Raw genomic sequence first — 44585 nt, 5'->3', positions numbered from 1 at the left:
GGTACGCTGCGTTCCTGCCTGTACTTTTTTACCGGGGTTTGCGATCAAACGGTCGCCGTGCCCCCCCCCCCCGGCCCCTCCCCCCGCGGGGGAGGGGAGCTGAGAGGCCTCGAGAACCGTCTGGCGACATTTGCGACAGCCCTGCGCCCTCTCCCCTACGTGACTGGGGACGCGAGGAGGCCGTGCTAATATTTCCCGCGTGTGGCATCACCTCCCGGCGCAAGCGCCGAAAGGGAAAGAGCAGACCGCGATGGGCCACGGTCATCGCGGTCCGATTTCGCCAAACGGACAGTTGCCTCAGCGGGCGCGCTGGTTGAACAGGACACCCTGCGCGTCCTTGTTGTCAGCCAGTTGCAGCTTCTCGCGTTCCTCGCGACCGGCGGCCAGTCCGCGCTGGACGGCCGGGCGGGCTTCGAGGCGCGCCTTCCACGCCTTCACATTCGGGAATTCCTCAAGATCCATGCCCTGATTCTGCCAGCCCTGGGCCCAGCCGATGATGGCCATGTCAGCAATGGTGTACTGACCAGCGGCGACATAATCGCGGCCTTCCAGGCGCTTGTTGAGCACGCCATAGAGACGATGCGTCTCGTTGAGATAGCGCGTCATGGCATATTCGATCTTTTCCGGCGCATAGATCCGGAAATGATGGTTCTGGCCAAGCATCGGGCCGAAGCCGCCCATCTGCCACATCAGCCATTCCTCGACCTCGACCCGGCCACGCTCGTCTTCGGGATAGAACTGGCCGAACTTGCGCCCGAGATACTGCAGGATCGCCCCGGATTCGAACACCGAGATCGGCGCTCCGTCCGGGCCCTCCGGATCGACGATGGCCGGCATGCGGTTGTTCGGGGCAATGGCGAGGAATTCCGGCTTGAACTGGTCACCCTTGCCGATGTTGACGAGCTTGAGATCGTAGGGCACGCCGAGTTCTTCCAGCAGGATGGAAATCTTCCAGCCGTTCGGCGTCGGCCAGTAGTGCAGTTCGATCGGCTGGGTCTGGGTGACGGTCATGCAAAGGCTTCCTTCCGTTGGCAGGCCCGAAAAGGCACCCGCATTCATCGTAAGAGACCGATAAATTAGGTCACGCCGTCTGGCCTTTCAAGGCGGGCAGCGTCTGGTCAGCCTGCATCAGAGCATCCTCTTGAAACCGAGATGGCTCTGGTCATAACCCAGTCTTTCATAGAACCGATGCGCATCCTTGCGCAAACTGTTGGACGTGAGCTGGACCATGCAGCAGCCATGCGCCCGCGCCAGTGTTTCGGCATGATGCATCATACGCGCACCAATGCCCTGGCTGCGCATGTCGGCGCGGGTGTGGACACTCTCGACCACGGCACGCGGACGGCCGCGAAACCCGAGGCCGAGGCTGAAAGTCAGTTGATAGGTTGCGACCACGCTGCCGTCGGTCGCATCGAGCACCACATAGATCGCGGTCTCGGGCGCCGCGAGGATGGCCGCAAAGGCATCGGCGTAGTCGGCCGGATCGTCGCTTTCCTTGCCGACCCGGGCCCCGACGGCCCCCGCATTCATCAGTGCCAGGATCTCCGGCAGGTGATCCGGCGTGGCCGGAACAATGGGGTAGCTTTCGTTGAACATGACGGCACCGGACAAACAGGAAGGGAGGCTGTGCAGTTCACTGGCACAGCACCGACGAGTTTTCCAGTGGCGGAATGGTGAATGTCGTGACCCGATGCAAACGCGCGCCACAACCGCCCTCTCCGGCTACAACAGGTTGCCCCCCGTTGAGCGAGCATTGCCATGAATATATGAATCGTATATGTTTCGTATACTAATCTCGCTTCAGGAGCATTCAATGGGAATCGTCAAGATCGGTGAGGACCTGCACGAGGATATCCGCAAGACCAGCGCCGTCATGTGCCGGTCGATCAACGCGCAGGCAGAGTTCTGGATGAGGATCGGGATGCTTGCCGAGGCGAACCCGGCGATGTCGTTCAACGAGATAATCAAGATGCAACTTGCCGCTGCCGACCTGAGTGCTGTTGACACAGAAGCCGCATGACATGGTGAAGACACCGGAGGAACTTGCTCTCATGCGCGTGTCCGGCCGGCTGCTAGCATCCGTTTTCGAAATGCTTGACACCCGGCAACTGGCAGGAATGTCCACCCTGGACGTCAATGATCTGGTCGACGCCTTCATCACGGTCGATCTTGGCGCGCGCCCTGCCAGCAAGGGGCAATATGGCTTTCAATATGCTTTGAACTGCTCGCTGAACCACGTTGTCTGCCACGGCATTCCGGATCCGGACGTGATCATCCGCGACGGCGACATCATCAATTTTGACATCACGCTGGAAACGAACGGTTTCATCGCGGACTCGAGCAAGACCTACATCGTCGGCAATGCCTCCCCCGCCGCGCGCCGACTGGTGCGTATTGCGCAGGAAACGATGTGGAGGGGCATTCGCCAGGTACGTCCCGGCGCCCATGTCGGTGACATCGGACATGCCATTGAAAAGCATGCCAAGAGCAATGGTTGCTCGGTCGTGCGGGACTATTGTGGCCACGGGATCGGCCGGGAGATGCATGAAGAGCCGCAGGTGCTCAACTATGGACGCCCCGGCACCGGGCCCCTGTTGCAGGAAGGCATGGTCTTCACGGTCGAGCCGATGGTGAACCAGGGAACGCGCAGGGTCGAAACTGAAGACGACGGCTGGACGGTTGTGACCCAGGACGGCAAGCTCTCGGCCCAGTTCGAACACACGGTCGCGGTCACCGCAGATGGTGTGGAGGTGCTGACGCTGCGCCAAGACGAACTCCGCCTTCGGTAGGCTGCAAGCGACCAGATCTCAGCAAACCTGGAAACGGGGGCAATAAGCCCCCGTTCACACCGCAGGTCACCGCAGTTCCGGGCTCACTCGATGCCGATCTTGGCCTTGAGCAGGTCGTTCACGGCCTGCGGATTGGCCTTGCCCTGGCTTGCTTTCATCACCTGACCGACGAACCAGCCGAGCAGGGTCGGCTTTTCGCGGGCCTGGGCGACCTTGTCCGGGTTGGCGGCGATGATCTCGTCAACCACGGCCTCGATGGCGCCGAGGTCGGTGACCTGCTTCATCCCGCGCGCTTCAACCACGGCAGCCGGATCGCCGCCTTCGGTCCAGACGATCTCGAACAGATCCTTGGCGATCTTGCCGGAGATGGTGTCGGACTTGATCAGGTCGATGATGCCGCCGAGCTGGGCAGCAGAAACCGGGCTGGTCTCCAGCGTCAGGCCTTCCTTGTTGAGGCGGCCGAACAGCTCGTTGATGACCCAGTTGGCCGCAAGCTTGGCATCGCGGCCCTTGGCAACATGCTCGAAGAAATCGGCGGAAACCTTTTCAGCCACGAGAACATCGGCGTCATAGGGCGTCAGGCCATAGTCGGCGACGAAGCGTGCCTTCTTGTCGTCCGGAAGCTCCGGCAGATGCGCAGCCAGTTCGTCGACATAGTCTTGCGTGAACTCGAGCGGCAACAGGTCCGGATCGGGGAAGTAACGGTAATCATGCGCTTCTTCCTTGGAGCGCATGGACCGGGTTTCGCCCTTTACCGCGTCATAGAGACGGGTTTCCTGGTCGATGGAACCGCCATCCTCGAGGATCGCGATCTGGCGGCGGGCTTCATACTCGATGGCCTGACCGACAAAGCGGATGGAGTTGACGTTCTTGATCTCGCAGCGCGTTCCGAAGCCTTCGCCCGGACGGCGGACGGAGACGTTCACGTCGGCACGCATGGAGCCCTGGTCCATGTTGCCGTCACAGGTGCCCAGATAGCGCAGGATGATGCGCAGCTTGGTGAGATAGGCCTTGGCTTCGTCCGAGGAGCGCAGGTCCGGCTTGGAGACGATCTCCATCAGCGCGACGCCGGAGCGGTTGAGGTCGACGAAGGACATGGTCGGATGCTGGTCATGCAGCGACTTGCCGGCGTCCTGCTCGAGATGCAGACGCTCGACGCCGACAACCACCTGCTCGTCCGGCATGTCGAGGACGATCTTGCCCTCGCCGACAATCGGCTGCTTGAACTGGGAGATCTGGTAGCCCTGCGGCAGGTCCGGATAGAAATAGTTCTTCCGGTCGAACACGGACTTGAGGTTGATCTGGGCCTTCAGACCCAGTCCGGTGCGGATGGCCTGGGCGACGCATTCCTCGTTGATGACCGGCAGCATGCCCGGCATGGCGGCATCCACAAGACTGACGTTGGAATTGGGATCCTTGCCGAATTCGGTCGAGGCACCGGAGAACAGCTTGGCGGCGGAGGTGACCTGGGCATGGACTTCCATGCCGATCACGACTTCCCAGTCGCCGGTCGCTCCCTTGATGAATTTTTTCGGATCGGGCGTACGTGCCTCGACAATCGTCATCTCGTCTCGAATCCTGTTCACATGCCAATTGGAACTTGCCACTCGGACCTCGCCTGCCGGATTTGGGCCACGGCGAAGGCCTGGCAGGGGGAGGCCTGCCGGGCGCGATCCTGTTTTGCCTAGACGGGAATTGCCTCCCCTGCAAGGGGGGAAGCGGCGCGGCGACGGATTAGCGCAAGCAGGCCGATGAATGTCAGCCCGGCGGCGGGTTGGGCGAGCGGCCACTGCGCAGGATGAAACCAATCAGGACCGCCACGGCCTGGTAGAGTTCGGCCGGGATTTCCTCGTCCAGCTCCAGTCCGGACAGGGCTTCGGCAAGATAGCTGTCGGCCTCGATCGGCACCCCGGCCTCCCGCGCGGCAGCGACAATGCGTTCGGCCACGGCTCCGCGCCCTTTCGCCGTGACGGTCGGGGCACCCTGCTTGTCATATTTGAGGGCGATCGCCAGACGGGGTGGCGGAACGGCTCCGGAGGCAGGCGGCAATTTCACACTCATGACAGGGTATCCCTGCGCTGGCCCCGGAGGGCTGCCGTCCGCTGGATCTGCAATCCGGCAAGCTCCAGCCCCTGTTCAGCAAACAGCGCGGCCAGCGTGTCCTGCATCGACTGGAAGGCCGCGAATGTTTCGGCCTGTTCGGCGCGCAGCACCACGGCAATGGACGCACCGCGCAGGCTGACCGCAGCCTCGACCGGACCGGTTGAGGGCAAAGCCAGCGCAAAACGCACGCGCCATTCTGAAGGTCCGGGCCCGGCGCTGCCCTGTCCGCCGCCCTCGCGGCCGATGCGCAGGCTGAGAAGCCGGGTTTCACCGCCGACGAGCAGTGGCAGATCCAGGGCAAGATCGGCGCTCTTCCCGCTGGCAGCGGAAGCGGTCGACGCTTCCCCTGCCCCGCTCGCCCGGCCACTGCCCTGCTGGCGGACGAGATCCTGCAGCAGCGTGTCCTCCAGCGCCTTGCCGAGGCGGGCCAGCGTGCCCTGGGCCTGGGCCTGTTCGCCGGTGCTGCGTGCCAGCTGGGTTGCCTCGCCGGGGGTCAGACGCGCGCCGGCCTGCTGCGGATCAGTCCGGGCGGCCGGGCGGGAGCCCCGGCCTGCGGGAGACGTCACCGCCTCCTGGAGGTCGGCAGCAAGACCGGCCAGCGACAGGAAAAGACTGCGCAGGCCATCGCCGCCGCCGCGGGGCAGGCTGGCCGGCGCGGCACCGCGCGGCGCGGCAAAGCCGGCCACAGTTTCCACGGCAACGCGCAAGGCAGCCGGGTCACGCGCCATCTCGACCGGCAGGCGCAAGGACCGCAGGGCCTCGGTCAGGGGACGGGCTTCCGCCGGCAGGCTGGGCGCGTCCGGTCCATCCAGAAGGCCCAGCACGGTGGTCATGGCCAGTTCCAGCCGCGCATTGGCGGGAACTGGCGGCATGGCCGCAAGCGGAGCGACTGCCGGTGCGGGCCGCGCGACAACCGGTGGAGCAGCGGACGGACGGGACGCGGCCGTGCTGGCCGTGTCCGGCTTGGTGGCCGTCAGTCCTGCCGGAGATGGCGGAGAAGGCGGCTGCGAGGGCGCTCCGACCGGGCTTGCGCCAGCGGGTGCTATCGGGGCCGGGGTGGCAGTGGAAGCGGCGGACGGTGCGGCCTGCGCACTGGCGCTGCCGGCTGTGTTCCCGGCGACGTTTTGGGCCACGTTGCCGGCAAGATTCCCAGACTGGCCACCGGATCTGATGCCTGCGCCGGTTGCCGGGGCCTGCGATGCCGAAGGAACTGTGGGATCAGGCCGGCCCGCAGGAACCGGCGACGCAGCCGGGGGGGCACCGGAGACAGTTCCAGAGGCAGCACTGGTTGGAGAACCAGACGCCGCATTGGGGGCCAGTCCGGATGCAGCGGCTGCAGCCGGGATGGTCGGAAAGGCCGGTGCCTGGGCAGGCTGGGAGGGCGGCGCGACAAGTGTTGCGCCGCCCGACGTTGGAGCAGCGCTCGCTGTCGCTGAGGATGGAACCGTCGTCTGAACAGGGGCCTGAGCGGGTGTCGCCCCTCCTGTCCGGACTGCCATGTTGCCCGGCACCTGCCCGGCGGGATTTCCGTTGGCCGGCGTCACCACGGCTGCAGCTGCTGCGGCAGTGGGGCCGGACGAAGGCGGCGCGGTGGTGGCTGCTCCACCTGTTGCAGCCCCTGGAACGGCAGTTGTCCCTGTTGCTGCAAGCGGCGCAGCATTTGCAGGCGAAGCCATGGCCGGGCCGGATGACAGGTTCGCCGGCTGAGCCGCGACCTGGCCAGAAAGTAGGCCGGGCGCTTGGCCGGCAGGTTGGCCGGACGCTTGGCCAGAGACTGGGCCAGAGACTGGGCCCGGTGTCAGGCCGGGCGATTGGCTCTGGGCCGTTGCCGGAGATGCCGGGCCAGGCAGCGGCGCTTGCGCGCCGAATGTTGGGGCCGATGGCGAGAGCGCAGCAACCGATGCGGGACCCGACAAGGACGCCGAGGCTCCGGGCTTTACGATGCTGGTGGACACAGGGTCGGAGGCAAGGGCGGCAAGGGCGCTCGACAGGCTCTGGCGGGCCACCACGGTCGCCTGCGGCGCTGCCCCAGCCGGCGCGGCAGAAGCTTGAAGGGAAGCCGCCGACGCTGGCGCTAATGCTGGGCCCGAACCGGCAGTCCGCCCGCCCACGCTGCCGGCCAGAGCGTCGCCCGGCAGGCCGGACGGCTGTCCGCCGGCAGCAAGACCTGTGGCATTTGCCAGACCTGGTGTGGGGGGCAGAGTGGCTGCACTGGCAAGAGCAGCAGCGCCGCCGCGCGGAAGGGCGGACGCGTCGACACTGATCTTCAGCTTCAATTCGGGCGCGGCCTGCTCGATCTCGATCCGCACCGGGGTGCCGGGCGCAAGCCGCGTGTCACTGGCAACGTCAACCGTCCCGCCCGGTATCGCCAGGCGCAGCGCCCCCCCGGGCCCGGCTTGCGAACCGTCCGGCGGCAAGGCCTGCAGCACCCGGCCACTGACCACGCTTCCCTTGGGCAGGGCCGCCAGCGCTGACGCAGCAGCTGACGCGGTGGCAACCGCTTGGGAGGCTGTCGTACCAGATGCCGGCGATGTCACGTCCGCTGCCACGATTTGCCCCTGTAAAAAGTAATCGAGTTAGACGACCACGCTTGCTGATTGTTGTCTTGGGCTTGATCAGCGTCAAGGAAGCGTTGCGGCAGCCCCTGCAGAGTGACCCATCTTGTAATTCCGCACTCTCGTCACTTTTCAAGGAGAAGCGCGCATGAGCTGGATGGACCGGCTGAACGAACGTGCTGAACTGATGGGCCGCATGATGCGGACAATCGGAGCGGGCCAAGGCGCCCATGGCATCATGGGCGCGTCAGAGATGCGCCTTGCAGCATCCAGGTGCATCGGATGTGACCGGTCACAGGACTGCAGGCACTGGCTGGACGCGCATCAGGACGGTGCGGACACGGCACCCGACTTGTGCCCGAACCAGGATCTGTTCAGGACCTGGAAGACCCGCGGCTGAGGACCATGCCTCGGTTCTCACCTGCGCGGCTTGATGGCCCGGCGCAGGCTGAAGACGATGGCTGCGGCAACCCCTGCCCCGATGAAGCGGAACGGAAACGCCGCCAGCGCCCCCACCTCCGGGGCCAGTTGCGGCGCGCCGGACAGGCGCAGGGCGGTGTCAAACACCAGCGAGATAAAGGCCGCGCCAAAGGCCGCGACGCCGATCTTGACCCTTGCATCGGCATACCAGCCGAGCGCGCCGCCGATCAGCAAGGCGACAGGATTGAGCAGGCCAGCCAGCCCGATGAGGCTTGCCCAGGTGTCAGGCGATCCGGACATGTTGTTCCTTGTTCGATCAATCATCACCGCCCGGACGCTGCTCGATCCGGCAGCAACGGCAGTGATTGCAGGCGAAAGCCGCGTGCGGCGACAGGGTTGGCATGCAGTAGCATGGGTCTTGCGCAATCATGGCGAACTGTTTCCACGCGTGCAAGCGCTGCACCCCGGCATTCAATGCGGCATGATACCGCCTCCACAGGCAAACCGAGGATATCAGCTGAAAACGCAGCCTTGGGCTGTGAACGATGATCCAGAACGCGGGACACAAAGTCACGCATTGGCCCTCAGTTGTCCCAAAGCCCCTGATGTGTCAAGGTCTTGGCGGCCAAGCGTCTGGCCGCTCGCGACAGCTGCAACTTGGCGGAGACCGACGAATGGACAAGGCGGACCAGCGGCATGGCGCGACAGGCTGGAGCAATATCCGGCCGTGACCAGAACCCTCGCCGATCTCCTCGATGCGGGTCATCGCCTTGGCGTCACCTGTGCCGCCTGCCATCGCTTCCGCTATCTGCGCGAAACGAGGCTCGATGAAACCCTGACCCTGTCGGCGTTGTCCGCCGGACTGCGCTGCGCCACCTGCGGCAGCAACGAGATCACGCTGACGGAAGTCGCGCGCGATCCGGCGAACGGGAAATGGCCGGCAGAGCGGAGCTGAAGCGCCCCTCCCCCTGTTGCAGGGCCAGACGGCCTGTGGCATAGGAACAGCGTTCGCTTATGGAGTTTTTATGCGCGGAACGTCCGAGGCCCGCTGAGGCCCGGTCACCAGGATCGGGCCCCCATAACGCCGACGCAAGTCTGCGATAGCGGCCTTGCGTCCATCTGACCGACGCATAGAGATCCCGACATTCAATGGACATTTCAAAACCGGAACAGCGGGTGCTGCACCTGCTGGCGCAGGGCGGCCATATCCTCATCGACCGCGATGAGACAGGGCGCCTGTCGAACACCTGTGTTGTCACCCGCGAAGGGTGGCACTGGAACGGCTGCCCGGTGCCGCTGTTCCAGAAACTGAAACGCCGCCGCCTGATCGCCTCGCGCAATGGCGGCCCCTACCGGATCACCGGCCTCGGACTGGTGCGCGTCCGCAGCCAGCTGACAACCGCTAGGCAAACAGGCAAGGCCGGAGCAATGCTCCGGCCTTGAGCTTGATGACAAACCTCGACTTCTCCGCAGTCATCCCGGCCAAGCGTAGCGCCGAGCCGGGACCGGAGAGTCGAGGCATCGATGTTTCAATAAGTGAATATCGGAGAGACCTAGGCTCTCCGGTCCCGGATCTCCGCTTCGCTGCGTCCGGGATGACGAAGGCAGGCGTTTTAGCCGTCAGAGGCCGCAGCGGTTCTCAAGCGGCCTTGGCGGTTTCCTCAGGTGCGCGCTCGACCTCGCCGAGCTGGCGGCGCATTTCGAGGATGACCTCGTCCGGCTGCAGCTCGTAAGGGGTCAGGAACAGGCCCATGGCGCGGAAGGCACGGCCAACGGCGACGGACGAGGTGAAGAATACCAAGAGCGGCGCGATGATCAGCGGCACGGCAATCGGCATCAGCCAGTATTGCAGGTCCGGCGTGTACTCGATGGCAAAGCCCAGGGCCGCCATGCCGCCTGCGCTCATCCACCAGGTGGCCTTGAAGCTGGAGCCGAAGGACAGCGAGCCATCGGCCCGGTCAGCCGCCGGCCAGCCGGAATCCCCGCCGAACATGATCTGCATCACCGACCGGCTCTGGAACATCATGTGGATCGGCGCCAGCAGCGAGGTGATGACCAGCTCAAGGACGGCGCTCAGCGTCACCATGACCGGACCGCCGAAATATTTCGCCTCCCCCCGGATCAGCGCCCGGACGAGCAGGATCGCCTTGGGCAGGATCAGGAGAGCGACGACACCGAAGAGCAGCGCCAGCGCCGTGGTGGTTTCCGGATGCGGGAACACCGGGAACGGCGACCGCGCATCGAAATAGACCGGTGGCGGCGCGAAATGGGGCGCGGCGAGCGAGGCGACGATGAAGGCGAGCCAGATCGGCGAGGACAGATAGGCGAAGATGCCCTGGACGATGGAGATCCGGCTCCACATCCTAAAGCGCGGCGCCGTGATCAGCCGGGCATGCTGCAAATTGCCCTGGCACCAGCGCCGGTCGCGCTTGGCATAGGCGACCACATTGGCCGGGGCTTCCTCAAAGGAATGGCCGAGATCAGGATCGACACGAACGGTCCAGTTGTCGCGCGCCAGCAGCGCTGCCTCGACCGTGTCATGGCTGAGAATATGCCCGCCAAAGGGCGGCTTGCCCGACAGGGAGGCCATGCCACAGGACTCGGCGAAGGCGCGGACGCGGATGAGCGCGTTGTGGCCCCAGAACGGGCCTTCCGTGCCCTGGAGGGCAGCAACGCCGCGTGTGAAGACGGGCGAGTAGAACGCAGCGGAGAACTGCAGCACACGGCCGAACAGGGTGTTGAGGCCGATCACCTGCGGCAGCGACTGCAGCAGACCGAGCTTCGGATCGGCCTCCATCCGGCGCACCATTTCAATGATCGTGTCGCCGCGCATCAGGCTGTCGGCGTCAAGCACGAGCATGAACTCGTAGGCCCCGCCAGAGGTGCGGATGAAATCGGCGATATTGCCGGCCTTGCGGCCAATGTTCTGGGTGCGGTTGCGGTAATAGAGCCGGCCGCCGGCCTTGAGCTGGATCAGCGCGGCGCGATAGGCCTCCTCCTCCGCCGCGACGCTGGCAGCGCGCGTGCTGTCGGACAGGACATGGAAGTCGAAGAGGTCGCCGTAGCCGGCCTGCTCGATCGAGCGGTACATGGCCGCGATCCGGGCAAAGACGGGACCGGTGTCTTCGTTGTAGACCGGAACGAGGATGGCGGTGCGCTGGGTCGGGCGGCCGTTGAGCGTTGCGACCGGCGGCGGATTGAACAGCACGCCAAGAATGGCGGTACAGGCGCCCCAGGCAAGCCAGAAGGCTGTCAGCACGATGAGGCTGACGCGCAGGATATCGACCCAGTCAAAGCCATCGGACTGGACCACGGTGCCAAACATGGAAGCGGCGGCAACCGTCATGGTCGCCGCCAGCACGATGGCACCGATCCGCCGGACGGCGACCGCGAAGCGGCCCTCCCCGGTTCCGATCATGTCAGCCTCCGACAGACGAGCGCGGACCGATCAGCCCGCGCAGGAAAGCCCGGAAGCTCGACACGGACAGATCCATCCGCCCCTGCAGGTCATGCTCCGGCATGGCAAGGCCGACGCGCGGCTGCGGCAGCGGTGCACAGGCAGCAACCTCGGCGATCAGGGCCGCATCGCCGCCCGACAGGAGGTCCTCGACAGACCCGGCCACCCCGATGTGGACCATGGCCGAGGCCAGGGCGCCCATCAGCGTCGCATCGTCGAGGTCAGGCCGGCCGAACCGCTCCCGCACCAGCGCAATGCTCGCAGTCAGCGGATCGGCGGGCGATGCAACACAGGCCATATCGTCCATCAGAGCCTCCTGGTCTCTCAGAACAACTGCACTCATACCGTTTGGTTCCATTGATACATCCAGGTCTCGGTCACCGGCTTGCCGTTGAGGGCCAGAGACAAGGTCATTTCGGAGGGACGGCCGGCATCTTCGCGCAACAGGTCGAAGATATAGCGCCAGGCTCCATTTTCAATTTGCTGCAGGACGGGGTTCTGCACGCTGGCATTCTGCACCCAAAGGCGCGGCTCCAGCGCCGCATCCGAGCCAACGCCGGTCAGCGGCCCGCCCTTGAACTCGACCACGAACTTGCGCAAGGCCTTGTCATAGTCGGAGGCGGCCGTGCCGCCGTGTCCGGCGCGCGTATGCAGCACCTGCGCCAGGTCCGTTCCCGGCTCAGGCTCGCGGCCCCAGTACATGCGATAGCGGAACCGGTACTCCGAGCCGGCTTCGGCGCGGGTGTCCGGGATCCAGAAGGCGACGATGTTGTCGTGGATTTCCTTCTGCGAAGGGATTTCCGCCAACATGATGTGGCCGCGTCCCCAATCATCCAGCGGCTCGATCCAGAGCGAGGGACGGCGCTCGTAATGCGCCTCCATGTCCTGGTAGCTGGCGAAATCACGATCCCGTTGCAACATGCCAAAACCCTTGGGGTTTTCTGCCGTGAAGAAGGACAGGGCCAGGTTGCGCGGATTGACCAGAGGGCGCCACTGGCGCTCGCCGGACTGCTGCAGGATCAGGAGACCGTCGCTGTCGTGCACCTCGGGGCGATAGTCATCGAAGCCGAGTTTGTCGTTCTCGCCGTAGAGATACATCGAGGTCAGCGGCGCGATGCCAAGGCGCTCGACGCTGTCGCGCAGGAAAATGCGTGCGTCGACCTCGACCTCGGTGTTGATGCCCGGCGTCACGCGGAAGGAATAGACGCCGGTGACGCGCTCGCTCTCCATCTCGGCATAGATGCGGATGACATTCTGGCCGGGTTGGGGACGCTCGATGAAGAAGCGGGAGAAGCGCGGGAACTCCTCGGGGCGACCGGCCGCCGTATCGATGGCAAGGCCCCGCGCGGACAGGCCGTAGACGGAGCCCTTGCCCAAAGCACGGAAGTAGCTTGAGCCGAGGAAGGCAATCAGCTCGTCGCGGTAATCGGGACGATTGACCGGATAGTGCATGCGGAACCCGGCAACGCCCGGCAGATCGACGCCCTCATAGTCGGCAGCGACCAGCGGCTCACGGTATTCGAAGTCCGCGCCGGTGAAATGCATCTCGCGCAGCACCGGGCCGTCGATCTCGAAGATCTGCACCGGCTTGGTGTAGAGCCCGCCCGGATGGAAGGCCTGCACCTCATAGCCGAGATCGTCATTGCGCCAGATCGCCCGATCTGACCGGAAGCGGATGGCGCGGTGCTGGTCATAGTCAAGCTGAGCGAACTGGTCGGGAAGGCCGATCACAATCTCCTGATGCCCCTGCCGCGCGGATTGCCGCATCCGCTCGACCATGTCGTCGAAGGAAAAGGCCGGGGCTGCAGAAGGCGCTGCCGGTGGCTGTTGCGCCTTCGCCGAACCGGCAAGAAGCGGCATGGCACCCGACAGGGCGCCCAGACACAGGGAGCTGCTCACAAGAAACTTGCGTCGGTCGATCACGTTGTCTGCCCGAAGGAGGTGGTACACCAGCGATGTTGGGAGGCCTTGCGCGTTCTTTCGACTGCACGGCTATGCGGCAATAATATGAGGGACTTAGGCCTCTCGTCCATCGAAATGCTGCAACGCGGCACGTCGAGCCTCATTATTTTTGTCGCATGATGACAATCATGCCATCAACCCGTTAACAAGCCGCCTCATCGCAACTTGATCCTGTTTGCTTAGGCGGCAATTGAGGCAGGAATTCGGGGACAAAAGATGCGCGTTGGTTAAACTTCGTTAATCCGGGCAACACCTTCATTCGCCAGCGCCAGCGCCGAGGTCAGCCCGGGCGACTCAATGCCCATCATGACAACAAGCCCGCAATGCCCGTGCACGCTCGGACCATCGATGCGGAAATCCGCAGGCGGGTCATGCGGCCCTCCAAGCTTTGGCCGGATACCGGCGTAGTCCGGCAGGAGCGCGTCATCCGGCAGGGCTGGCCAATAGCGCCGGATCGAGGCGGCAAAGCGGGCGGCCCGCTCCGGATCGACCCGGTAGTCCTCCGTCTCGATCCACTCCACATCCGGACCGAACTTGGCCTGGCCGCCCAGATCCAGCGTCAGATGGATGCCGAGGCCACCGGGTTCGGGAACCGGATAGATCAGACGGGAGAATGGCGCCCGGCCTGACAGGCGGAAGTAGCTGCCTTTCGCAAGGCCGAAACGGGGCTGAGGGTAGCCGGCCAGGCCCGCCACAAGCGGCGCTGTGCCGAGGCCTGCTGACAAGACAAGACGACGGCAGTTCAGACGGTAGCCGCCCTCCCCGGCGATCTCGACTGCATAGCCGCCGGATATCGGCTCAACAGCGGTGACAGCAGTGTTGAGCACGACCTGGCCACCGGCGGCCTCCAGATCCCCCTGCAGCGCCAGCATCAGGCCATGGCTGTCGATGATGCCGGTCGAGGGGGAATGCAGCGCCGCGACGCAATCGAGTTCCGGCTCAAGCGCCAACGCCGCCTGGCGGTCAAGCCGTTGCAGATCGGTGACGCCATTCGCCGCAGCGGCCTGGGCAATCGCCTGAAGTCGCTCCGCCTGGGCCGCATCCGCCGCGACGATCAGCTTGCCAATGCGGCGATGGCCAACACCGCGCTCGGCGGCATAGGCGTAGAGCAGGTCGCGGCCTGAAACGCAGAGCCGCGCTTTCAGGCTGTCCTTCGGGTAGTAGATCCCCGCGTGGATGACCTCGGAATTGCGGGCGCTGGTTTCCGAGCCGATGAGGCCATGGCGCTCCAGCACCATCACCTCATCTCCCGAAAGCGCCAGAGCCCGGGCAACCGCAAGTCCGACAACCCCGGCACCAATGACGACAGTCTCAATATCGATCATGGACCGGGATCTCGCCTTCCAGCCGTCCTGTTACCACCAGCGGCTGGCGGTGAAGCGGCCGGCAGCCTTCTCGATCACCTCGGCGACCTGGAACAGCGTCTCCTCGTCAAAGGGACGCCCGATCAGCTGCAGGCCGAGCGGAAGACCGGAGGCCGACAGGCCAGCGGGAACCGACAGGCCCGGCAGGCCGGCCATGTTCACCGTCACCGTGAAGATGTCGTTGAGGTACATGGCGACCGGATCGGTGATCTCGCCCGGCGCAAAGGCCGCGTCCGGGGTTGCCGGCGTCAGGATCGCATCGACGCCCGCTTCGAAGGCAAGGTCGAAGTCGCGCTTGATCAGGGTGCGGACCTTCTGGGCCTTGAGGTAGTAGGCGTCGTAATACCCTGCCGACAACACGTAGGTGCCGATGAGAATGCGGCGCTGCACTTCCTGCCCAAAGCCGGCAGCGCGGGTGTTCTCGTACATGTCGACGATGTCATTGCCCGGCACGCGCAGGCCGTAGCGAACGCCGTCGTAACGGGCGAGGTTCGAGGACGCCTCGGCCGGGGCAACGATGTAATAGGCAGGCAGCGCGTATTTGGTGTGCGGCAGCGAGATGTTGACGATCTCGGCGCCGGCGTCCTTCAGCCAGGCAATGCCCTGCTGCCACAACGCCTCGATCTCGGCCGGCATGCCATCAACACGGTATTCGGCCGGAATGCCGATGCGCAGGCCCTTCACGGACTTGCCGAGCGCGGCTTCGTAGTCCGGCACCGGCAGGTCAACCGAGGTAGTGTCCTTGGCATCGACGGAGGCCATGGACTTCAGGAGGATGGCGCAGTCGCGCACCGTCTTGGCGATCGGGCCGGCCTGGTCGAGCGACGAGGCGAAGGCGACAACGCCCCAGCGCGAGCAGCGGCCGTAGGTCGGCTTGATGCCGACGGTGCCGGTCAGCGCGGCCGGCTGGCGGATCGAACCACCGGTGTCGGTGGCGGTGGCCCCAAGGCAGAGGCTGGCGGCAACAGCGGCAGCCGAGCCACCCGAGGAGCCGCCGGGAACCAGCGCCTGGTCAGACCCGGTCTTGCGCCACGGGTTGACCACGTTGCCATAGTAGGACGTCTCGTTCGACGAGCCCATGGCGAATTCGTCCATGTTCAGCTTGCCGAGCATGACGGCGCCATCGGCCCACAGGTTGGAGGTGACGGTCGATTCGTACTCGGGCTTGAAGCCGTCGAGGATGTGGCTGCAGGCCTGGGTGTGCACGCCCTTGGTGGCGAACAGATCCTTGATGCCCAGCGGCAGACCTTCGAGTGCGCCGCCCTCGCCCTTGGCAAGGCGCGCGTCGGAGGCCATGGCCATGTCGCGGGCCTGGTCGCCGGTCACTGCCACATAGGCGTTGATCTTCGGATTGGCGGCCTCGATGGCGCCGAGGAAAGCCTCGGTCAGCTCGGCCGAGGAAAAGGACTTAGCCTTGAGGCCGTCGCGGGCCTCGGCGAGGGTCAGGTTGGTCAGATCGGTCATGGTTCGGTCCTCGCCCGCTTATTCGACAACTTTCGGGACAACGAAGAAGTTGTCCTCGGTGACCGGCGCGTTGGCGACGACCTTGTCCGGATAGCCGCCATCGGTGACGCCATCCGCGCGCTTCTTCATGGTCTGGGCGACGACAGAGGTCAGCGGCTCGACGCCGTCGATGTTGACCTCATCCAGCTGCTCGACGAAGCCGAGGATGGCGTTGAGTTCGCCGGTCATGCGGGCAGCACTCGCCTCGTCGACCTTGATGCGCGCCAGACGCGCCACCCGCTTCACTGTCTGAATGTCTACGGACATGACAAGTTCCTGAAATTTGAGCCGTTTCCAGCCGGGATCCATGGCATCGCGACAATGCCTTGGCGCTGTTATTGGCGGCCTTCCGGGCAAAACACAAGCGGCCGCACAGGGTTGCGCGGCGGCAGAACCCTATTTACGGTATCAGGCATGACCGTAATCGAGACAGAACCCGCCCGGGGACGGCCCCGCCAGAGCGCATTGACCGCCCGCATCGTGACCGCAACACTCGAGGAGCTGGCGAGCCTTGGCCCGGACAGGGCCTCGCTGGCGCGGATTGCCCGGGCCGCCGGCACCAGCCAGCAGGCGCTCGCCCGGCGTTGGGGCGTAAAGTCCGCTGTGCTGGCCGGCGCGCTGGACGCAGCCCTGGCCGCCCTTCCCGGCGCCTCGGTGCTGCGGGGCAGCGGCCATGGCGCCACGGCCGAGGACCTGACCCGGTGCCTGGCCACCAGCCTTGCCCCTCTGGCGGGCTCACCGCTGGGCCGGGCCTACAGCATCGCCCTGGCCGCCAGCGGTGATCATGCAGCCTTGCGGACTGTTGCCCTTGAGCACGAGGCACGGCTGCGGCTGACCCTGCGCCAGATCCTGATTGCAACGCCCTTTGAAGCCGAGATGGACGCCCGCATCGCGCTGGCGCTTGGCTTCCTGCGACTGGCTGCCGCGACGCCCGAGCGTGCGCCGGACATGGACCAGTTGCGCCGCGTCGCCGAGCTGATCCTTGGCCTGATCGCGCCGCGTGCACCGGTTGGCCCGGCCCAAGGCCAGGCGGCGCAAGACGGATTGCCCGGGCTGTGACAGGCCCGACGCCCACCGGTAAGGCTGCGCCCGCATGGGTGGGGCTGAGTTGAACCATCCGGCATTCCGGTCTAAGAGGTTGCCGCTGTCCCGCAGGGACGATCAGACCACCACGACGGATCGGACGCACCGCATGTCGCTTGAAGAGCTTTTCCGCACCTATCGCGCTCCCGCAGAGGCCCTTCGTGCTGTGGATGGCCGTTTCGTCAACTTCCTTGGCGTCTCGACCGCGGCCAGCATCCTGCCGCAGGGCCCGGCCCTGTCTGGCAAGGTCTATGACGATATCCCGCTGCATGGCGACAGCGTGTTTGCCGGCGCCGCCGAATACCAGGCGCTGCTGACCGCCATCGATGCCTGCAAGGCACAGCCGAGCCTGACCGTCGCCGAGTTCGGCGCGGGCTGGGGCCCGTGGGTGTCGGCGGCCGGCGTCGTCGGCAAGCGTCTCGGCATCAAGGACATCCGCCTGATCGCCGTCGAGGCCGACAGCGAGAAATACAAGCTGATGCAGGCGCATCTGGCCTATAACGGCCTCGCCGGTCAGGACGGGGTGAGCATCGCGACCTATGAGGGCGCGGTCTGGCACACCGACACGACGCTGAATTTCCCCAAGAACATCGTCGCCGTCGATTTCGGTGGACGCGTCAGCGAGACGAGCCACAGCACCGACTATCGTGGCATGGCCTACGAGACGACGGAAATCCGCGCCTATGCGCTGGAAAGCCTGCTGAAGGGCGAGCGGACCATCGACTACATGCATGTCGATGTGCAGGGCGCCGAATACGAGATCCTGTCCCGCGCGGGCGACCTGATGAACGAGAAGGTGAAGTACCTGTTCATCGGCACCCATTCGCGCCTGATCGACGGCCAGTTGCTGGAGCTGCTGCACAAGTGGGGCTGGGACATCCGCTTCGCCAACCCGTGCCAGTTCGTGTTCAACCGGTCGATCCCGACCATCGAGGGCATGACAGTCGCCGATGGCGAGATCTTTGCCGTCAACACCCGGCAGGCCGGCTGACGAAACCCGGCGAGCGCCCTGCCCTCACGGCAAGGTGATCAGATCCGCATGTCCCTGATTGCGGCAATTTGACGACAACGGCCGTCCTTGCCATTGCGCTGACGTCGATTCGCCCGTATGTTGAGTAATTACTATTTAGCTGCGAGGGAACATTTCCCTCGCGTCTCAACCCGCTTCGGGCGCCGCCAGTTCCCCGTGACTGCCCTCCTCCAGGGCAGCCGGTCGCGAACGGCGGGGTCCAGAGCAAACAGGAACGGATCCAGTTATGGTCAAGACCGTTGGTTCCCAGGCTCTTATCGATCAGGAGCATAATGCCGTTCAGCTGCGCAAGGCGGCTGGCGAATGGCTGAAGTCGATGCGCGAAGCGCGTGGCCTGTCGCAGACCGAACTCGCCGAACTGGTTGGCGTGGACTACTATTCCTTCGTGTCGCAGATCGAGAACGGCCGTGGCCGCATCCCGGCCGGCCGTTTTGCCAAGTGGGCCGATGCCCTCGGCATGAAGCGCAAGGAATTCGTTTACCATATCCTGCGCTACTATGAGCCGGTGGTGTTCGAGCTGCTGTTTGAAGACATCGAGCAACAGTCCGCCTGATTTTTCCGGGCACCTGCACTCCGCGCTTCGCAATCCCTTTCGGATCGGCCATAGTCTGGCTTGATCGAACCTGCAAACGGACCGCCGACGCATGTCGCTTCTGTTCTTCTCGCCCCGCTCCGCGCAGCCTGCCCCGTCCAACACGGGTGACTGGCGCCAGCAGGAGCTTGCCGAAATCTACCGCGTGTTGCACCTGCTGCAGCAGAACGGGCTCGGCGTGGACCTGGACCGGGGCGTAACGGATCGCAACGAGCCGTGGGCGGTGTTCTTCGACCCGACGGGCGACGACGTCTTCCTGCACCTCGCCCGGCTCTCCGGCGAATACATCATGGTCAGCGAGCCGCTGAACGTGAAGGTCAAGGCGCGGAATTTCCGTCAGGCGGTCGACCAGTTCGAGGCGGCGATCAGCGGCAAGCTGCAGCAGAATCGCGAGCGTCCGGGCAATGTCGTCAGCCATCCGGCAGCGCAGCTGCTGTTCTCGCTGGTTGCCGTGTTCCTTGTTGTCAAGAGCAAGGCCGCGCAGGCGCACGAAGGTGATGACGACAACAATGGCTTCAACGAGATCAGCCACAGCCAGCTTGCCAAGATTCGCGCCGTTCTCACCCGTCTGCAGGAAAGCGTCGACAATCCGGTGATGATGGCGGCCATGGTGGGCGCGATCGTCGTCACGGCCGGGCTCGTTCGCGATGACCTGAACAAGGATATCTCGGCGGACGAAGCGCATAGCGATGCGCTTGCGCTCGATCACAGCCGTGTTTCCGACAAGATCACCCTGGCCGATGCATCGGAACAGATCATCCGTGACGTCGACAGCCGGATCGTTGCAGGTGAAGAGCCTCAGCAAGCGAGCGTTTCCGGTGATGGATCGCCTAGGCATCTGGCAGACCTTCAGGTCGCCCGGCATGATACAAACATTCAGGCCGCGAAGATCCAGGATGCATCCACCGGAGAAACCGTCGCAGTCACGCAAAGCGCCCATGATGAAAACACCGCAAGCAATGTGGCAGCTTCGTCAGGCGGCAACGCGACTGGACGCCCGGCTTCCGCAGCCGAGCAGACAGTCAAGTCAAGCGGTTCGGCCAGCGGTTCTTCTTCAGACAAGGATATAGCTGACAGCGTCAGTTCGTCCGCCATCGTCCTTGTTGCAGCAGCTCAGGCCTTCCAAAGCTCTGTGCCAGCCGGACTGTCATTCGACAGCAAGGCCATGGTAGCCGTCACGATCGGGGCCGACGCGGCAGAAGTCCTGCCGATCGTCGCCACCTCGGACACTGTCAATGCGGTGACAAGCTTCGACAGTTCAGCACCGTCGACAATCCTGTCCTTGAAGGACAACAGCAGCCAGTTGCTGAACTCCCTCCCCGGCGCAGATGCAAACTCGCTCGTCCGCAGTATCGTCACCGCCTTCGAGCAGGTGAATGTCTACAGCTACGGCCCGAACTTCCTGTTCGTGGTCGACACGGATGTGGTGGTCCATGAAGGCGACCAGATTGCCTTCGTCAACACCCAGTTCGGTGACGACATCACGATCTCCTTCATTGGCACCCGTGCGGCTTTCGATGCGGCAGGCGTTTTCATCGCCTGATAGGGTCAGACGAACAACAGCTGCTGAACAGACAGGGCGCTGCGGAAATCGTGGCGCCCGTTTCTATTTCTGCCCTTGCCGCTTCAGTGCGACGAGATAGGCAACGACATCGGCCTTCTCCTGATCGAACAGGCGGAACGTCGGCATCGGGAAGTGATCCTCATCAAGGAACCGGCGGAAGTAGGCTTCGTCATGGTCCGGCAACTGGACAATGACCTCATAGGGCGGCGCGTCGAAGGCTCCCGCATCCTGGTCCATCCGCGGATGACAATCGCGGCACCAGGTTTCAATCACGGCCTCGCCGCGCAGGGCCGCGGCCTCATCGGCAGCGGCCGGCTGGTCGCCGGGCCAGACGACAAGCCCTGCGACCAGGGCAAGGCCCGTCAGGTTGGCGAGACAGGCGGTCTTCCGCAGCTTGAGCCGGATCTCAGAAATCACCCGCATCTCCTTGTGTTGCATTCACAATGGCGCACAGCGACGCAGGCTAGCGGACATATCACAGCCCGCCTTGACCGGGATCAAGACGGGCTGGTTATCGCGTGAGGATTCGCAAGCCTCAGGAAGCCTTGCCAGCGCGATTGCCGAGAAGGCCCTGCAGGACATAGGCGAGCACGGTCAGGCCGCCGGCTCCGGCGACGCCGATCAGGATCAGCGCGATCACGTCGACAGGGCCGCCGATGTCGGAGAAGCCCGAACTGGTGACGAACTGCACGAACAGGATCGCGGCAATGGCACCAATGGGGGCAAGGAGTTCGGCCCGCACCAGGCGCGAGGCAACCAGCTTGCGATCCCGGAGGACGACAAACAGGAACGCCAGCGTGACCAGGACAGCGCCAGCCACCAGAGCCCAGAACAGGCCCATCCCAAACATTTCCTCAAAGACGGCAATCATCATGCCGGGCGTCAGTTCTTTCATGATGTCTCCCCCTCAGGCGCGGCCGCGCAGCATGGCGTTATAGGTGGCCTTCAGCGCCACTTCCTTCATCAACCAGGACACCCAGAGTTCCTCCAGCGGCGCGATCACACCGGGGAAGGACGGCACGAGATTGTCCTTGTAGTCGAACTCGATCAGCATCGCCCGGCCGATCCGGGTGATCATCGGGCAGGACGTGTAGCCATCGAAGCTGGCTGTCCCCTCCTTGCCCGACAGTGCGGCGACGAGATGATCCTCGACCACCGGCACCTGCCACTTGACGCTGGCCGCCGTCTTGCCCTTCGGCACGCCGGCGATGTCACCGACGGCGAAGACCTCGGGGAACCGGACATGCCGAAGCGTGTGCTTGTCCACTTCCGCCCAACCTTGCTTCACCCAGGGCCCGTCCTGCCACGGCAGCGGGCTATTCAGCACCACATCCGGCGCACGCATCGGCGGGATGATGTTGGTAAAGTCGTAGCCGATCTCCTTGGGGCCGTCCGGCGTCTGGAAGGTGGCGATCTTCTTGCCCGGGTCGATGGCACTCATGACATGCTCGCGGCGCACCTCGATGCCCCGGTCCTCGAACAGCATGCGAAGCTTCTCGTTGACGATGGGGACAGAGAACAGCGCCTTATTGTGCGCGGCATAGACCATCTCGAGCTTGCCACGGTTGCCCTTGCGCCGGGCAATGTCGTCAGTCAGGAACGCATATTTGAGCGGCGCGCCGGCGCATTTCATTTCCGTTGCCGGACGCGAGAACAGGCCGACGCCGCCCTTCTCGGTGAAACGGCTCATCTCGGCATAGGTCATGGCGGCATAGTCAGGTCCGGCATAGACCGAGCCGATGCCGTTCTTGCCGATGAGATCCATCGACATGCCTTCGATCTGGCCATAGTCAAGCGTCAGACCGGTGGCGAGGATGAGGAAGTCATACTCCAGTTCCTTGCCGGAGGCGGTCGTCACCTTGCGGGACACCGGATCGATGTTGGCGGCCGCCTCCTCGACCAGCGTGACGCCGGAGGGCAGCCAGTCGGTCGTCGAGGTGACGGAATAGGACGCCGGCTTCAGGCCGGCGGCAATGAGCGTGAAGCCCGGCTGGTAGAGATGCTGCTTGCGGCCATCGACGATGGTGATGCTGGCGCCGCTCAGCCGGTCAACAAGACGATTGGCGAGAGCTGTCCCTGCCGCGCCAGCGCCAAGGATGACGATCCGGGCCTTGGTCTGAACGGCCGAGGCCCGGGCCTGGCTTGCCAGTGATCCCAGCGCGCCGGCACCGCCGGCGGCCATGAACACCTTCAGGAAGTTGCGCCGATCAAGGGCAAGCTTGTCCGTTTGACGGGTCATGCGAATGCCCTCCCCTGCTGGTGAATGGCTACGGTCCCGTCCCGTCGGCCTGCTGTGTCTGTCATGTCGATCCTCCTCAGTCTGACCCTGGCTCCTGCCGTCCCTCCCAAAGGAGCGTTCCTCCGCGTGCAGCGAATAGGGAGCCACCATATGTCCATAGTTGATTGTATTCGAAAATATACAATTAACAAGTCGGAGGTGAGGTGCGGCGTCAGATCCCCCGGCCAGCATGTGCCCGATTCGCATCTTTATAGTGTATTTCCTTGCGTCATCTGCGACCATACCGGGAAATGCGCACTCATCAGCCCGAAGTATGGATGGCACACCGCAACCTGCGGGGACGACTGGTCCCCGCCCGCGCAGACGCTGTCCGGGCTGACCAGTCCGACCTAGCCGACGATGTTGTGCTCGGGGCCGAAGGGAAAGCCGGTGATGTTTTCCGCTCCGGTGTCGGTGAGGATCAGAATGTCGTGTTCGCGGTAACCGCCTGCCCCGGACAGGCCTTCCGGGATCATGATCATCGGTTCCATGGATACGACCATGCCGGGCTCCAGTACCGTTTCCACATCCTCGCGCAATTCCACCGCCGCCTCGCGGCCGTAATAGTGGCTGAGTACGCCGAAGGAGTGGCCGTAGCCGAAGCTGCGGTATTGCAGCAGGTCATGGCGGCGGTAGATGTCGTTGAGCGTGGCGGCAATGTCGCAGCAGCGCGCCCCCGGCCGGATCAGTTCCAGTCCGGCGCGATGAACCTCGCAATTGATCTCCCACAGCCGCAGATGCGCGTCGGAGACGTGATTGCAGAACAGCGTCCGCTCCAGTGCCGTGTAGTAGCCGAAGATCATCGGGAAGCAGTTGAGGCTGAGAATGTCGCCGGCCTGAACCACGCGGTTGGTCACCGGATTGTGGGCGCCATCCGTGTTGATGCCGGACTGGAACCAGACCCAGGTGTCCATCAGTTCGACGAACGGGAAGGATGCGGCGATCGCCCGGACCATGGCCTGCGTGCCGGCAAGCGCCACCTCATGCTCGGGAACCCCTGCCCGCACAGCCCCGGCCACCGCCGCGCCGCCGATATCGCAGATGCGCGTGCCCTCGCGGATCAGCGCCTGTTCCTCAAGGCTCTTGATGGTGCGCATGCGCATGACGGCATCGCTGACATCGACCAGTTCCACCCCCGGCAGGGCGGCCTGAAGCTTGGCCATCAGGTCGAGGGACACGTGGTCGAACTCGATGCCGATGCGCGCCGGCTTGCGGCCCGAGGAAAACAGCGCCGCCTGCAGGGCGTGGAAGTAATTGTCCTTGTTCCAGTCGGTGTAGGTGAGCGCATCCCCCAGCACGCGCCGCCAGGGCTGCCCCCCGTCGATACCGGCAGCGATCACCGTCGCGCGGTGCTCATCGACGACAAAGCCGTAGCGGCTGCCGAAGGAGCAGTAGAGGAAGCCGGAGAAGTAGCAGATGTTGTGGTAGCTGGTAAAAACGCAGGCATCGAGCTTCAACTCCTCCATCCGCCGCCGCAGACGGTCCTGCCGGCCCTGAAGCTCGCCTGCAGAAAAGGGCGACCAGCTTTTCTCACCATTTTCAAGCACTTGCAGTCGCGGCATGTCATCGTGATGCATAATACTTCCCCTTGAGTGCGCTGGTGGGCCTATTCCCAGCCGGCCAAAACGAAAAACGGGCCGGCTTCCAGTCAAGGAAGCCGGCCCGCCAGGCCCGATATCGGTGCGATTGGTCTTGTCCGGCGTCAGGCGGAGCGCCTGGTATCCGGCCCGGAACTGGCGTACCGCCCCGGGTCCTTCTGGGAACAAGTCCGTATCGCTATGTCATTCGAACTCTAGCCCGGGTCACCCCCAGGCAAAACGCATCACCGGTTTTCTCCGCCGGAGCGGAGGGAACGGGAAGTTGCAGGATCCGTCTCAGGCCGGCGTCACGCCGCGCAGACGCTCCGAACGCCGGCGCAGCAGCTCCAGCACGGTCAAGAGCACGACTGAGAGCACCACCATGATCGAGGCGACCGCCAGGATCGTCGGGGATATCTGCTCGCGCAGGCCGATGAACATCTGCCAGGGCAGCGTCTTCTGACTGGCAGAGCCCAGGAACAGGACCACGACCACCTCATCGAAGGAGGTGATGAAGGCAAACAGCGCGCCGGAGACGACACCCGGCAGGATCAGCGGCATCTGCACCTTGAAGAAGGTGGTGATCGGCCCGGCGCCCATGCTGGCCGCCGCCCGCACCAGACTGTTGTCGAAGCCGACCAGCGTTGCCGTGACGGTGATGATGACGAAAGGCGTGCCGAGCACCGCATGGGCCATGACGACGCCCCAGTAGGTGCCCTGCAGGCCGATGCGGGAATAGAAGAAATACATGCCCGCCGCCGCGATGATCAGCGGCACGATCATCGGCGAGATCAGGATGGCCATGATCACCGAGCGGAACGGCACATGCGGCTGTGACAGGCCGATGGCCGCAAGCGTGCCAAGAACCGTGGCCAGCAGGGTCGCCGTCGGCGCGATCATGAAGGAGTTTTTGAGGGCCTTCTGCCAGTCCGGATTGGTGAAGAAGTCCACATAATGCTTGGTCGAATAGCCGGCCGGATCCAGCGCCAGCATTTCAGGCGTGAAGGTGAAGAAGTCCTGGGCGTTGAACGACAGCGGGATGATCACCAGGATCGGGAACACCAGGAAGAAGAAGATCAGCCCGCAGATGATCCGGAACGTGTAGTGCCAGGTGCGTTGCAGCGGCGAGGCATAGGAGGGCAAGGAAGACATCGGCGCGCTCCTATCCAAGCTTGACGTTATCGATGCCGACGACCTTGTCGTAGACATAGAAGAGGACGAGCACCGCGATCAGCAGCAGGGCGCCCAGCGCCGCCGCCAGACCCCAGTTGAGCGAACTGGAGATGTGATAGGCGATGCGGTTGGAGATGAAGATGCCAGACGTGCCGCCGACCAGCTCCGGCGTGATGTAGTAGCCGATGGCCAGGATGAAGACGAGCACCGCCCCTGCCCCTATGCCGGGCACCGACTGGGGGAAGTAGATCCGCCAGAAGGCCGTCCAGTCATTGGCGCCGAGCGAGCGCGCCGCGCGCATGTAGGACGGCGAGATGGTCTTCATCACGGAATAAAGCGGCAGGATCATGAAGGGCAGCAGGATATGCGTCATGGCGATGATCGTGCCGGTGGCATTGTTCATCATCACAAGGCGGTTGCCGTCACTGATCAGGCCGATCCAGACCAGCATGTCGTTGATGACACCTTGCTGTTGCAACAGGACCTTCCAGGCCGACGTGCGCACCAGGAGGCTGGTCCAGAACGGCAACAGCACCAGGATCATCAGCATGTTCGACGTGCGCATCGGCAGCTGCGCCAGAAGGAAGGCGACCGGATAGCCGATCAACGCGCAAAGCAGCGTGATCGTCAGGCTCATCATCAGCGTGCGGCCGAACAGCATCAGATAGATGCGTTCACCCTCGGGGAGCATTTCCACCCCATCCAGGGTCTGGCGGGCATCCAGGGCGGAAAGGAAGTACCCTTTGGTGGTCGTTCCGGAGTAAAGCTTCAGGGTGCGCCAGATCTGCGGGTCGGCCCAGGCACTATCAGCGGCAATAAGCTGGCCCTTGACGTCACTCCCCGAGATGGTTTCCACCGCACGGCCGGACTTGCGCATCAGGCTTGAGAAACCGGACTGTTCGTAGTTGAGGCGCGATCCAAGCCGGGTGTGCATCTTCTGCGCCACCGCCTCGCGCAGGTCTTCGACCAGGGCCGCGTAGGCCGGCTCCTCCGGCAGTTCATCGGTCTGGGGATCCCACAGTTCGAGCGCGACCACCGTCCGCGGCAAGGTCTGAGGCACAATCGAATTGTCGACCGAGCGCAACAGCATGTCGACGATCGGTGCCGCGAAGGTCAGCAGCACGAAGGCGAGCAGCGGCAGGATCAGGACAAAGGCGCGCAGTTTCTCCCGGCGCAAGGCACGGGAAAGGCTCGCCTTGAGCGGCCGGCCGTCCTGTGTCAGCACAGGGGCCTGCGCAGGCATATCAAGCTGGGTCATGAACTGTCCGGCATCGAGGAAACGGGGGCCGGGCGTGTGTCGCCCGGCCCATATTCTGGCTTACTTGGCGAGCCAGACCTGGAAGGCCGCTTCGACCTCGTCCTGGTTGTCCGCCCACCACTCGATGTTGTTCACCAGATAGTTCTTCTGGTTGGCCGGGTTGGTCGGCATGTGCGGCGCCATGTCGATGCCGAGGTCCGCATGCTTGCCGACGAGCGGCTGCGAGGATGCACGGGCCGGGCCGTAGGAAATATACTTGGCCTGGTCAGCAAGACGCTGCGTGTCGGTGGCGAACTGGATGTATTCCTTGATCAGGGGCAGCTTGTCTTCCTTCACGCCAGCCGGGATGATCCAGCCGTCGAAGTCAAACACCTGCCAGTCCCAAAGCATGGCGACCGGCTGCTTCTGCTCCTCGATGACGGAGAACAGGCGGCCGTTGTAGGTCGAGCCGATGACGGCTTCGCCGTCGGCCAGACGCTGCGGGGTTTCAGCGCCGGCCGACCACCAGATCACGTCCTTCTTGATGGTGTCGAGCTTGGCCAGCGCCTGCTGGATGCCTTCCGGCTTCGACATCACCTTGTAGAGATCGTCCTTGGCAACGCCATCGCACAGGAGCGCCCATTCGATGTTCTTCTTCGGGCGCTTTTCCAGGCTGCGCTTGCCCGGGAACTTGGCCGTATCGAAGATATCGCAGAGGCTGGTGGGCACGGCGCCGTTCCACTCCTTGACATCGGTGCGGTAGCCGAACGTGGTGGAGAAGACGATCTGAGGGATGAAACACTTGTTGATCATCGACGGGCCGAAATCGACATAGGCTTCGGTGCCATCGGGCGCCTTGGCCAGCCATTCGGCCGGATCGATTTCCATCGCCAGGCCCTCATCGCACAGGCGCTGGCTGTCCGGGCCTTCAACGTCGACGATGTCCCAGGTGACGTTGCCGGCCTCGTTCATCGCGCGCAGCTTGGCGACGGCCTCGTTGGAGGATTCGTCATTGATGATGTTGACGCCTGACTTCATCGCCATGAACGGCTTGTGGTAGGCGTTGTTCTGCGAGGCCGAGTAGGCGCCGCCCCAGGACACGATGGTCAGGTCTGCGGCCTGCACCGAGATCGACGTCAGCGACAGCGCTGCCGTGGCCAGGAGTGTGGTTGCCAGTTTCATATCTGCTCCCCTTTCGAGCGTTGGACCGGGACCGGTCATGTCGTCGCGCCGGGGATCTTGCCGCCCCCGGTCACGCATTCCATTACGCAACGGCATCCAGTGCCTTGCAATCCTTCATTTCCCAACCGATGGGAACAATCTCGCCGGCGTCCAGGCGGCGGCGGTCCGAACGGTTGCGGACCTTGACGATGAACTCGCTGTTGCCGCAGACCGTCATGCGCACGCGGATATGGTCGCCGAGATAGATCAGTTCCTCGATGCGGCCCTCGAGCATGTTGTCCATCTGCCGTTCAGGCGCGAGTTCAACCCGCTCGGGCCGGAGCGACAGGGTGGTCGCATCGCCGGCGCCCGACACATTGACCTTGTCCGCCTTCAGACGGACCCCGCCGGCCACGAGCACCTCGCAGGCGTCGTTGTCGACCGAGACCACCTGACCGCTCAGCTTGTTGTTTTCGCCTATGAACTGGGCAACAAAGGAATTCTGCGGCTCCTCGTAGAGGAGATCCGGTGTCGACAGCTGCTGGATCACGCCATCATTGAACACGGCGACCCGGTCCGACATGGTCAGGGCCTCGGTCTGGTCATGGGTGACATAGACCACCGTGACGCCGAGATTTTCGTGAATGTGCTTGATCTCGTACTGCATCTGCTCGCGCAGCTGCTTGTCCAGTGCGCCGAGCGGCTCGTCCATCAGCACCAGCTCCGGATCGAACACCAGCGCACGGGCAACGGCGACACGCTGCTGCTGCCCGCCGGAGAGCTGGGCCGGACGGCGGTTGCCGAGCTTGCCCAGCTCGACCATTTCCAGCGCCCGCTTCACCTTTTCCGCCTGGTCGGCCTTGCTCATGCCGCGCACCTGCAGCGGAAAGGCGAGGTTTTCGGCGACCGTCATGTGCGGAAACAGGGCGTAGTTCTGGAACACCATGCCGATGCCGCGCTTGTGCGGCGGCACCTTGTTGATCGGCCGGTTGTTGAGAAAGATCTCGCCATGGGTGGCCGGCTCGAACCCGGCCAGCATCATCAGGCAGGTGGTCTTGCCCGACCCCGACGGCCCCAGCATGGTGAGGAATTCACCGGGGGGAATGTCGAGATTGAGGTTCTTTACGACCAGCGTTTCTCCGTCATAGCTTTTCTGGACATTCTCGTAGCGGACCGACGCGCCCCGGTTATTTGCCATCTGTTCCCCGTCATCCTGCTTTTCCGGCTTTTGTTTTGACCTCAAGGGCCTGTGACCGGATCGCACAAATCTGATTGCCCGCTCCTGACTTTCGCCAGCGGATCAAATCCTCCCGCTAAGGAAAGCAAAATTTTCGGAAATGAAAAAGCAGAAAATGCGAATGGTCTGGATGTTTTTTAGTCGTGACCGCATAAATATTTTGCGGAATGCGCTGGATCCGGGAAATTAATTCCAAAGCCCACCGCGACGGCAACTTGTCAGGCCATCGGCACACTCGCACGGAAGGGGGCCGCACTGGCGCCCACGCGGACAGGGCGCCAACGGACCAGACAGGCACAATTCGACACCCACTTGTTCCGGAAACTGTGCCATTTCCCGGCCGACGGCGTTCGGTCCCGCACGACATCCGACACCCGGAAAAGCGACATGCAACTCCGGTCTTGCGAGCCGTTCCGGTCCTGCGGCACATACGCTATGGCGCCAATCCAAGCCGGGGCGCTGGAGGAGGACTGTGACATGACCATGCGCCTGGGCATCGACTGGGGCGGAACCAAGCTGGAGATCATCGCGCTGGACGAGGCCGGTCGTGAACTCTACCGCGAGCGGGTGGCAACACCGCGCGGCGACTATCACGGCTGCATCGGAGCCGTGGCCGGACTGGTTGCGCGGGCGGAGGCGGCAACGGGACAGACGGGAACGGTCGGCTTCGGCATCCCGGGTTCAATCTCGCCGGGGACCGGCCTCGTCAAGAACGCCAATTCCACCTGGCTGAACGGCAAGCCTCTGGACAAGGATCTGGAGGCCCGCCTCGCCCGCCCGGTGCGGGTGGAGAACGATGCCAATTGCCTGGCCGTGTCGGAGGCAACCGATGGCGCCGGCGCCGGTGCGCATGTTGTCCATGCCGTCATCATCGGCACGGGAAGCGGCTCGGGCATCGCCATCGACGGCAAGGCGCATCGCGGCGCCAATGGCATCGGCGGCGAATGGGGCAACATCCCCGTGCCGTGGATGACGGCGGAGGAATTCCCCGGCCCCGACTGCTGGACCGGCCACAACGGCACGCTCGACCGCTGGATTTCCGGCAAGGGGCTGGAATGGGACTTTGCCCGCGCCTGTGGCCGTGAGCTGGACGGACGCGGCATCATCGCCGCCATGCGCGCTGGCGACAGCGAGGCCGAGGCCGCCTACCGGCGCTACGTTGCCCGCCTTGCCCGGGCCATGGCCATGGTCGCCAACATTCTTGACCCGGACGTGTTCGTGCTGGGCGGCGGCATGTCCAATGTGGACGAGCTGTACCGCGACCTGCCGGACGCCATGCGGCCCTTCATCTTCTCCGACACCTATTCGGTTCCAATCGCCAAGGCCGCACACGGCGATTCGTCCGGCGTGCGCGGGGCGGCCTGGCTGTGGAACGGGGTGTGAGGGAGATCAAGGCGATAGAGCGCGGGATGCAGAGCCAGCATGCCTCCCACGGAGGTCACCCCGGGCGCAGCGAAGCGCAGACCCGGGGCCTACTCGTCCGCCGAGCAGTGATGGAGCATTGGCGCAGAGCCTCAAAGCGCTGCTGCGCGCTGGATTGCCAGACGGACGGCTCTGGAAGCGAGTAGGCCCCGGCTCTCGCGTTGCTCGGCCGGGGTGACATCCGCAGGAGGGTTTGCTTCAGCTATAGAGAGTGCTTCCCCTACGTCACACCACCACAGCCGTGCCCGGCACCAGCACCTGAACCGTTCCGGCCTTTGCGCCCATGGCCGAGACAAACGCGTCGGCGGTGGCGTCGATGATCGGGAACGAGCCGTAGTGGCAGGGGATGATGGTGTCGAAATCGAAGAAGCGGGTGCAGGCCAGGGCGGCGGCGCGGGCGCCCATGGTGAAACGATCCCCGATGGGGACGAGGCCGATCTTCGGCTGGTAAAGTTCATTGATCAGGGCCATGTCGCCGAAGATATCTGTGTCGCCCATGTGCAGCAGCACCTTTTCCCCCGGCGCAGCCAGCACGATGCCATGCGGATTGCCCATGTAGGTGAGCCCCTCCCCGGCGTGGCTGGTGGCGGAGGAATGCACCGCCGGGGTCAGGGCCACCTTGAAGGGACCGGTGTCAATCATGCCGCCCGCGTTCATCGGGTTGATGTTGGCGACACCCTTGCTCATGAGCCACATGCAGATTTCATAGTTTGCCGTCACCTGCGCTCCGCTGGCGGTCGCAATCGCGATCGTGTCGCCGATGTGGTCGTCGTGGCCATGGGTGAGGAGAATGTGCGTGACGCCCTCGCTTGCCGCCTCGACGCTCGCGCCCGCCGGAAAGGCCGGATTGCCGGTGAAGAACGGATCGATCAGGACGACGGCGTCGTTCAGGTCGACACGGAAGGCGGAATGGCCAAACCAGGTCAGTTTCATCGCATCAAGCTCCCTGTCGCGGGCCGGCTGGCCCGGTTTTCCGGGGGGAGTATAGAAGGCCGGCCGCAGGCAACAAGCCATCAGGCCACAAGCTGTCTGGCCACAAGCTGTCTGGCGTGGCTGTCACGCCCCTGATACACGGGGAGCATGGCATCTGATCCGACCCTATCGCTTGAGGACTTTGTCGCCGCTGTCGCCCCCGGCAGCCGGCTCATCGGGCTCGACCTTGGCACCAAGACCATCGGCCTGGCGCTGTCCGACCTTGGCCGTGGCATTGCAACGCCGCTGGAGACGATCCGGCGGGAGAAGTTCACCCTCGACGCGGCAAAGCTCCTGGATATCTGCCAGACCCACAAGATCGGCGGCATGGTCATCGGCCTGCCGCTGAACATGGATGGCACCGAGGGTCCGCGCGTGCAGTCGACCCGGTCCTTTACCCGGAACCTGGCCGAGAAGACCGACCTGCCGATGACCCTGTGGGACGAGCGCCTGTCGACGGCGGCCGTGACGCGAACGCTGATCGAGGCCGACCGCAGCCGGGCGCGGCGGGCCGAGCTCGTCGACAAGATGGCTGCGGCCTACATCCTGCAGGGCTTCCTTGACCGGCTCGGCTATCTCCAGCTCGGCAGCACCAGCTCCGGCCCCCGCTTTCCCATCTACGACGACGGCACAGAAGACTGAGCGCAGACCACCATGCAGATGATCCTCGACGCGCTTCTGCCGGTGATCCTGATCACGGCGCTGGGGCTGGGCCTTGCCCGCATCAACCTTGTCACGGGTGAGCAATGGCGCGGGATCGAGCGCCTGGCCTACTTCATCCTGTTCCCGGCGATCATTGTCGAGACCGTTGCCCGGGCCGATTTCAGCGAGATCCCGGCGCTGGGGCTGGGCGCCGCGCTGATCGGCGCGATCCTGATCGTTACAGTTGCGCTTCTGGCTGTGCGGCCGTTGCTGGCTGCCCGGTTCAAGGTGTCAGGCCCGGCCTTTACCTCGATCTACCAGGGCGTCGCGCGCTGGAATTCGTTCATCGCGCTGGCGCTGATTGGCGAAATGATCGGCGCGACCGGACTGGCGCTGCTGGCGGTTGCGATGATCGCCATGATCCCGATGCTCAACGTGCTGTCGGTGCTGATCCTGTCGCGCTACGCCGGAGGCTCTGCCCCGACGCTGAAGCGGATCGGGCTCGATCTCGTCCGCAATCCGTTCATCGTCTCGACGACGGCGGGACTTGTGCTGAACATTCTGGGCAACCCCCTGCCCGCGCCAGTGATGGACAGCGTGCACCAGATTGGCCTCGCCTCACTGCCCATCGGCATCCTCTGCGTCGGTGCGAGCCTCGACCTGTCGGCCCTGCGCCGGCCGGGGGCGGCGCTGCTGATCGGCACCTTTGCCCGGCTTCTCGTCATGCCGGCGCTGGTCGCCGGGCTGTGCCATCTGCTCGGCGTTACCGGCGATGCCCTGCTGGCCGGGATCATTGCGACGGCTGTGCCCTCTGCCAGCGCGTCCTATCTGCTGGCCGCGCAGATGGGCGGTGACCACCGGCTGATGGCGGAAATCCTCACCGTGCAGACCGTCGCGGCGATCCTGACGATCCCCTTCTGCCTCGCCGTGCTTGTCTGAGGGATCGCCCCCAGAAAAGCGGGGCTGCAAGCTTGCGGCAGTTCTCGACTCCGCCTATAGCCATTGCCTCGATGAGCGCAAATGATCCCCATCGAGCCGGCCTCTTTCCCCATCGACATCTGTTGGGCATCGAAGGCCTTCAACCCCACGAAATCCTGGGGCTCCTGGACCGTGCGGACCAGGCCGTCGAGGTCTCCCGCCAAGTCGAGAAGATCCGTCCCGTGCTGCGGGGCAGAACACAGATCAACCTGTTCTTCGAGGCCTCGACCCGGACCCAGTCGTCCTTCGAGATCGCCGGAAAGCGCCTTGGCGCTGACGTGATGAACATGCAGGTCGCCGCCTCTTCCGTGAAGAAGGGCGAGACCCTGATCGACACGGCGGCGACGCTGAACGCCATGCATCCCGACATCCTTGTCGTGCGCCACCATGCGGCCGGCGCGGTGCATCTGCTCGCCCGCAAGGTCGACTGTTCGGTGATCAACGCGGGCGACGGCCAGCACGAGCACCCGACGCAGGCCCTTCTGGACGCCCTGACGATCCGCCGCCACAAGGGCAAGATCGCAAGGCTGACGGTCGCCATCTGCGGCGACATTCTGCATTCCCGCGTGGCGCGCTCGAACATCATCCTGCTCAACGCGCTGGGTGCAAGGGTGCGCGTCGTCGCCCCCTCCACCCTGCTGCCGAGCGGCATCGACCGGATGGGCGTGGAAGTGTTCCGCGACATGAATGAAGGCCTTAAGGGCGCGGACATCGTCATGATGCTTCGGCTGCAACGCGAGCGCATGAACGGTGCCTTCATTCCTTCGGTCCGCGAGTATTACCGCTTCTACGGCCTTGATGCCGAGAAGCTGGCCTATGCCAAGGACGACGCGCTGGTGATGCATCCAGGTCCCATGAACCGGGGCGTCGAGATCGATCCGGCGGTGGCCGACGGTCCGCAGAGCCTGATCCGCGAGCAGGTGGAAATGGGCGTGGCCGTGCGCATGGCCGTGCTCGAGGCCCTCGCCGCGCATCTGCCGAACCATTAGGATGAAGAGCCGTGGCTGCTGACACGCCAAAACCCCTGGTCCTGACCAACGCACGGGTGATCGACCCGGCCCGTGGCATCGATGCGCCGGGCGCGGTCATCATTGCCGATGGCACGATCCTCGCTGCCGGTCCCGAAGCGCTGAACCAGGGCACGCCCTATGGCGCCGAAGTGCGTGACTGCGACGGCGCGGTCGTCGCGCCCGGCCTCATCGACATGTGCGTGTCCGTTGGCGAACCCGGCCATGAACACCGCGAGACCTTTGCCAGCGCCAGTCAGGCGGCGGCGGCCGGCGGCGTCACCACCATCGTCACCCTGCCCGAGACCGATCCGGTGATCGACGATCCGGCGCTGGTGGACTTCATCCTGCGCCGCGCCCGCGACACGGCCATCGTCAATGTCCGGCCGATGGCGGCCCTGACCAAGGGTCTCGCCGGCCAGGACATGACCGAGATCGGCCTGCTCAAGGAAGCCGGCGCCGTGGCCTTTACCAACGGCCACAAGTCGGTGCGCAACGCCCAGATCATGCGCCGCATCCTGACCTATGCGAAGGATTTCGGGGCCCTCGTCGTGCATCACACGGAAGACCCGGATCTGGCCGGTGGCTCGATGAACGCCGGGCTCAACGCCTCTTGGAAGGGGCTGTCGGGTGTGCCGCGCGAGGCCGAGATCATCATGCTGGAGCGCGACCTGCGCCTCGTGGCCATGTCGAAGGGCCGCTACCACGCCAATCTCGTCTCCACATCGGACGGGGCCGACGTGGTGCGCGTCGGCAAGGACCGGGGGCTGGACGTGACCGCCGGTGTGTCGATCAACCATCTGACGCAGAACGAGAACGACATCGGGCCCTACCGGACCTTCTTCAAGATGTCGCCGCCGCTGCGCAGCGAAGAGGACCGGATGGCAATGGTCGCCGCCGTCGCCGATGGCAGCATCGACGTCATCTGCTCCAACCACGATCCGCAGGACGTGGAGACGAAGCGCCACCCCTGGGCGGACGCCGAGGACGGGGCCATCGGGCTGGAGACGCTGCTGGCCGCGGCCTTGCGCCTGTATCATGCCGGCGACATCGAGCTGCTGCCGCTGCTTCGGGCCATGACGCTGAACCCGGCCAACCGGCTCGGGCTTGAGGCCGGGCGGCTGACGGCCGGAGCCCCGGCGGATGTGATCGTGTTCGACGTCGACCGTCCGTGGGTGCTGGAAAAGAAGGCGATCCGCTCGCGTTCGAAGAACTCGCCCTTCGAGGACGCCCGTTTCTCCGGCCGCGTCCTCACCACAATCGTTGCAGGCCGCAAGGTCTACGACTACGCTTGAGCCACTAACGGAGAGCCTCACCCGTGCCGGATCCGATCAGCTGGGCCTATGCCTGGCCCTATTACGCCGCTGCACTTGGCCTTGGTTACCTGCTGGGGTCGATCCCCTTTGGTCTGATCATCACGCGCATGGCGGGTCTCGGCGATATCCGCAAGATCGGCTCGGGCAACATCGGAACGACCAATGTGCTGCGCACCGGCAAGAAGTCGCTGGCGGCGGCAACGCTGCTGGGCGATGCGCTGAAGGGCACGGTCGCGGTGCTGCTTGTCTCGCATTTCTACGGGCAGGAAATGGCCATGGTCGCCGGGTTCGGTGCGTTTCTGGGCCATCTGTTCCCGGTCTGGCTGAAGTTCAAGGGCGGCAAGGGAGTAGCCACCTATCTCGGCATCCTGCTCGGCCTAGCCTGGCCGGTTGGCGTCGCCTTCGCCCTGATCTGGATCGCGGTTGCCTATCTCAGCCGTTATTCCTCGCTCTCCGCTTTGACGGCAAGCCTTGCCAGCCCCGTGCTGCTGGTGCTTCTGGACCAGTGGCAACTGGCCGAACTTTTCGGCGTGCTGACGCTGATGTTGTGGGCCAAGCACCATGAGAACATCGGCCGCCTGCTCAAGGGTCAGGAATCGAAGATCGGTTCCAAGAGCAAGCCGGCGGCAGAGGGAGCTGATCCCGCGTCATGACGCCAGAGCCCGGCCGCGCCCGTCACCTCAGTGATATTCAGCGTCTCGCCTGGCTCCGTCTCATCCGCAGTGAAAACGTCGGCCCGGCCACGTTCCGCAGCCTGATCAATCATTTCGGCTCGGCCGAACAGGCCCTTGAAGGGCTGCCGGACCTCTCGCGCCGGGGCGGCAAGGCCGCGATCCGCATCTGCAGCCGCGAGGAGGCCGAAGCGGAACTTGAGGCCCATGCCCGTGCCGGGGCAAGGCTGGTGGCGCTTGGCGAGGCAGACTATCCGCCGCATTTGCGCCATATCGACGGCCCGCCTCCCCTCCTGTCCCTGCGCGGCTCCGGTGCCACCCTCGCCCAGCCCAAGGCGCTGGCCATCGTCGGGGCGCGCAATGCCTCGCTGGCGGGGCGCAAGTTTGCCGCACAGCTTGCCCGGGAACTCTCGAACGAAGGCTATGTCATCGTCTCCGGCCTTGCCCGGGGCATCGATGCCGCCGCCCATGAGGCCTCGCTGCCGGGCGGGACGGTGGCCGTGTTCGCCGGCGGGGTGAACGTGCTCTATCCGCCGGAGAACGCTGACCTGCTGCAGCGCCTGCTCGCCGCTGGCGGGTCGGCAATCAGCGAGATGCCCTTCGGCTGGAGCCCGCGCGGGCGCGACTTTCCCCGGCGCAACCGGGTCATTTCCGGGCTGTCGATTGCCGTGATCGTGGTGGAGGCCGCCAAGGGCTCGGGCTCGTTGCACACCGCCCGCTTCGCGCTGGAGCAGAACCGCGACATCCTCGCCGTGCCCGGATCGCCGCTCGATCCGCGCTGCGAGGGCTGCAATCATCTGATCCGTCAGGGCGCGACGCTGATCACCTCGACCGCTGATGTGCTGGAGAGCCTGTCGGGACGCATTGCGCCGGACTTTGTTCCCGATCTCGATCTGGACGAGCCGGGACATGGCGACGGGCCGATTGCGGAGGGCGCGCGGCCGACCGACCGGGCCCGGCTGATGGAAGCGCTGGGGCCGACGCCGGTCGGGATCGACGAGCTGATCCGCGACACGGGGTTGCCGGCGCGGACCGTTCTGGTGCTGCTGCTCGAGCTGGAACTCGCCGGCCGGCTGGAGCGCTCGCCCGGGCAGCGGGTGTCACTTCTGGTGTGAACAAGCGTCCAATCCGCAGGAATTGCCGATCCCGCAGGGCTTGCGCCGGCCGTGTTCTCCCGAAAGGATTGAAAAAGGGGGTGAGGTCATGCGACTTGACCGCCCGGACGCAACAGTCCATTTGACACACGGCCTGCGATCCCGGATCGTCGCCGCAAAATTTTGTTCGTGCCGCTGCGCTCAGCCTCCAGGCCCGCAGCCTTGGCGCGACCGTGCTCGAACGTTTGGGTCGCAATGAATATCGTCATCGTGGAATCGCCGGCCAAGGCCAAGACGATCAACAAGTATCTGGGCTCCGACTATCACGTCCTCGCCTCCTACGGCCACGTGCGCGACCTGCCGGCCAAGGATGGCTCGGTGCTGCCCGACGAGGACTTCGCGATGACCTGGGAGGTCGACGCAAAGTCGCAGAAGCGCCTGAACGAGATCGCCGCCGCCGTCAAAGGCGCCGACAGACTGATTCTCGCAACTGACCCGGATCGCGAAGGGGAAGCGATTTCGTGGCACGTTCTGGAAGTGCTGCAGAAGAAGAAGGTCCTCAAGGACATGCCGGTCGAGCGCGTTGTGTTCAACGCGATCACCAAGCAGTCGATCCTGGAGGCGATGAAGAACCCGCGTCCGATCGACACGCCGCTGGTCGATGCCTATCTCGCCCGCCGTGCGCTCGACTATCTCGTCGGCTTCACCCTGTCGCCGGTGCTGTGGCGCAAGCTGCCCGGCGCCCGCTCGGCCGGCCGCGTGCAGTCCGTGGCGCTGCGCCTCATCTGCGACCGCGAGATGGAGATCGAGACCTTCGTCAAGGAAGAGTACTGGTCGATCCTCGCCAACCTGAAGACCCCGAAGGGCGAAGCGCTGCAGGCCTCAGTAGTCGGCTTCGAGGGCAAGAAGCTGACGCGTCTCGACATCAAGACCGAAGACCAGGCGCTGACGATCAAGCGCATGCTGGAAAGCGCCAGCTACCGGGTGGAGAGCGTCGTCTCCAAGCCGGCCAAGCGCAACCCGCAGCCGCCCTTCACCACCTCGACGCTGCAGCAGGAAGCCTCGCGCAAGCTCGGCTTTGCCGCCGCCCGCACCATGCAGGTGGCGCAGAAGCTCTATGAAGGCATCACCCTTGGCGGCGAGACCACCGGTCTCATCACCTATATGCGAACCGACGGCGTGCAGATCGCCGGTGAGGCGATTTCCGCCGCCCGCAAGGTGATCGCCAGCGACTTCGGCGACAACTATGTGCCCGAAAAGCCGCGCTTCTATTCCTCCAAGGCCAAGAACGCCCAGGAAGCGCACGAAGCCGTGCGCCCGACCGACCTGTTCCGCCGCCCGCGCGATGTGGCCCGCTTCCTCGATCCCGACCAGGCCCGGCTCTATGAGCTGATCTGGAAGCGCACCATGGCGAGCCAGATGGAATCGGCCGTGCTGGAGCGCACGACCATCGACATCGCGGCGTCCGGTGCGGGCAAGTCCGCCGCGCTGCGCGCCACCGGCTCGGTTGTCCGGTTCGACGGCTTCCTCGCCCTCTATCAGGAAGGCCGCGACGACGACGACGACGAGGCGGCAAACCGCCTGCCCGCCGTTGACGACGGCGCACCGCTGGGCCTTGGCACCGTTGAAGGCAAGCCGAGCCCGATCGAGGCGGAGCAGCATTTCACCATGCCGCCGCCGCGCTACACCGAAGCCAGCCTCGTCAAGAAGATGGAAGAGCTGGGCATCGGCCGCCCGTCGACCTACGCCTCGACGCTGCAGACCCTGCGCGACCGCGAGTATGTGGAACTCGACAAGAAGCAGCTGGTGCCGCAGGACAAGGGCCGCATCGTCACGGCGTTCCTCGAAAGCTTCTTCTCGCGCTATGTGGAGTTCGACTTCACCGCGAGCCTGGAAGAGCAGCTTGACCGCATCTCGGCCGGTGAACTGTCCTGGCGCGATGTTCTGGCCGCGTTCTGGCGCGACTTCTCCGCCGCCGTGGGTGAGACCAAGGATCTGCGCGTGTCGCAGGTCATCGACGCCCTGAACGAGCTGCTGGCCTCGCATATCTTCCCGGTGCGCGAGGACGGCAAGGATCCACGCGCGTGCCCGACCTGCTCGACCGGCCAGCTGTCGCTGAAGGTCAGCCGTTTCGGGGCCTTCATCGGCTGCTCGAACTATCCCGAATGCAGCTACACCCGCCAGCTCGCCCGGGGCCAGGACGGCGAGGACGGGGAAGCGGCATCCGATGGCCCGAAGGTGCTGGGCACCGATCCGGACAGCGGGCTGGAAGTGTCCCTGCGCTCCGGCCGGTTTGGCCCCTATGTGCAGCTGGGCGAGGAAGTGAAGGGCGAGGCCAAGCCGAAACGCTCCTCCCTGCCCAAGGGCTGGTCAGCCGCGGACCTGACGCTGGACAAGGCCTTGCAGCTGTTGAAGCTGCCGCGCGAGATCGGCCTGCATCCGGAAGACGGCAAGATGATTTCGGCCGGCATTGGCCGCTTCGGTCCCTTCATTGTCCATGAAGGAACCTATGCCAACCTTGCCTCGGCTGATGAGGTGTTCTCGGTCGGGATCAACCGAGCGGTCGATCTTCTGGCGGAAAAACGCTCCAAGGGCGCACGCGGGCGCTCCGCTCCGGCCGCACTGAAGGAACTCGGCGATCATCCCGATGGCGGGCCGATCACCATCCGTGATGGCCGTTACGGGGCCTATGTCAACTGGGGCAAGGTGAATGCCACCCTGCCGAAGGGCAGCGACCCGATGGCCGTGACCGTGGAACAGGCGCTGGAGCTGATCAAGGCCAAGGGCGGCGCGACGGCAAAGAAGGCGCCGGCAAAGAAGGCCGCAGCCAAGAAGACCGCTGCTCCGAAGGCGGCAGCCACCAAGAAGGCGGTGAAGGCGAAGGCCGACGCCGCAGATGGCGAAGCGGCGGAAGCCGCGCCGAAGAAGGCGGCCGCCAAGAAGACGACGACCGCAAAGAAGACGGCGACCACGCCGAAAGCCAAAGCAGGTGCCGCTGGCACCAAGAAGGACACTTGAGCACAAAACGCCCCAAGCCGCGCAAGGTCGCGGCCAAGACGCAGAAGACCCCCGGCGCCTTTCCCTCGCGCGAGGATATCCTCGCCTTTGTCGCTGAGAACCCCGGCAAGGCCGGCAAGCGCGAGGTTGCCCGCCACTTTGGCATTATCGGCGCCGGCCGCATCGAGCTGAAACGCCTCCTCAAGGGCCTGGCCGAGGAAGGCCTGGTCGAGCGGCGCGAGAAGAAGCTGATCCGCCCGGGTGACCTGCCGCCGATCCTGGTCGTCTATCTGAACGCCCGCGACCGCGACGGCGAACTGCTGGGCGAACCGGTCAACTGGGACGAGGAGGCAGGTCCGCCGCCGCAGGTGCTGGTCGTCACCCGCAAGGACGCCCCGCGCGGTACCCAGCCGGGAATCGGCGACCGGGCCTTGGTGCGCCTCGCCGATCCCGATCCGGGTCCGGAGGCGCGCTATGCCGCCCGGGTGCTGAAGGTGCTGGAGAAGCAGCAAGGCGCGATCCTCGGCATCCTGCGCCAGCGCGCAGCCCATCAGCCGCCGTATCTGGAGCCCATCGACCGCAAGCAACGCGAACTCGACATCGATCCGTCGGATCTGAAGGACGCCGCCGAGGGTGATCTCGTCAGCGTCGAGATCACCCGCACGGGCCGTTACGGCTCGCCGCGCGCCAAGATCCTGCGCCGCTTCGGCTCGATGAACTCCGAAATGGCCGTGTCGGAAATCGCCCTGCACAGCCACAACATCCCGCATGTCTTCCCGGCGGTGGTCGAGGTGGAAGCCGAACGGGCCGAGCCGGTCACCCTTGGCAAGCGCGAGGACTGGCGCAAGATCCCGCTGATCACCATCGATCCGGCCGACGCCAAGGATCACGACGACGCGGTCTATGCCGAACCGGATCAGGATCCGGCCAACGAGGGCGGGCATGTGGTGTTTGTCGGCATTGCCGATGTTGCGCACTACGTCCGCCCGGGCTCGGCGCTCGACCGGGAAGCGCATTTGCGCGGCAACTCGGTCTATTTCCCGGACCGGGTGATCCCGATGCTGCCGGAAGGCATCTCCAACGAACTGTGCTCGCTGAAGGAGAACGTCGACCGCCCGGCGCTCGGCCTGCGCATGGTGTTCGACAAGACCGGCCGCAAGATCGCGCATTCGTTCCACCGGGTGCTGATGCGCTCTGCCGCGAAACTGTCCTACCAACAGGCGCAGGCGGCGATCAACGGACAGCCGGACGACAAGACCGGACCGCTGCTGGAGCCGATCCTGAAGCCGTTGTGGGCGGCCTATGCCTGCCTCTGCCTCGGCAGGGACGCACGAGAGCCGCTGGATCTCGACCTGCCGGAACGCAAGATCAAGCTGAAGCCGGATGGCACCGTCGATCACGTCTATGTCCCCGACCGCCTTGATGCGCACAAGCTCATCGAAGAGTGCATGATCCAGGCGAACGTGGCCGCCGCCGAGACGCTGGAAAAGAAGAAGATCCCCCTGCTCTATCGCATCCATGATGCATCGAGCCCGGAGAAGCTGCGTTCGCTGAAGGAGTTCCTCTCCACGCTCAACATGAAGCTGCCGTCGGCCGGCGGTCTGAGACCGTCAACGTTCAACGGCATCCTTGCCAAGGTGAAGGACACCCCGCAGGCGCATCTGGTCAACGAGGTGATCCTGCGCTCGCAGGCGCAGGCCGAATACTCGCCGATCAATATCGGCCATTTCGGCCTCAACCTGCGCCGGTACGCTCATTTCACGTCGCCGATCCGCCGCTATGCCGACCTGATCGTGCACCGGGGCCTGATCCGGGCGCTGGGGCTGGGCAGCGACGGCCTGCCGGAGGAAATCGAAGGCCGGCTCGAGGCCATCGGCGCGGAAGTCTCCGCTGCCGAGCGCCGCGCGATGCTGGCCGAACGCGAGACGATCGACCGGCTGATCGCCCTGTGGATGTGCGAGCGCGTCGGCACCCGCTTCCATGGCCGCATCTCCGGCGTTGTAAAGTCAGGCATGTTCATCCGTCTGGACGATACCGGAGCGGACGGTTTCATTCCGGCCTCAACCATCGGCCTCGACTATTACCGGTATGACGAAGGGTCGCACGCCCTGATCGGAGACAGGACAGGCGAACGACACCAGCTTGGTGATAGGGTTGAGGTTGAATTGGTTGAAGCAGCGCCCTTTGCCGGCGCCTTGCGCTTTGCTCTCTTGAGCGAAGGCAACAAGGACGGCAGGAAGCCGGGGCGTTCCCCCCGCGCCGCCATCGGCCGCAACCGCAAGAGCGCCCAGGCGGCCAGGCCGCTGCGCAAGAGGACACCCTGACCATGAGCGTCACCTATATCGAAGCCGCTGGAGCCACCATCGACACGCCGCGCGACAAGCCGCAGCGCAATGTCGCCGAAGCCATGCTGCGCGGCATGGTGTGCCGCTGCCCGGCCTGCGGCAAGGGCAAGCTGTTCAACGGTTTCCTGACGGTGAGCCCCACCTGCAGCGCCTGTGGCACCGAGTTGCATCATCACCGCGCCGATGACGCCCCGCCCTATTTCACCATCACCATCGTCGGCCACATCATCATCCCGGCGATGCTGGCGGTTGAACTGATGTACCGCCCCGAGGTCTGGGTGCACATGAGCCTGTGGCTGCCCCTGACGGTGATCCTGTCGCTCGGCTTCCTGCGGCCCGTGAAGGGCGCCCTCGTCGGACTGCAATGGGCGCTCTACATGCACGGCTTTGATCCGGACTCGGAGGAAGACATGCCAATCGCGGAGCCAGTGGCGAACCTGCGATGAGTGCACCTGGCGTCTCAGACCTTTTGAAGGAGGCCAGGGCCAACCGGCATCACCCGACCATCCGGCCGCGTGATGCCGCAACGCTGCTGATTCTGGATCGCAGCGGCGCCGATGTGCGCGTGCTGATGGGCCGGCGTCACATGGGCCATGTGTTCATGCCGGGCATGTTCGTATTTCCCGGCGGCCGCGTCGATCCGACCGATTCGCGCGTGCCTGTCGTCGCCGACTATCACCCCGATGTTGCCGCAAGGCTGGCTGCAAGGCCCAAGGGCAAGCTGTCTCTCAGCCGCCTGAAGGCCTTCACGGTGGCCGCCGTGCGCGAGACCTACGAGGAAGCCGGGGTCTTTGTCGGACGCCGCACCGGCCGCAGTTGGCGTGCGCCAGGCGATCTCATAGCCTTTGCCGAACGTGGCATCGAGTTGGACCTGTCCCCGTTCCGCATGATCGCCAGAGCCGTAACGCCACCAGGGCGGCCTCGCCGTTTCGACACACGATTCCTGGCGGTTTTCTCGGATGCGATTGCTGATCGCCTGCCGGATGCCGCAGGTCCTTCGGGCGAACTGGAGGATGTGGCCTGGCTGACCCTGGCCGAGACGCGTGATCTCGAGCTGCCGGTGATCACCCAGACGATCCTTGGTGACCTGGCAACACGCCTGACTGAAGATCCGGAGCTGTCACCGGCAACGCCTGTGCCGTTCTATTTCCAGCGTGGCCAGGGCTTCCAGCGGGACCTGCTTTAACCTCCCACGGGGAATTTTGCCGCCAATGCCCGCCAGAGCTTGACTTTGGCCGGCTTATGAGTAGTTTGCGCCCTGATTTCGTACTCTCTAAGCGAACTCAACGGGCGCCAGATTCTGGCAGCATCGAGTGTTTGCCGGACAAACAAGAACAGGATCCAAGGCCATGGCCAAGGCGACCACCATCAAGATCAAGCTGCTTTCCACCGCTGACACCGGTTTCTTCTATGTCACCAAGAAGAACTCCCGTACCATGACTGAGAAGATGTCTCAGCGTAAGTACGACCCGATCGCGAAGAAGCACGTCGACTTCAAGGAAGCCAAGATCAAGTAAGCTTGATCCCTGGTTCCAGACATCGAAGGCGCCCACCGGGCGCCTTTTTTGTTTTGTGAAACTGGCTGCGATACACCCGGTTGGTCATCCCCGCCCCTGTGCCCACCGGACAACAGTCGCCGCAGATGAGGCCAACAACGAAGACTGGCACACCGCTTCCTCTCGTCGCTCCTGCGAAGGCAGGGGCCTCGTAATCGGGGCGTTTGACGTCCGGCACTGCAGAAACCAACGCAGTCATGTGGTTACTGGGCTCCTGCCTGCGCAGGAGCGACGAAGTTTGAGAGCTTTTGCGGGGAAAGCATCAGCCTCAGACGAGGCAAACAAGGAGGGCGGCGGCCACACCGCCTCCTCTCGTCGCTCCTGCGAAGGCAGGAGCCCAGTAATCGGGGCGTTTGACGTCCGGCACTGCAGAGTAAGCGATGTTGTATCCTCACCTTCCGCTCGGTTGTGAGCCATGCGATTGCGCAGTGATTGATGTCAGTGCGGGAGTTTGTCCATGGACGCTCCAATGGAGCTTCTCACAAATGGGGCGAGGCGGC

The 44585-nt window shown here is 64.5% G+C and carries 44 protein-coding genes; 23 read left to right on the top strand and 21 right to left on the bottom strand.

The window, feature by feature from the left end:
• Window positions 1-297 precede the first annotated feature (297 nt).
• Window positions 298-1011 (bottom strand): glutathione S-transferase N-terminal domain-containing protein, encoded by a 714-nt coding sequence (locus tag C8348_RS21120; RefSeq protein ID WP_106755288.1) that lies wholly within the window; start codon window positions 1009-1011, stop codon window positions 298-300.
• Window positions 1012-1128: 117 nt separating this feature from the next.
• Window positions 1129-1596, bottom strand: a complete 468-nt coding sequence (locus tag C8348_RS21115) for a GNAT family N-acetyltransferase (RefSeq protein ID WP_106755296.1) — start codon at window positions 1594-1596, stop codon at window positions 1129-1131.
• A gap of 217 nt (window positions 1597-1813) precedes the next feature.
• Between C8348_RS21115 and C8348_RS21110 the strand changes: the two genes are divergently transcribed.
• On the top strand, window positions 1814-2020 hold the full coding sequence (locus tag C8348_RS21110) for a ParD-like family protein (RefSeq protein ID WP_106755287.1): 207 nt from the start codon (window positions 1814-1816) through the stop codon (window positions 2018-2020).
• A gap of 1 nt (window position 2021) precedes the next feature.
• Window positions 2022-2789 carry a type I methionyl aminopeptidase gene (gene map, locus C8348_RS21105; RefSeq protein WP_106755286.1) on the top strand — a complete coding sequence of 256 codons (768 nt, stop codon included), beginning with the start codon at window positions 2022-2024 and terminating at the stop codon, window positions 2787-2789.
• An 83-nt stretch (window positions 2790-2872) separates the two neighbouring features.
• On the opposite strand, the gene gatB is transcribed toward map, so the two are convergent.
• From gatB to fliK, 3 genes are all read right to left on the bottom strand, one after another.
• A complete protein-coding gene (gatB, locus tag C8348_RS21100) occupies window positions 2873-4354 on the bottom strand; it encodes an Asp-tRNA(Asn)/Glu-tRNA(Gln) amidotransferase subunit GatB (RefSeq protein ID WP_106755285.1) in 1482 nt (493 codons plus the stop codon).
• 193 nt (window positions 4355-4547) lie between these two features.
• Window positions 4548-4850, bottom strand: a complete 303-nt coding sequence (locus tag C8348_RS21095) for an EscU/YscU/HrcU family type III secretion system export apparatus switch protein (RefSeq protein ID WP_106755284.1) — start codon at window positions 4848-4850, stop codon at window positions 4548-4550.
• The gene (gene fliK, locus C8348_RS21090) at window positions 4847-5764 is read right to left on the bottom strand and encodes a flagellar hook-length control protein FliK (protein WP_106755283.1); all 918 of its coding nucleotides are present in this window, start codon (window positions 5762-5764) and stop codon (window positions 4847-4849) included. Before fliK ends, C8348_RS21095 begins: the two co-directional genes overlap by 4 nt.
• Here fliK and C8348_RS21085 point away from each other — a divergent pair.
• The 3 genes from C8348_RS21085 to C8348_RS21075 all read left to right on the top strand — a co-directional run bounded on the left by C8348_RS21085 (window position 5763) and on the right by C8348_RS21075 (window position 7847).
• A complete protein-coding gene (locus C8348_RS21085; protein WP_106755282.1) occupies window positions 5763-6347 on the top strand; it encodes a hypothetical protein in 585 nt (194 codons plus the stop codon). The genes fliK and C8348_RS21085 overlap by 2 nt on opposite strands.
• Before the next feature lie 75 nt (window positions 6348-6422).
• The gene (locus C8348_RS21080) at window positions 6423-6599 is read left to right on the top strand and encodes a hypothetical protein (RefSeq protein WP_157950498.1); all 177 of its coding nucleotides are present in this window, start codon (window positions 6423-6425) and stop codon (window positions 6597-6599) included.
• 996 nt (window positions 6600-7595) lie between these two features.
• A complete protein-coding gene (locus C8348_RS21075; RefSeq protein WP_106755280.1) occupies window positions 7596-7847 on the top strand; it encodes a DUF6455 family protein in 252 nt (83 codons plus the stop codon).
• 17 nt (window positions 7848-7864) lie between these two features.
• On the opposite strand, the gene C8348_RS21070 is transcribed toward C8348_RS21075, so the two are convergent.
• On the bottom strand, window positions 7865-8167 hold the full coding sequence (locus tag C8348_RS21070; protein ID WP_106755279.1) for a phosphatidylglycerophosphatase: 303 nt from the start codon (window positions 8165-8167) through the stop codon (window positions 7865-7867).
• Between the two features lie 427 nt (window positions 8168-8594).
• On the opposite strand from C8348_RS21070, the gene C8348_RS21065 reads away from it, so the two are divergent.
• Window positions 8595-8822 (top strand): hypothetical protein, encoded by a 228-nt coding sequence (locus tag C8348_RS21065; protein ID WP_106755278.1) that lies wholly within the window; start codon window positions 8595-8597, stop codon window positions 8820-8822.
• Window positions 8823-9016: 194 nt separating this feature from the next.
• Complete coding sequence (locus tag C8348_RS21060; RefSeq protein WP_106755277.1) at window positions 9017-9310, top strand: YjhX family toxin; 294 nt, start codon at window positions 9017-9019, stop codon at window positions 9308-9310.
• A 196-nt stretch (window positions 9311-9506) separates the two neighbouring features.
• Here the strand turns inward: C8348_RS21060 and mdoH are convergent, their stop codons facing one another.
• From mdoH to gatC, 6 genes are all read right to left on the bottom strand, one after another.
• Window positions 9507-11285: a glucans biosynthesis glucosyltransferase MdoH gene (mdoH, locus tag C8348_RS21055; protein WP_106755276.1), complete on the bottom strand. Its 1779-nt coding sequence runs from the start codon at window positions 11283-11285 to the stop codon at window positions 9507-9509.
• 1 nt (window position 11286) lies between these two features.
• A complete protein-coding gene (locus C8348_RS21050) occupies window positions 11287-11631 on the bottom strand; it encodes a hypothetical protein (protein WP_106755275.1) in 345 nt (114 codons plus the stop codon).
• A 32-nt stretch (window positions 11632-11663) separates the two neighbouring features.
• Entirely contained in the window at window positions 11664-13223 is a 1560-nt protein-coding gene (locus tag C8348_RS21045) for an OpgD/OpgG family glucan biosynthesis protein (protein WP_106755295.1), read from the bottom strand.
• Between the two features lie 290 nt (window positions 13224-13513).
• The gene (locus C8348_RS21040; RefSeq protein ID WP_106755274.1) at window positions 13514-14611 is read right to left on the bottom strand and encodes an NAD(P)/FAD-dependent oxidoreductase; all 1098 of its coding nucleotides are present in this window, start codon (window positions 14609-14611) and stop codon (window positions 13514-13516) included.
• A gap of 30 nt (window positions 14612-14641) precedes the next feature.
• Window positions 14642-16114, bottom strand: coding sequence for an Asp-tRNA(Asn)/Glu-tRNA(Gln) amidotransferase subunit GatA (gene gatA, locus C8348_RS21035; protein WP_106755273.1), 1473 nt, complete (start codon window positions 16112-16114; stop codon window positions 14642-14644).
• 18 nt (window positions 16115-16132) lie between these two features.
• Window positions 16133-16420: an Asp-tRNA(Asn)/Glu-tRNA(Gln) amidotransferase subunit GatC gene (gene gatC / locus C8348_RS21030; RefSeq protein ID WP_106755294.1), complete on the bottom strand. Its 288-nt coding sequence runs from the start codon at window positions 16418-16420 to the stop codon at window positions 16133-16135.
• 147 nt (window positions 16421-16567) lie between these two features.
• On the opposite strand from gatC, the gene C8348_RS21025 reads away from it, so the two are divergent.
• From C8348_RS21025 to C8348_RS21010, 4 genes are all read left to right on the top strand, one after another.
• Window positions 16568-17212, top strand: coding sequence for a TetR family transcriptional regulator (locus tag C8348_RS21025; RefSeq protein WP_157950497.1), 645 nt, complete (start codon window positions 16568-16570; stop codon window positions 17210-17212).
• A gap of 133 nt (window positions 17213-17345) precedes the next feature.
• Entirely contained in the window at window positions 17346-18227 is an 882-nt protein-coding gene (locus C8348_RS21020; RefSeq protein ID WP_157950496.1) for an FkbM family methyltransferase, read from the top strand.
• Between the two features lie 265 nt (window positions 18228-18492).
• Window positions 18493-18819 carry a helix-turn-helix domain-containing protein gene (locus tag C8348_RS21015; protein WP_106755270.1) on the top strand — a complete coding sequence of 109 codons (327 nt, stop codon included), beginning with the start codon at window positions 18493-18495 and terminating at the stop codon, window positions 18817-18819.
• 91 nt (window positions 18820-18910) lie between these two features.
• Complete coding sequence (locus C8348_RS21010; RefSeq protein ID WP_106755269.1) at window positions 18911-20401, top strand: hypothetical protein; 1491 nt, start codon at window positions 18911-18913, stop codon at window positions 20399-20401.
• Window positions 20402-20464: 63 nt separating this feature from the next.
• On the opposite strand, the gene C8348_RS21005 is transcribed toward C8348_RS21010, so the two are convergent.
• From C8348_RS21005 to C8348_RS20970, 8 genes are all read right to left on the bottom strand, one after another.
• Complete coding sequence (locus C8348_RS21005; RefSeq protein ID WP_198647176.1) at window positions 20465-20839, bottom strand: c-type cytochrome; 375 nt, start codon at window positions 20837-20839, stop codon at window positions 20465-20467.
• 118 nt (window positions 20840-20957) lie between these two features.
• On the bottom strand, window positions 20958-21317 hold the full coding sequence (locus tag C8348_RS21000) for a DUF5368 domain-containing protein (RefSeq protein ID WP_106755268.1): 360 nt from the start codon (window positions 21315-21317) through the stop codon (window positions 20958-20960).
• Window positions 21318-21329: 12 nt separating this feature from the next.
• The gene (locus C8348_RS20995) at window positions 21330-22661 is read right to left on the bottom strand and encodes an NAD(P)/FAD-dependent oxidoreductase (protein WP_198647175.1); all 1332 of its coding nucleotides are present in this window, start codon (window positions 22659-22661) and stop codon (window positions 21330-21332) included.
• A gap of 389 nt (window positions 22662-23050) precedes the next feature.
• Complete coding sequence (locus tag C8348_RS20990) at window positions 23051-24277, bottom strand: M24 family metallopeptidase (RefSeq protein WP_198647174.1); 1227 nt, start codon at window positions 24275-24277, stop codon at window positions 23051-23053.
• Window positions 24278-24574: 297 nt separating this feature from the next.
• Entirely contained in the window at window positions 24575-25429 is an 855-nt protein-coding gene (locus C8348_RS20985) for an ABC transporter permease (RefSeq protein ID WP_106755267.1), read from the bottom strand.
• 10 nt (window positions 25430-25439) lie between these two features.
• Entirely contained in the window at window positions 25440-26708 is a 1269-nt protein-coding gene (locus C8348_RS20980; RefSeq protein ID WP_244294089.1) for an ABC transporter permease, read from the bottom strand.
• A gap of 60 nt (window positions 26709-26768) precedes the next feature.
• Window positions 26769-27869 carry an extracellular solute-binding protein gene (locus C8348_RS20975; protein ID WP_106755266.1) on the bottom strand — a complete coding sequence of 367 codons (1101 nt, stop codon included), beginning with the start codon at window positions 27867-27869 and terminating at the stop codon, window positions 26769-26771.
• 82 nt (window positions 27870-27951) lie between these two features.
• The gene (locus tag C8348_RS20970; protein WP_106755265.1) at window positions 27952-29046 is read right to left on the bottom strand and encodes an ABC transporter ATP-binding protein; all 1095 of its coding nucleotides are present in this window, start codon (window positions 29044-29046) and stop codon (window positions 27952-27954) included.
• A gap of 522 nt (window positions 29047-29568) precedes the next feature.
• Between C8348_RS20970 and C8348_RS20965 the strand changes: the two genes are divergently transcribed.
• The gene (locus C8348_RS20965; RefSeq protein ID WP_106755289.1) at window positions 29569-30468 is read left to right on the top strand and encodes an ROK family protein; all 900 of its coding nucleotides are present in this window, start codon (window positions 29569-29571) and stop codon (window positions 30466-30468) included.
• Between the two features lie 264 nt (window positions 30469-30732).
• Here C8348_RS20965 and C8348_RS20960 read toward each other — a convergent pair whose 3' ends face one another.
• Window positions 30733-31440 carry a metal-dependent hydrolase gene (locus C8348_RS20960; protein ID WP_106755264.1) on the bottom strand — a complete coding sequence of 236 codons (708 nt, stop codon included), beginning with the start codon at window positions 31438-31440 and terminating at the stop codon, window positions 30733-30735.
• 147 nt (window positions 31441-31587) lie between these two features.
• On the opposite strand from C8348_RS20960, the gene ruvX reads away from it, so the two are divergent.
• The 11 genes from ruvX to rpmG all read left to right on the top strand — a co-directional run bounded on the left by ruvX (window position 31588) and on the right by rpmG (window position 44046).
• The gene (gene ruvX, locus C8348_RS20955; protein WP_106755263.1) at window positions 31588-32121 is read left to right on the top strand and encodes a Holliday junction resolvase RuvX; all 534 of its coding nucleotides are present in this window, start codon (window positions 31588-31590) and stop codon (window positions 32119-32121) included.
• Between the two features lie 12 nt (window positions 32122-32133).
• Window positions 32134-33060 (top strand): AEC family transporter, encoded by a 927-nt coding sequence (locus tag C8348_RS20950; protein ID WP_106755262.1) that lies wholly within the window; start codon window positions 32134-32136, stop codon window positions 33058-33060.
• 71 nt (window positions 33061-33131) lie between these two features.
• Window positions 33132-34088: an aspartate carbamoyltransferase catalytic subunit gene (locus C8348_RS20945; RefSeq protein ID WP_106755261.1), complete on the top strand. Its 957-nt coding sequence runs from the start codon at window positions 33132-33134 to the stop codon at window positions 34086-34088.
• An 11-nt stretch (window positions 34089-34099) separates the two neighbouring features.
• Window positions 34100-35401, top strand: a complete 1302-nt coding sequence (locus C8348_RS20940) for a dihydroorotase (RefSeq protein WP_106755260.1) — start codon at window positions 34100-34102, stop codon at window positions 35399-35401.
• 23 nt (window positions 35402-35424) lie between these two features.
• Complete coding sequence (gene plsY, locus C8348_RS20935) at window positions 35425-36075, top strand: glycerol-3-phosphate 1-O-acyltransferase PlsY (RefSeq protein WP_106755259.1); 651 nt, start codon at window positions 35425-35427, stop codon at window positions 36073-36075.
• Window positions 36072-37208 carry a DNA-processing protein DprA gene (dprA, locus tag C8348_RS20930; protein WP_106755258.1) on the top strand — a complete coding sequence of 379 codons (1137 nt, stop codon included), beginning with the start codon at window positions 36072-36074 and terminating at the stop codon, window positions 37206-37208. The genes plsY and dprA overlap by 4 nt, the downstream gene beginning before the upstream one ends.
• Window positions 37209-37442: 234 nt before the next feature.
• Window positions 37443-40205 carry a type I DNA topoisomerase gene (gene topA, locus C8348_RS20925; RefSeq protein ID WP_106755257.1) on the top strand — a complete coding sequence of 921 codons (2763 nt, stop codon included), beginning with the start codon at window positions 37443-37445 and terminating at the stop codon, window positions 40203-40205.
• On the top strand, window positions 40202-42508 hold the full coding sequence (gene rnr, locus C8348_RS20920) for a ribonuclease R (RefSeq protein ID WP_106755256.1): 2307 nt from the start codon (window positions 40202-40204) through the stop codon (window positions 42506-42508). The genes topA and rnr overlap by 4 nt, the downstream gene beginning before the upstream one ends.
• Before the next feature lie 2 nt (window positions 42509-42510).
• Complete coding sequence (locus C8348_RS20915) at window positions 42511-42975, top strand: DUF983 domain-containing protein (RefSeq protein ID WP_106755255.1); 465 nt, start codon at window positions 42511-42513, stop codon at window positions 42973-42975.
• Window positions 42972-43715, top strand: coding sequence for an NUDIX hydrolase (locus C8348_RS20910; protein WP_106755254.1), 744 nt, complete (start codon window positions 42972-42974; stop codon window positions 43713-43715). The genes C8348_RS20915 and C8348_RS20910 overlap by 4 nt, the downstream gene beginning before the upstream one ends.
• Window positions 43716-43878: 163 nt before the next feature.
• On the top strand, window positions 43879-44046 hold the full coding sequence (rpmG, locus tag C8348_RS20905) for a 50S ribosomal protein L33 (RefSeq protein WP_106755253.1): 168 nt from the start codon (window positions 43879-43881) through the stop codon (window positions 44044-44046).
• Window positions 44047-44585 lie beyond the last annotated feature (539 nt).

The organism is Pannonibacter carbonis, assembly GCF_003012935.1.
Taxonomy (GTDB): Bacteria; Pseudomonadota; Alphaproteobacteria; order Rhizobiales; family Stappiaceae; genus Pannonibacter; species Pannonibacter carbonis.
Note: the sequence above shows the minus strand (reverse complement) of the source record. Positions and strands in the feature narration are given on the sequence as shown.

Coding starts and splice junctions, on each gene's coding strand:
- C8348_RS20960 (WP_106755264.1), bottom strand. CDS start 31,440: ATGAAACTGACCTGGTTTGGCCATTCCGCCTTCCGTGTCGACCTGAAC.
- C8348_RS20910 (WP_106755254.1), top strand. CDS start 42,972: ATGAGTGCACCTGGCGTCTCAGACCTTTTGAAGGAGGCCAGGGCCAAC.
- C8348_RS21095 (WP_106755284.1), bottom strand. CDS start 4,850: ATGAGTGTGAAATTGCCGCCTGCCTCCGGAGCCGTTCCGCCACCCCGT.
- C8348_RS20985 (WP_106755267.1), bottom strand. CDS start 25,429: ATGTCTTCCTTGCCCTCCTATGCCTCGCCGCTGCAACGCACCTGGCAC.
- topA (WP_106755257.1), top strand. CDS start 37,443: ATGAATATCGTCATCGTGGAATCGCCGGCCAAGGCCAAGACGATCAAC.
- C8348_RS20915 (WP_106755255.1), top strand. CDS start 42,511: ATGAGCGTCACCTATATCGAAGCCGCTGGAGCCACCATCGACACGCCG.
- C8348_RS20945 (WP_106755261.1), top strand. CDS start 33,132: ATGAGCGCAAATGATCCCCATCGAGCCGGCCTCTTTCCCCATCGACAT.
- C8348_RS21000 (WP_106755268.1), bottom strand. CDS start 21,317: ATGAAAGAACTGACGCCCGGCATGATGATTGCCGTCTTTGAGGAAATG.
- C8348_RS21085 (WP_106755282.1), top strand. CDS start 5,763: ATGGCCGCAAGCGGAGCGACTGCCGGTGCGGGCCGCGCGACAACCGGT.
- C8348_RS21010 (WP_106755269.1), top strand. CDS start 18,911: ATGTCGCTTCTGTTCTTCTCGCCCCGCTCCGCGCAGCCTGCCCCGTCC.
- C8348_RS21015 (WP_106755270.1), top strand. CDS start 18,493: ATGGTCAAGACCGTTGGTTCCCAGGCTCTTATCGATCAGGAGCATAAT.
- ruvX (WP_106755263.1), top strand. CDS start 31,588: ATGGCATCTGATCCGACCCTATCGCTTGAGGACTTTGTCGCCGCTGTC.
- C8348_RS21040 (WP_106755274.1), bottom strand. CDS start 14,611: ATGATCGATATTGAGACTGTCGTCATTGGTGCCGGGGTTGTCGGACTT.
- C8348_RS21025 (WP_157950497.1), top strand. CDS start 16,568: ATGACCGTAATCGAGACAGAACCCGCCCGGGGACGGCCCCGCCAGAGC.
- C8348_RS20950 (WP_106755262.1), top strand. CDS start 32,134: ATGCAGATGATCCTCGACGCGCTTCTGCCGGTGATCCTGATCACGGCG.
- gatC (WP_106755294.1), bottom strand. CDS start 16,420: ATGTCCGTAGACATTCAGACAGTGAAGCGGGTGGCGCGTCTGGCGCGC.
- C8348_RS21050 (WP_106755275.1), bottom strand. CDS start 11,631: ATGGACGATATGGCCTGTGTTGCATCGCCCGCCGATCCGCTGACTGCG.
- C8348_RS20980 (WP_244294089.1), bottom strand. CDS start 26,708: ATGACCCAGCTTGATATGCCTGCGCAGGCCCCTGTGCTGACACAGGAC.
- C8348_RS21060 (WP_106755277.1), top strand. CDS start 9,017: ATGGACATTTCAAAACCGGAACAGCGGGTGCTGCACCTGCTGGCGCAG.
- rpmG (WP_106755253.1), top strand. CDS start 43,879: ATGGCCAAGGCGACCACCATCAAGATCAAGCTGCTTTCCACCGCTGAC.
- C8348_RS20965 (WP_106755289.1), top strand. CDS start 29,569: ATGCGCCTGGGCATCGACTGGGGCGGAACCAAGCTGGAGATCATCGCG.
- C8348_RS21115 (WP_106755296.1), bottom strand. CDS start 1,596: ATGTTCAACGAAAGCTACCCCATTGTTCCGGCCACGCCGGATCACCTG.
- dprA (WP_106755258.1), top strand. CDS start 36,072: ATGACGCCAGAGCCCGGCCGCGCCCGTCACCTCAGTGATATTCAGCGT.
- fliK (WP_106755283.1), bottom strand. CDS start 5,764: ATGCCGCCAGTTCCCGCCAATGCGCGGCTGGAACTGGCCATGACCACC.
- C8348_RS21070 (WP_106755279.1), bottom strand. CDS start 8,167: ATGTCCGGATCGCCTGACACCTGGGCAAGCCTCATCGGGCTGGCTGGC.
- C8348_RS21020 (WP_157950496.1), top strand. CDS start 17,346: ATGTCGCTTGAAGAGCTTTTCCGCACCTATCGCGCTCCCGCAGAGGCC.
- C8348_RS21110 (WP_106755287.1), top strand. CDS start 1,814: ATGGGAATCGTCAAGATCGGTGAGGACCTGCACGAGGATATCCGCAAG.
- C8348_RS20990 (WP_198647174.1), bottom strand. CDS start 24,277: ATGCATCACGATGACATGCCGCGACTGCAAGTGCTTGAAAATGGTGAG.
- C8348_RS20995 (WP_198647175.1), bottom strand. CDS start 22,661: ATGACCCGTCAAACGGACAAGCTTGCCCTTGATCGGCGCAACTTCCTG.
- gatA (WP_106755273.1), bottom strand. CDS start 16,114: ATGACCGATCTGACCAACCTGACCCTCGCCGAGGCCCGCGACGGCCTC.
- C8348_RS21075 (WP_106755280.1), top strand. CDS start 7,596: ATGAGCTGGATGGACCGGCTGAACGAACGTGCTGAACTGATGGGCCGC.
- C8348_RS20970 (WP_106755265.1), bottom strand. CDS start 29,046: ATGGCAAATAACCGGGGCGCGTCGGTCCGCTACGAGAATGTCCAGAAA.
- C8348_RS20975 (WP_106755266.1), bottom strand. CDS start 27,869: ATGAAACTGGCAACCACACTCCTGGCCACGGCAGCGCTGTCGCTGACG.
- map (WP_106755286.1), top strand. CDS start 2,022: ATGGTGAAGACACCGGAGGAACTTGCTCTCATGCGCGTGTCCGGCCGG.
- mdoH (WP_106755276.1), bottom strand. CDS start 11,285: ATGATCGGAACCGGGGAGGGCCGCTTCGCGGTCGCCGTCCGGCGGATC.
- C8348_RS21120 (WP_106755288.1), bottom strand. CDS start 1,011: ATGACCGTCACCCAGACCCAGCCGATCGAACTGCACTACTGGCCGACG.
- gatB (WP_106755285.1), bottom strand. CDS start 4,354: ATGACGATTGTCGAGGCACGTACGCCCGATCCGAAAAAATTCATCAAG.